A 57,671-nucleotide genomic window follows, 5' to 3' on the forward strand; every position below is an offset into this window, starting at 1 on the left:
TCTTCGAGCAGCTCCTCCGATACCGGCGAGTCGAGCGTCAGCACGCTGAGCGCCTGCGCGCCCGCTGCCTGACGCGCGATCTGCATGCCGGCGATGTTGATCCCCGCTTCGCCGAACTTCTGTCCGTACACCGCCACGATGCCGGGACGGTCGGTGTAGAGCATCACGACGTGGTGCTGCTCGATCGGCAGTTCGAGCGCGTGATCGTTGATGCCGACCAGCTTCTCCGTCTGCTTCGGTCCCGTCAGGGTTCCGGAGACCGACAGCTGGGTCCCGTCGGACAGGGCACCGGTGAGCGTGATCACGTTGCGGTACTCGTCGCTCACGTCGTCCTTGAGCAGACGCACGGCGATGCCGCGCTGTTCTGCGAGGAGCGGGGCGTTCACATACGAGACGGTCTCGCTCACGATGTTCGTGAACACGCCCTTGAGCGCGGCGAGCTTGAGGACGCTGACGTCGTAGTCGTTGAGCTCGCCGTGCACCTCGACGTCGAGGCTCGTGAGGGGCGAGGTCGCCAGCGACGCGAAGATCTGACCGAGCTTCTCGACCAAGGAGATGCCGGGGCGCACATAGGGGTCGATCACGCCACCCGCGACGTTCACCGCGTCCGGCACGAGGTCTCCGCCGAGCGCGAGACGCACCGAGCGGGCGACCGAGACTCCGGCCTTCTCCTGGGCTTCCTCGGTGCTGGCGCCGAGGTGCGGGGTGACGACGACGTTGGGGAGGTCCAGGAGCGGACGCGCGGTTCCGCCCTCGACGGGAGGCTCGGTCGTGAAGACATCGAGGCCGGCGCCGGCGATCTCACCGGCGACGAGGGCCGCGTGGAGCGCTTCCTCATCGATCAGTCCACCGCGGGCGACGTTGACCACGAAAGCCGTCGGCTTCATGGCCTGGAACTGCGCGGCACCGATCATGCCGGTGGTCTCCGGCGTCTTGGGCATGTGGATCGTCAGGAAGTCCGACTCGGCCACGAGCTCGTCGAGCGAGAGCAGCTGCACGCCGAGCTGCTGCGCGCGTGCCGAGGTGACGTACGGGTCGTAAGCGACGACCCGCATGTCGAACGCTGCGAGGCGAGCCGCGACGAGGGCGCCGATACGGCCGAGACCGACGATGCCGACCGTCTTCTCGAACAGCTCGGCACCGGTGAAGGAGCTGCGCTTCCACGCACCGCCGGAGAGCGACGCATGAGCGGCGGGGATGCGGCGGGCCAGGCTCAGGATGTGGCCGACGGTGAGCTCCGCCGCAGAGACGATGTTGGACGTCGGCGCGTTCACGACCATGACACCGGCCGCAGTGGCCGCCTTGATGTCGACGTTGTCGAGGCCGACACCCGCGCGCGCGACGACCTTCAGCTTCGGTGCGTGCGTCAGCGCTTCCTCATCGATGCGCGTCGCCGAACGCACGAGCACGGCATCGGCGTCCGCGAGTGCGGCGAAGAGCGCCTCGCGATCGGTGCCGTCGACGTCACGGACGTCGAAGTCGGGGCCCAGGGCCTCGATCGTGGCGGGAGAGAGTACTTCGGCGATGAGCACGACGGGCTTCGGCACAGTGGATCCTTCGGGGCAGCTCGGCAGGCGGGAGGGGCCGATGCGCCGCACACCATGGGGGCGCGATCGCGTCAACTCTACCGGAGGGGTCGGGTCGCTCCGTGCCGTATGACGCCCGCAGCTCAGGCGCTCGGCATCGTCAGGCTGAGCGCGATCAGGCTCATCCAGAACACTGCGACGACGCCGAGTCCGGCCAGGAACACGAGGAGGAGCTCGCCCACCCGCCGCCGACGGCCGATCAGGTAGGCGAAGGCGAAGACGATCGCGGGGAACGCGACGCCGAAGAGCAGGGTCGCCCATCCGCCGGCGGTCAGTCCTGTCTGGGCCATGGTGATCAGATGCGCGACGGCGTTCCACACCGCGTACGCATAGAAGAGTCCCGCGAGTCCGATGACGAGGCCGACGGCCCACCGGGGTGAGGGGGCGGACACCGGCTCGGTGGTCTGGGATGCGCTCATGATCCGATCACCCCCACGGTGACGAAGGGCCAGGGAACCAGCAGGACGACCCCCGCGAGCAGCACGGCGACGCGGATCCACGACGCCCGCCCCCTGGTCAGAACCCAGCTCGCGAGGAACCAGAGTGCCGGCGCGGCGATCGCCAGCACGAACCAGGGCAGGAACATCATGTCGGCGACCAGGAACGACGCCAGCGGCTGCAGGCGCAGCCCACCGACGATCCATCCGATCGTGTAGAGCAGATACACGCCGCCGACGATGCCGAGGGTCAGCAGCATCGGCGTGCTGAGCCCGGCCTGTTCCTCGAGCCGAGCCGGGGTGATCGACCCGTCCCCCTCGATCGTGCCGACGTCACGGCTACCTTTCCCGACAGCATTCCAGCCATGAGGCAACGCGGGCTCCTTCGGTGCGGAAGCCTCGTCGCCGTCCCAGGTGAGGGCGTCGTCGGAGTCGGAAGTCATGCCCTCTAGCGTAGGACACCCCGTCCACTAGGCTCAGGGTTGCCGCGAGCCGGAACGGCTGGCATCCAGGGGAAAGGAAGCACCGTGGCCGAGAGCGACGACACCGACGCGCGGAACGAACCGTCCGCGACGACCGCGACCCCGGAGCCACCCTCCGGCTGGACACCCACTGCAGAAGCGAAGGCCACGGCCACGCGTTTCCGCTGGATAGCCGCCATCCTGTGGGCGGTCGCGATCATCGGCGAGGGCATCGGCATCTTCTGGCTCCTCCGCCAGCGCGAGTTCGTCGGCGAGGACGGTACGCTGCTCCGCAACCCTGACACCGGCTTGTTGGAGGAACGAGGTGTCACCGCGACTTTCCCGCAGTGGGCGTTCATCGCTCTGCTGGTGCTGCTCGTCGTCATCGCCGCGCTGTCCATCACCGGCTCGGTGCTGTGGAAGAAGGCGAACCGCCTCGATCCCGCGCGCAAAGCCGACAAGACGCGGTTCTTCGTCCAGAACCAGCTCGGCGCGATCATCGCAGTGGTGGCCTTCCTTCCCCTGATCATCCTGATCTTCCTGAACAAAGACATGGACAAGGGGCAGAAGACCACGGCCGGCATCGTCGGAGTCGCTCTCGCGGCCCTGGCACTGTTCATCGGCGTCGACTTCGATGCCCCGTCTGTCGAGCAGTACACGGCCGACCAGTCCGCCGTGATTCAGCTCCTCGGCAAGGACGAGGTCGTGTGGGTCGACGGCGGCAAGGTGTACCACGTGTGCGATGAGGTCTCGGCGATCCAGACGGGGAGCGAGATCCGCACGGGCACCACCGCGCAGGCGGTCGAAGCGGGAAAGATCCGGCTCACCCTCCAGTTCGCCTCGGAGCTGCGGGCGTGCGGTCTTCCCGTTCCCGAGAATGACGACGAGATCACCGAGGCGCTGCGAGCGATCCAGGCCGGCGAGACCGACACCGCGCTCCCGGCGCCGCGATGGACCGATCCTTCCGAGGCCCCGATCGTCGTGGAAGAGGCACCGACGGAGTGAGGAGCGCCTCGACGCTAGTCCGCGTCGAGCGCCTCCACCAACCGTTCCTCAGCCGAAGACAGGTGAGCGTCGAGAAGGGCTGCCGCTCGTTCCGCGTCCCCTGAGGAGACCGCGTCCAGGATGTCGCGGTGCTGCGCTGCGATCACGGCGGCATCGAGAAGCCGTCGACCCTGGACCTGCGCCATGCACAAGCGCACCTCGTCGAGGACGCTGCGGTACATGCGCGCGGTGCGTTCGCTGTCGAGCGCCTCGATGAGAGCGGTGTGGAATCGGAGATCGGGCGCGACGGTGGCCGGATCCGGCCCCGGCGGCATCGCGAGGAGCTCCGCGTTCGCCTCGACCGCGGCGACGGGCACTGTCCGCGTCACCGCGAGGTCGCGGAGCGCGGCGCTCTCGAGTCGCGTCCTGGTGCGATAGACATCCCGTACCGTCTCGGGGTCGATCCCGACGACACGCGCACTGCGATGCGCCGTGCGCACCAGGAGACCGCTCGCGACGAGCTGCTCGATCGCCGCCTTCGCGCTGGGACGGGCCACTCCGAAGGTCTGCGACACCGCCGCTTCGGTGATCGGATCCCCCGAGCGGATCTCCGCGCTGAGGATGCGGCCGCGCAACTGGGCGGTGACCGCGTCCACGACGCCGACGACGCCCAGCGTTGCTTCCGAAGCGGTCGTCATGTGGGCCAGCCTACCGAAAGGGCACGAGGTCGGTACACTTGTCTGACAATTCCCGACGCAGCAGAGGAGCACCGTGCCGACCACCCTCGCCGAACCCCTGGACACTGCACTGCTGGGTGCCAGGACACAGGTCCATTCGCGCTCCATCGACCGCTTCGCCCGGGCCCACGACGCGTCCCACTATCTGCTCATCCCCGATGCGATCCTCTCCCCCGCCGATGCCGAGGGCGTGGCCCGAGCTTTCGGCGCAGTCCGAGCCGCGGGCCGCACGATGACCTTCCGGTCCGGAGGCACCAGCCTCTCCGGGCAGAGCGTGAGCGGCGACATCCTCGTCGACACGCGCAGCAACTTCCGCGACATCCGCGTGGAGGAAGACGGGACCGTGGTGCGAGTGGGCCCGGGTGCGACCGTTCGTCAGGTCAACACCCGCCTGTCGCGCTACCGCCGCAAGCTCGGCCCCGATCCCGCGAGCGAGATCGCCTGCACGATCGGCGGAGTCATCGCGAACAACTCCAGCGGGATGGCTTGCGGCATCACGGAGAACTCGTATCAGACGATCGAGTCGATGACGATCGTGCTGCCGAGCGGGACGATCATCGACACCGGCCGTCCGGACGCGAACGAGCTGCTGCGCGCAGCGGAACCCGAGATCGTTGCGGGCCTGCTCGCGCTGAAGGAACGCCTGCTCGCCGCCCCCGAGCATGTCGCCTTCCTCCGCCAGCAGTTCTCGATGAAGAACACGATGGGCTACGGCCTCAACGCCCTCCTGGACTTCGAAGATCCCGTGCGCATCCTGGAGCACCTCGTCATCGGGTCCGAAGGCACGCTCGCCTTCGTCGCGGAGGCCCGTTTCCGCACGATCGAGGTGCGACCGGCGATCGCGACAGGGCTTCTCGTTTTCGAGACGCTCTCGGCGGCAATGACAGCCCTCCCCGACCTGACCCGACTCGGTCTCGCCACCATCGAGCTCCTGGATGCGGCGTCGCTTCGGGTCGCTCAGGGGCTGAGCGACGTTCCCTCCGCGATCGCCGAGATCGACGTCCGGGGACACGCCGCGCTGCTGGTCGAGGTCCACGCCGCCGACACGGAGGCTCTCACGGCAGCGAGCGGGCTGGCGCAGACGCGCTTCGAGCAGCTTCCCTTGGCCGTGCCCCCGCGCCTCACCACGGATGCGGGCGAGCGCGCCGCGCTGTGGCACGTGCGCAAGGGGCTCTACACCGCGGTCGCCGGAGCCCGCCCCTCCGGCACCACGGCGCTGCTGGAAGACATCGTGGTGCCCGTCCCGCGCCTCCTCGCGACCTGCGAACGCCTGATCGAGCTGTTCGCCGAGCACGGCTATGAGGGATCGGTCATCTTCGGTCATGCCAAGGACGGCAACGTCCACTTCCTGCTCAACGAACGCTTCGACGACCCCGACAGCGTCGCGCGCTACCGACGATTCACGGATGATCTGGTGGAGCTGGTCCTCGCCCAGCAGGGATCGCTCAAGGCCGAACACGGAACCGGCCGGATCATGGCCCCGTTCGTGCGCCGCCAGTACGGCGATGAGCTCACCGACATGATGTGGGAGATCAAGGCGCTGCTCGACCCCGACGGCATCTTGAATCCCGGAGTCGTCCTGTCCGACGACCCTGAGTCGTACCTGTACGACCTCAAGCGGGTGCCGACGGTCGAGAACGAGGTCGACCGCTGCGTCGAGTGCGGCTACTGCGAACCGACCTGCCCGAGCAAGAGCATCACCCTCACTCCCCGACAGCGCATCGTGATCCGTCGCGACATGGCGTGGGCCGAGGAACAGGGCGACACCGAGCTGCTGCGCGATCTGCAGAAGGACTACGACTACGACGGCGTCCAGACCTGCGCAGTCGATGGCATGTGCGGCGTGGCCTGCCCCGTCGACATCAACACCGGTGATCTCGTGCGACGGCTTCGCGCGGAGCAGTCGAACGCCGTCGAAGGCGCGATGTGGGGTACTGCGGCCAAGCACTGGGGCACGGTCACGCGCGCCGGAGGAGTCGCGCTCACCGTCGCCGATGCCCTCCCTGCGCCGCTCGTGCGCGGGGTGACGCATCTCGGCCGCTCCCTCCTCGGCGCTGACACCGTGCCTCTGTACGACGGCGGGCTCCCCCGCGGCGGTTCGAAGCCGCCGCGCCCGGACTCCCCCGCCGATGCACAGGCCGTGTTCTTCGGCGCCTGCATCGGGACGATGTTCGGCGCAGAAGGGGCGGGCGAGGGGTCGCGGGATGCGCTCCGCGCGCTGCTGGACCGTGCGGGTATCGCCGTCGTGATGCCGGAGGAGAACGGCGGCCTCTGCTGCGGCACACCGTGGAAGTCGAAGGGTCACCTGGACGGATACGCCCTGATGTCGGACCGGGTGCTGGAGTCGCTGTGGGAGGCCAGCCGGCATGGGGAGCTCCCCGTGGTGTGCGACGCCGCGTCGTGCACCGAGGGCCTGGACGTGATGCTCGCGCAATCGGTCAAGAGGAACCCGCGCTACGCGGGGCTGCGGATCGAAGACGCCACGACGTTCGTGGCCCGCGAGGTGCTGCCGAAGGTCTCCGTGTCCGCCAAGCTCCCCACGGTGGCCGTGCATCCGACCTGTTCCACGACGGCGCTCGGGGCGACACAAGCGCTGACGGCGATCGCCGGAGCCGTCGCGGACGATGTGTTCATCCCCGAAGGGTGGGGCTGCTGCGCTTTCGCCGGCGACCGCGGCATGCTGCATCCGGAGCTAACGGCCAGCGCCACCGCTCAGGAGTCAGCGGAGATCGCCGAGGCCGAGAGCGCGCGCGGTGACTTCGACGCGTTCGTCTCGGCGAACCGCACGTGCGAGATCGGGATGACGCGCGCCACGGGTCGGCCCTACCGTCACGTGATCGAAGTCCTCGAGGAGCTCACCCGCCCGTAGCGGCGGATGAGCACAGCGAGGACCCTTCCGAAGCCACCCCGGGAGGGTCCTCGCGTGGTCGCGATCCGGTCCGTCTCAGCCAGCGGACAGGACCGCGACGGCCTCCTCACGCAGGCCGGCCGGGATCACGGCGACCGTGCTGTCGTCAGCGGACCGCTCGGCGACGGAGCCGTCGGCCCAACGCAGGTCGGAGCCCGTGAGCTCTGCGGGCAGATCGAGCGTGCCGAGACTCGGGTCGAGAGCGTGCACGTGCACGGTCGAGCCCGTGGTCGTGTAGCGCCGTGGCGCTCCGGTCCGCTCGCCCATTCGGATCCACGGACGGGTGCCGTAGATCGCCTCGCCGTTCGTCTCGAGCCACGAGCCCAGCTCGCGCATCGCACGCCGCTGCAGGTCCGGGATCGAGCCGTCGGCCGACGGACCCACGTTGATGAGCAGGTTGCCGTTCTTCGCGACGACATCGACGAGCAGGCGGATCAGGGCCGCCCCCGACAGCGAATGACGCTCGTCCTCCGCCTGGTTGAATCCGAAGGAGTAACCCAGACCGCGCGTCGACTCCCACGGCTCGGGGATGATCTCCGGGATATCCGTGTACTCGCGCGTGAGGAAGCCGTGGTACGGCACGCCCCAACGGTCGTTGACGACGCCCTCCGGCACGGCCTCGAAGTAGCGCTCCAGCAGCGCGGCCACCGCGTAGTCGTCGCGCCCCTTGCCCCCGTCCGGCCACTCGATGTCGTTCCAGAGCACGTCGGGTGAGAAACGTTCGACCAGCTCGTCCAGCTGAGCTGCCGAGTACCGCGCGAAGTGGGCATCGTTGCGGCGGAAGCGGAACAGATCGGTGTCGGACTCGATCGGCGGGAAGTCGCTCACATGCCAGTCGAGCGCGCCGGAGTAGTACACGCCGAACTTCGCGCCCGCGCGCCGGGTGGCGTCGTGGAACTCGGAGATCAGGTCACGGCGCGGCCCGCGGGCGACCGCGTTGAAGCCGGTGGTCTCCGTACCCCACAAGCAGAAGCCCTCGTGGTGCTTCGTGGTCGGGATGATGTACCTGGCCCCTGCGCCGACGAGCTCGCCGACGAAGGCATCCGCGTCGAACGCCGAGGCGTCCCACCGATCGGCGAGGTCCTCATACGATGTCCCCGGCCCGAACATGCGCTGATGACGCTCCCAGGTCGGACTCCCCGCGATCCGCACGGTGTTGCCGTACCACTCGGCGTACTGATGCCAGGCATATGCGTCCTCGGTCGGGATGTTCACTCCCTCGCCGTGCTGCACGGCCCACGCCGGCACGGAGTAGAGCCCCCAGTGCACGAAGAAGCCGAGCTTCGCATCGCGGTACCAGTCGGGCACGCTCTGCGTCGGGTACGTCGGAGCAACCGTGCCGAAGTCCGGTCCGGTGCGCTTCTCGAAGTTCATCATGTGTTCGGCTCCTCTGCGGCTCCGCGGCGGACGACCACGGCTTTCAGATCGGGGTTCCCGTCGGGGTCGAAGGGGTAGACACCGGGACGCAGGCGGTGGTGCCCCAGGCGGAGGAGGTCCTGGTCGACACCCCCGGGAGTCAGCGCGAGGGTCCACCCCTCGGCGAGCTCGTACAACTCGGGCTCGAGGTAGCCGATCTTCACCACGACGATGTCCGCGGTCGTCGGCTCCAGCCCCAGCATTCGGAAGTCGGAGAGGAGATGGAACGGCTTGCGCCGCTCGGTGATGATGGCGTGCAGCCCGCCCGCAGCGATGACGACCTGCGTGCCTGCGTCCGGATCGCCTTCGGTGATCGAGAACACGGTCCCGGTGATCGTCACCGGGCCGTGCGGCCCGGCGTCGACCCCTGCCCCGGCGTCCAGGGTCACCGTGGCACCGACTCCGGCATCGACCGCCCGAGCGACGGCCTCGCGGTCGAAGATCGATGCGACCAGGGTCGTGCGGCTGCCGTCGGTGAGTTCCGCACGGTCGAGCAGGTGCGCGAGAGTCCATGTCACATCGCCGGCCCCGCCCGCCGTCGGGTTGTCCCCCGAGTCCGAGATCAGATACGGGTGAGGTGCTCCGGGGGCGAGCGCTTTCTCGAGCGCCTCATCCAACGAGCCCGTCTCGGCGACGAACACGAAGTCCTCGCGAGCATCCCAGAACATGCCGGCGACACGCTCGGCCTCACGCACGATCAGCGCGCGATCGTCACCGGTGACCACGACGTACGCCTGACAACGGGGCTCATCAGCCCACGCGTAGCCGATCCAGACCGAGGCATCGACGACTCCCGGAAGAGCCTCGATCTCGGGCAGCTGAGCGTAGATGCTGCGCGCGGGCTCCAGCCGCGTGCTCGTCTTCTCACCGGGGAGCAGGACCGGGACGGGCACCCACGCCACGAAGGGCCTACGACTCAGTGGATCGGCACCGTGCGGCCCGCGCAGTCGGGCGAGGAGGTTCCAGACCGCGCGCTCCTTGGTGTTCATCCAGTCCTCGTGCGGTGCCATCCGGTAGCACGTGAGCAGATCGACCGCGTCTCGCAGGACCTCGGAGACGTTGCCGTGCAGATCCATCGACGTCGAGACGAGCGTGTCCGGCCCCAGTGCCTCCCGCACCGCGAGCGCGAGGTCGCCTTCGGCGTCGTCCAACCCGACGACGCTCATCGCACCGTGGATGTCGAAGAAGAAGCCGTCGAAGGGACCGTGTTCGCGGATCCCCTCGACGATGGCATCCTTCATCCGTCGGTAGGTCTCGGGCGCGACGGCACCACCGGGCAGCGAGCGACCATGCGTGAGCGGCACCCACACGGCGGCCGCAGCGAGCTCACGTCCGTCGCCGAGGAACGGGTAGTAGCCGCGCAGCGCCTCGCCGGTGCGGACCGTGAAGGCCTCGTCCCCCGAGACATGCGGGGAGAAGGTGCTCGATTCGATGGATATACCGGCGATACCGATGCGAGGCTGCGCGAGCCCCCCGTCGGTGACGGTCGGAAGCGGTCCCATCCAGATCTCGTGGGCTTCGGGACGTGCGGTCACGTGATGTGCTCCTTGTCGGTGCGAGAGGTCGGGCTCACTGTGCTCCCACCGGCACCAGGGCTCGGCGGGCTGTCTCGATGGCGCCGAGGGCGACGGCATCGGAACCGAGGACGGCGGGGACGATGCGCAACGGGATGCCCGACACCGGAGAGTCCGTGCGCAGGGTACGCGAGATCGCGGGCTCCAGGAGATCCCAGGCCGTGGCCACGCCTCCCCCGACGATGGCGCACGGCAGGTCGAGGATCGTCGCTGCGCTGGCGCAGGCGAGGGCGAGGGCGCGGCCGGCAGCGTCGAACACCGCGATCGCCTGGGCATCGCCCCCTCGTGCGCGATCCGCGACAGCCCTCGCGTCCAGCACGGTGTCCCCGGTGCGCTCCTGGTAACGCATCGCGATCGAGGTGCCGGAAGCCAGCGTCTCGAGATGTCCGACCTGCCCGCACGTGCAGACCAGTTCGCTGTAACCGGGCGTGTGCCCGATCTCGCCTGCGGCACCGTGTGGTCCGTGATGGAGATCACCGTCGATGAGAAGCGCGCCTCCGACCCCGGTGCCGAGCATCACGCCCAGAACATCGCGGTCCTCTCGGCCGGCGGCGGCAGCCTCGCCGAGGAGGAACGCGTTCACGTCGTTCTCCACGCGCACCGGTACTCCCAGACGTGCTTCGAGTTCATCGGCGAGCGGGAAGCCCGCCCACCCGACGAAGGTCGCCGATGCCGCACGGATCGTACCGCTCTCATGGTCGATGACTCCGGCCGCGCCCACGCCGGCTGCGGCGAGCGAGACTCCGGCCTCGGCGGCCAAGGAGGCGGCCAGGCCCGCTGCCGCGTCGGCCATCGCTGCACCGCCTTCTGCCGCGGGGGCGCCGACGCTCCCCCGTGCCAGCACGGTGCCCTCTCCGGTCACCAGGAGCGCGGCGATCTTGGTACCGCCGATGTCGATACCGACGACTCCCGAGTCGGGCGGGCTCGAACGGGTGCGGGGCACGGTGGTCCCCTGTTCCTGCGCGATCATGCTCAGCGGCCGCCCAGTCCTGCCATCGCGATGCCCTTGACGAGGTGCTTCTGCAGCACGATCACGAGAATCGTCGTTGGCACCATCGAGATGATCGCCGCGGCCATCTGCAGGTCCCACCGTGTGCCGGTGAGTCCGGCGAAGCTCGCGAGCCCCACGGGAAGGGTGCCGTGGGCGTTGTAGTCGACCGTCACGATGAGCGGCCACAGGTAGCTGTTCCAGAACGAGAGGAAGGTGAACACGGCGAGCACAGCGACCGCCGATTTCGACAGCGGCAGGATGATCTGCAGGAACGAGCGCACGGGCCCGGCACCGTCGACGCGTGCGGCCTCCTCCAGCTCGTAGGGGATCCCGCGGAAGAACTGCCGCATCAGGAACGTGCCGAACGCGCCGAATGCGAACGGAAGCACGAGGGCCTGATACGTGTCGACCCAGTTGAACCACTGCATCACCTGGAACATTGGGATCACGAGCACTTCGGCGGGAACCATGAGCGTGGCGAGGAACAGCACGAAGACAGCGTCCCGCCCCTTCCAGCGCAACCTCCCGAACGCGTACCCGGCCGTGGTCGACACGATCAGCACGACGAGCGTGCCAAGGATCGCGACGATGAACGAGTTCATGATGTAGGTCAGGAACGGACCGTAGGCGAAGACATCGACGAAGTTGCTCCACCGCAGCTCCGACCCCACCAGGGTCGGCGGCATCGAGAACATCTCCGAGTTCGGCTTGAGCGCCGAGAAGAACGCGTAGACCAGCGGCGAGATGAAGATCAGCGCGGCGACATAGATCGCGATGTGCGCGAGGATCAGCCGTACGCGGGCTCCCGGTGTGCTGGCGGCACCACGTGCGCGCTCGCGCTCCGTGCGGCCGGCACGACCTGTGGGGCGGACGAGGGTCTCAGTGCTCATAGTGCACCCACTTCTTCTGCGCGGCGAACTGGATCCCGGTGATCGCGATGATGATCGCGAAGAGGATCCACGCTGCCGCGGCGGCGAGGCCGAGGTCGCCGAACGTGAACCCCTGCTCCCAGATGTACATGACGAGCGGTTTGGTGGCGTTGCCGGGACCGCCGCCGGTGAGCATCTGCGGCTGCACGAACACCTGCAGGGACGTGATCATCGTCATGATCGTGGCGAAGAAGATCGAGGGCGAGATCATCGGGATGATGATGCTCCACACGCGTCGGAGCCCTCGGGCGCCATCGATGCTGGCTGCTTCGAGAACGCTCTCGGGGAGCTGCTCGAGAGCAGCCGAGAAGATCAGCATGTTGTAGCCGAGCCCCTGCCAGACGCTCATCACGACGACCATGATCATCGCCCACGACGGGTCGGCCAGGAAGTTCGGCAGCTCGATGCCGAACCACGTCTGCGAGAGGCCGTTGAACAACCCCTGCGGCTGCAGCATCATCTTCCACACCAGCACGTTCGCGACCATCGGGGTCACGACCGGGATGAAGAAGAGGACGCGCAGGGCACCTCGACCGCGGATCCGCGATCCGAGGCCGAGAGCGAGCACGAGCGAGAGAGCGACGCTCAACGGCACGTACAGCAGCGTGTACACCGCCGAGTTGCGCAGCGCGGGCCAGAAGTCCGGGCTGCTGGTGAACAGCTTGACGTAGTTGTCCACCCCGTTGAAGCTCCGCTCGCCGAAGGTCGGCCAGTCGAAGACGCTCATCACGATCGAAAGGCCCACGGGCACGATCGTGAACAGGGCGAGCCCGATCAGGGCGGGGCTTGCGAACCCCAGCGCCTGACCGGCCTCGACCTTGGCGAGCGATCGTCGACGTCTCGTCGTGATCGTCATCTCATATTTCTTTCTTCGTTACAGCTGACGGCCGGAGCCGGATCACTCGCCGAACTGGGCCTGGGCGTTCGACAGCAGCTCTTCCATCGTCATCTGACCGTTGTAGACACTGACGAGATTGGGCTGGATGTAGCTGTCGAGCTTCTGCCAGTTCTTGGTCATGTAGAGCGGGACGGTGTCACCGAACGCGGCCTCGAACACCGACTGCACCTGGTCGCGGTACTGCTCGTCGATGGACTCGAAGTACAGCGGCTGCGACGACGTGCGTGCCGGGTACGAGCGACCGGACGACGCGATGTAGTCCTGCGCGTCCTCACCGAGCAGCGAGCCCATGACCTTGAGAGCCGCCTCCGGGTTCTCGCAGTTCGACGAGATGCCGTACCCGGAGCCGAGGATCGGGCCGGGGTTGCCGTCGACGCCGGCCGGCAGCGGGACCATGCCGGCGGCGAAGCCGGACTCGTTGTTCAGGTAGCTGACGGCGTTCCACGTGCCGTCGACCGCCATGGCGGCGTTGCCACCGGTGTACTGGTTCTCGCCCCAGCCGGTGTCGGAGGCGGACGCCACGGGAGCGGCGACCTTCTTCTCCGTCACGAGCTCGGCGTACCAGGTGGATGCATCCACGAAGGCCTCGTCGTCGATGTGCAGCGTGCCGTCTTCAGCCGCGGGCTGCGTCGCGGAGTAGGCGATCGGCATCGACATCCACTGATAGCCTCCCATGCCCATACCGAAGCCGTACTTGCCGTCCTTCGTCGCGTCGGCGGCGATGGCGTCGAAGTCGTCGAACGTCCACCCGATCTCCGGCGTCGCAGCGCCGCCAGCCGTGAGCATGTCCTGGTTGTAGTAGACGAGCATCGTGGCCACGTCGAACGGAACGCCGTAGACCTTGCCCTCGAAGCTGAGGATGCCGTCGGCGCTCGGGTTGAAGTCCGCCCAGTCGATGCCGGCCGTCTTGAGGTCGGCGTCGCTCAGCTCACGGAAAGCGCCGGTGTACCCACCCAGCTGCGCACCGCTCATGCCGGTGACGCAGGCCATGTTGCCGCTGGCCATGTTCGTGGTCAGCTTGGTGAAGAAGTCGCTCCACGGCGACGTCTGCAGCTTGATCTTGATGTCGGGGTTCTGCTCCTGGGCGAACGCGACCTGCGCCTCGAGGGCATCCACATCGGACTCGCTGCCTGCCCACATGTCGACGACGATCGTGTCGCCGTCGGCCGAACCGCCGTTGCCGCTGCTGCTCGCGCAGCCGGTCATCGCGACTGCGACGCCGGTGACGGCGACGACAGCCCCTACACGCAACTTCTTCATTGAATGCCTCCTGGAAGGGAACTAGTTATTTCGCGGGTCGAAATAACCTAGTAGGATTTCGTATGAAGTTACCGTTTCATACTTCACGAGAGGCCGCAAGCTGAACATCCGATGTTTATCGGAGCTTGATAATTCGTAACTCCCGGGAAACACGACCATCGCCTACTACGCTGACGAATGCTCCGACCAGGAAAGTGCCCCATGCCAAACCCCGCTGACACCGCCGTCGACGACCCGCACACCCGCCGCATCCTCGACCTCGTAGCGCGCGGCGAGGCCCGTTCCCGCACCGAGCTCGCCGCTGCCCTCGGCGTGGCCGCCTCGACAGTGGGGCTCCGAGTGCAGTCCCTGCTCGACGCCGGAGTGCTGCGCGAGGCCGGCGACGGCACGTCTCGCGGCGGACGCCGTCCGCGAGTGCTGCAGATCGCCGCGGACGGCGTCGTCCTCACCGCCGATCTCGGTGGCGGTCACGCGCGCATCGGCAGGCACTCCCTCAGCGGCGCCCTCCTGGACAGCCGGTCGATCACGGTCGACGTCGCCGACGGGCCGGAAGCCACCCTCGAGCGCATCGGCCAAGTATTCGATCGCCTCGCCTCCGAGGCGCGGGTGCACGCGATCGGTATCAGCCTCCCCGGCCCCGTCGACATCGCCACCGGCACGGTCGACCAACCGTCGCGTATGCCGGGGTGGCCGGGCTTCCGCGTGGGCGAGCATCTCTCGACGCGCTACGGCGTGCCCGTCGCCGTCGACAACGATGCCAACCTCGCGGCACTCGGCGAGCATAGGGAGCGCTTCGGACACACGGGACACAGCATCACCGTGAAGGCCGGAACCGCCATCGGCAGCGGCATCATCGTCGACGGCCATGTGCACCGCGGGGCGACCGCGGCCGCAGGCGACATCACCCACACCCGCATCGACGGCAGCGGCGACATCCCCTGCTCCTGCGGGAACACGGGCTGCCTCGAGACGGTGGCCAGCGGGGCGAGCCTCGTGCGGCAGATGCGCGAGCGTGGAAACGAGCTGGTAGGAACCACGACAGATGTGCTCAGCCTGGCACGCGACGCCGACCCCCTCGCCACCACGCTGGTCCGCACGGCGGGAACCCATCTCGGCCAGGCATTGTCGGGCGTGGTGAACTTCTTCAATCCGCACGCCGTGTTCCTGACCGGCAGCATGAGCGCGTCGGAGCCCTTCATCGCTGCTGTCCGCAGCCGCGTGTATGAGGCATGCCACCCCCTCGCGACGCAGCGACTGCGCATCGAGGCGGCGACGACCGGTGCGGACGCCATCCTCCACGGCGCCGCGCGCCTCGCCCTCGAAGGCATGGATATCCCGGTGGCGACCGCCTGAGCGGCCGCCACCGGACGAATCACTCCTCGTTGAGCGTCAGCTCGATGACAGGCACGAGGACCTCGGGACGCCGCACAGGCAGATGCACGGTGAGCGTCCCCTCCGCCTCCCCTGCGGGAGTCATCAGGTCGGCTTGGCGGTCCGGGTCGGACACGCTGGTCTGCAGCCAGGACCCGTCGTTCAGCAGGCGCGCATAGGAGACCTTCCCTGCGAGCCCCGGAAGGTGCACGAATCCCATCGGCCAGCTGAACAGACTCAGGTAGAGCCTGTTCCCTCGGCGGGTGTACACGCCTTCGCGCGGCGGTGTGAACGGTGCGTGCCCGGCACCGATCACGGCGTCCCGGTGCAGACGCATCCACTCGCCGATCTCGGCAAGTGTACGGGCATCCCTCGGCGCGATCGCACCGCGACCGTCAGGGCCGATGTTGAGCAGCATGTTCCCACCCATCGACACCGAGTCGACGAGCATCTGCACGAGCAGCGTGGGGGACTTCTGATCCATGTTGTCCCGGTGATAACCCCACGATCCGTTGAGCGTCTGGCACGCCTCCCAGGTCAACTGCACGCCGTCGCGCACGATCGGCGCCGTGGGCTGATACTGCTCCGGCGTGACGAAGTCGGCGGGGATCCCGAGCCGATCGTTCACCAACATGTTCGGCTGGAGCTCCCGACACAGGGCGAGCAGCGCGGTGGCGTCCCAGTCGTCCGGCCCCTTACCCACCCACCCCTCTTTCGTCTCGGGGTAGGTGAAGTCGAAGAACAGGTAGTCGATCTCCCCATACTCCGTGAGAAGCTCTCGCACCTGTCCGTGGAGGTAGGCACGGTATCGCGCCATGTCACGCCCGACATTGAGCTCCTGGGCGTTCGCATCATCGCGGCGCGGATGGTTCCAGTCGATCGTGAAGTCGGGGTGATGCCAGTCGATCACCGAGTGGTACAGGCCCACCTTGAGACCTTCCGCGCGCAGCGCGTCTACGTACTCGCGGACGAGGTCCCGTCCGACGTTCGCGACAGAGGTGAAGTCGGTGAGCTTCGAGTCCCACAGGCAGAAGCCGTCATGGTGCTTCGTCGTGAGCACGACGTAGCCCATGCCGGTCTCCTTCGCGGCGCGCGCGAGGGCCGCAGCATCGAAGAGATCCGGGTCGAAGTGCTCGAAATACGGGCGGTAGTCCTCATCCGACAAACGTTCGTAGTTCTGCACCCATTCATGACGGGCCGCCCCGCTGTAGAGGCCGAAGTGGACGAACATCCCGAACCGAGCCTGGTCAAACCATTCCTGTCGCATGGTTCCCATCCTGGCACAGACATCCGATGTCTGGGGTGACTTGCTCGGCTTGCACGAAGAACGGGCGCCCCCGGAGGGACGCCCGTTCTTTCGAAGATCGAATCAGCGTGCAGCGCTGCCGTCCACGTAGTCCTCGTCCTGCTGCTTCCAGGCGAAGAGCGAACGCAGTTCCTTACCGGTGACCTCGATCGGGTGCTGCTCCTCCTTGGCGCGCAGCGCCAGGAACTCTTCGGCCCCGTTGTCCTGGTCGTCGATGAAGCGCTTCGCGAACGCGCCGGACTGGATGTCCGCCAGCACGCCCTTCATGCTCTCCTTGACGCGCTCGTCGACGACGCGCGGACCCGAGACGTAATCGCCGAACTCTGCCGTGTCGGAGATCGACCAGCGCTGCTTGGCGATGCCACCCTCCCACATCAGGTCCACGATGAGCTTGAGCTCGTGCAGCACCTCGAAGTAGGCGATCTGCGGCTGGTAACCCGCCTCGACCAGCGTCTCGAAGCCGGCCTGCACCAGGTGGCTCATGCCGCCGCAGAGCACCGCCTGCTCACCGAACAGGTCGGTCTCGGTCTCCTCGGTGAAGGTCGTCTTGATGACGCCGGCGCGCGTGCCACCGATGGCCTTGGCGTAGGAGAGAGCGAGGTCCCAGGCCTTGCCCGAGGCGTCGCGCTCGACAGCGATGATGTCCGGGATGCCTCGGCCGGCGACGAACTCGCGACGGACCGTGTGACCCGGCGCCTTCGGCGCGACGAGGATCACGTCAACCCCTTCAGGCGCGTCGATGTAGCCGAAGCGGATGTTGAAGCCGTGTGCGAAGGCGAGGGTCTTGCCGGCCGTGAGGTTCGGGGCGATCGACTCGCTGTAGATGGTGCGCTGGTGCTGGTCCGGCGCGAGGATCATGATGACGTCGGCCCACTCGGTGGCCTCGGCGACGGTCTTGACCGGGAAGCCCGCCTCTTCGGCCTTCGCAGCGGACTTGGAGCCCTCCTTGAGAGCGATGGCGACCTCGACGCCCGAGTCGCGCAGGTTCTGCGCGTGCGCATGGCCCTGCGAGCCATAGCCGACGATCGCGACCTTCTTGCCCTGGATCAGGGACAGGTCGGCGTCGGCGTCGTAGAAGATCTCGGTGCTCACTTTGTGTTTCTCCTTGATTGTGGTTCGTGTAGGTAGAGGGGCGCGTCAGCCGCGCAGGACGCGTTCGGTGATGCTCTTGCCGCCTCGGCCGATGGCGAGAAGGCCCGACTGGGCGATCTCCTTGATCCCGAAGGGTTCGAGCGCGCGCAACATCGCATCGACCTTGCCCTTGTCGCCGGTGACCTCGATCACCAGGGCGTCGGAAGCGTAGTCGACGACGGAAGCGCGGAAGAGGTTCACGACCTCGATCACGTTGGACCTGGTCGCGTTGTCGGTGCGCACCTTCACGAGCATGTGCTCGCGCTGCACCGAGGTGGCGAAGTCGAGCTCGACGATCTTGATCACGTTGATCAGCTTGTTGAGCTGCTTCGTGACCTGCTCGAGTGGGAGCTCGTCGACGTCCACGACCACCGTGATGCGCGAGATCCCGGGGACCTCGGTCACGCCGACGGCGAGAGAGTCGATGTTGAAGCCGCGGCGGGCGAAGAGCCCGGCGACACGGGTGAGAAGACCGGGGGTGTTCTCCACCAGCAGGCTCAGCACGTGGGTCGACATGGCTCAGTCCTCCTCGTCGAATGCGGGCGCGTGCTCGCGGGCGTACTGGACATAGCTGTTGCTGACTCCCTGGGGGACCATCGGCCACACCATCGAATCCGCGCTCACGACGAAGTCGATCACCACGGGGCGGTCATTCGTGTCGAGGGCGAGCTGGATGGCGGCATCCACCTCGTCCTCCTTCTCCACCCGGATCGCGAGGCAGCCGTAGGCTTCGGCGAGCTTCACGAAGTCGGGAATGCGGATCGTGCCGTGCCCGGTGTTGAGATCGGTATTGGAGTGGCGACCGTCGTAGAACAGCGTCTGCCACTGGCGGACCATTCCCAGCGAGGAGTTGTTGATGATCGCGACCTTGATCGGGATGTTGTTGATCGCGCAGGTCGCGAGCTCCTGATTGGTCATCTGGAAGCAGCCGTCGCCGTCGATCGCCCAGACCGCCCGGTCGGGTTCGGCGACCTTCGCGCCCATCGCCGCGGGCACCGAGTACCCCATGGTCCCGGCGCCACCGGAGTTCAGCCACGCGTTCGGACGCTCGTACTTGATGAACTGCGCAGCCCACATCTGGTGCTGTCCGACGCCGGACGCGTAGACGCCCTCGGGGCCGGTGAGCTCACCGATCCGCTGGATGACGTGCTGCGGAGCGAGGAGTCCGTCGGTCGTCGGAGCGTAGCCGAGGGGGAACTCGGTGCGCAGGCCGTCGAGGTACGACCACCACTCCGCGATGTCGGGCTTCACGCCGGCGGTCGCTCCCCGGAACGCCGTGTCGAGATCGGTGAGCACATCGCGCACATCGCCGACGATCGGCACGTCGGCGGTTCGGATCTTGGAGATCTCCGCCGGGTCGATGTCGACGTGCACGACCTTGGCGTTGGGGGCGAACAGCGCGGCCTTGCCCGTCACGCGGTCGTCGAACCGAGCGCCGAGCGACACCAGGAGGTCGGCTTCCTGCAGCGCCAGCACAGCGGGAACCGTGCCGTGCATGCCCGGCATTCCGAGGTGCTGCGGGTGCGAGTCGGGGAACGCCCCCCGCGCCATCAGTGTGGTGACGACCGGAGCGCCCGTGGATTCCGCGAGCTCGCGCAGCTCCGCGGCCGCCCGGCCACGGATCACTCCGCCGCCGACATAGAGGACAGGCTTCTTGGCCTCAGCGAGAAGGCTCGCCGCTGCTTGGATCTGCTTGCCGTGGGCCTTCGTCACCGGACGGTAGCCGGGGAGGTCGATCTTCGGCGGCCACACGAACGGTGCTGTGGCCTGCTGCGCATCCTTCGTGATGTCGACGAGGACGGGCCCGGGGCGCCCGGTTCCCGCGATCTCGTAGGCCGCAGCGATCGCGCCAGGGATCTCCGCGGCGTCCTTCACCAGGAACGAGTGCTTCGTGATGGGCATCGTGATACCGACGATGTCCGCCTCCTGGAAGGCGTCGGTTCCCATCAGCGTCGAGAACACCTGACCGGTGATGGCCACCAGCGGTACCGAGTCCATGTAGGCGTCGGCGATCGCCGTCACGAGGTTGGTCGCTCCGGGACCGGACGTCGCGATGCACACGCCCACCTTCCCGGATGCGGACGCGTACCCCTCGGCGGCGTGGCCGGCTCCCTGCTCGTGCCGCACCAGGATGTGACGGAGCTCGGACGCGTCCATCAGGGGGTCGTACACCGGCAGGATCGCTCCTCCCGGAAGCCCGAACACGTCGGTGACACCGAGCAGTTCGAGCGAGCGGACCACGGCCTCGGCGCCGGTGATCTCCGGCGCCGAGGACGGACGAGCGGGCGGCCTCGGCACGGCCGGGGCGGAATCAGCAGTCATGAGTTTCCTTCTGATGATCTCTGGAGGACGCCGGATGCCGGAGCGTCCGGGTCAGCCGGTGGTCGCTCCCTCGGCGGCGGACCGCACGAGGCGCGAATACTTGGCAAGAACGCCTCGGGTGTAGCGCGGGGGAAGCGGCTCCCAGCCGGAACGGCGGGAGGCGAGCTCTGCGTCATCGACGAGTAGATCGAGAGTGCGAGCTGCGATATCGACCCGTATCAGATCACCATCGCGCACGAAGGCGATCGGACCTGCGTCCACCGCTTCGGGTGCTATGTGGCCGATGCACAGGCCGGTTGTGCCGCCTGAGAATCGTCCGTCCGTCAAGAGTAGTACATCTTTTCCGAGCCCAGCGCCCTTGATGGCAGCGGTGATGGCGAGCATCTCGCGCATACCCGGTCCCCCCTTGGGGCCTTCGTAGCGGATGACGATGACGGAGCCGGGCTCGATCTCACCGTCGGCGACTGCGTCCATCGCGGCGCGCTCGCGCTCGAACACGCGGGCGGGCCCCTCGAACACCGCGGCGTCGAAGCCCGCGGTCTTCACGACAGCGCCCTCCGGTGCCAGCGAGCCGTGCAGGATCGTGAGGCCGCCGGTCGCGTGGATCGGGTTGTCGAACGTGTGGATGACCTCGCCGTCGATCGGCAGCGGGTCGAGGTCCGCGAGGTTCTCGGCCACTGTCTTGCCCGTGACGGTGAGAGCGTCGCCGTGCAGCAGTCCCTCATCGAGCATCGCCTTCATGATCACCGGAATGCCCCCGTGACGATCGACGTCGTTCATGACGTACTTGCCGAAGGGCTTCATGTCGGCGACGTGCGGGACCTTGTCCCCGATGCGGTTGAAGTCGTGCAGGCTCAGCTCGACGTCGGCCTCGCGGGCGATCGCGAGCAGGTGGAGCACGACGTTGGTGGAGCCGCCGAGCGCCATCGCGAGCGCGATCGCGTTCTCGAACGACTCTTTGGTCAGGATGTCTCGGGTCGTGATGCCCTGGCGGAGCAGGTTCACGACGGCCTCACCCGAGCGGTGCGCGAAGTAGTCGCGACGGCGATCCGCAGCGGGCGGCGCTGCCGAGCCGGGAAGGCTGAGGCCGAGCGCCTCGGCGACCGACGCCATCGTGTTCGCGGTGTACATCCCACCGCACGCGCCTTCACCGGGAGCGATGGCGCATTCGATGCGCTTCAGGTCCTCCTCGCTCATGAGACCGGCGCGGCACGCACCGACCGCTTCGAACGAGTCGATGATCGTGACGTCCTTCTCGGTGCCGTCGGAGAGCTTCACCCATCCCGGAGCGATCGAACCGGCGTAGAGGAACACGCTGGACAGGTCGAGGCGCGCGCTGGCCATGAGCATGCCCGGAATCGACTTGTCGCAGCCCGCGAGCAGGACCGAGCCGTCCAGCCGCTCCGCCATCATGACCGTCTCGACCGAGTCGGCGATGACCTCGCGGGAGACCAGCGAGAAGTGCATGCCCTCGTGACCCATCGAGATGCCGTCGGAGACGGAGATCGTGCCGAACTGCAGCGGATATCCGCCACCGGAGTGCACGCCTTCCTTCGCTCCCTGCGCGAGTCGGTCGAGGCTCAGATTGCAGGGCGTGATCTCGTTCCAGCTGGAGGCGATACCGATCTGCGGCTTGTCCCAGTCCGCGTCCCCCATGCCGACGGCACGAAGCATGCCTCGGGAGGTCGTCGCCTCGATGCCGTCGGTGACGACGCGGCTGCGGGGCTTGATGTCGATGGGCGCGCTGCTGGAAGGATCATGCGAGGACATGACGGAAGTCTATTGCCGCGCGACGGTGCGTTCGTCCGCCAACGCCTCCAGAAGCGCGGCGATCTCTTGTGGAGTGTCCACACGCAGGGTCGCGGCGCTCTCCCCCGGGCCCACACGCACACCGAGATCGTCCGGCCCCAGCACGCGCATCGCGTCCTCGTCGGTGACGTCGTCACCCGCGAACAGGATTCCGGTGGCATCGAAGCGCTCCCGCAAGGCGGTCATCGCGGCGTCCTTGCCTTCGGTGCGCGACGAGAACTCCAGCACACGGTGTCCCGCGCGGCGACGCCAATGCGGGAAGCGCTCGGCGACCAGCGCATCGATCTCGGCGAAGACCCGCTCCTCCGTCTCGCGGTCGGCCCGGCGGGTGTGCACCCCCATGCCGAAGGTCTTCGGCTCGAACTCCGCCCCTTGGTAGCGCGCGATGATCGGTCTCGCGGCGGCCCACAGCTCCTCTCGAGTGCCGTCCTCGTCCGACACGTCGTGGACGGCCTCGGCGTCATCGCCGGGGAACCAGTACTGGGCACCGTGTGAGCCCGCCAACGCGATCGCGGAGTCGTCGGTGTGCTCGGTGATCACACGAAGGTCGTGCATGCTGCGTCCGGAGACGTAGGCGACGATCGTGTCAGGCAGCGCCGCGAGCCGCTCGACCTGGACGGCGACCTCGGGGAGCGCGCGCGCAGCCATGGGGTCGGGCACCAGGGGTGACGCGGTGCCGTCGAAGTCGAGCGCAACCACCAGCCGAGGCGTCGCCGCCAGCGCGCTGAGGTCGTCGTCGGCGGTTCCGGGGGTCCAAGGGCGCGTCACAGTTTCTCCAATCCGAGGGGGCGTACCAAGAAGTATCTCCGGCGCGGACGATCAGCGCGCGCGCACCTCAGCGAGCGCGGCCAGGAAAGAGGAGGACCAGGCGTCGACGTCGTTGTCGAGCACGCGCCTGCGAAGCGATCTCATGCGTCGCCCCTGGTCGGCCGGAGACATCTCCACCGCCGTCATGATCGCGTCCTTGAGCCCTTCGATGTCATGCGGATTGACCCGCACGGCCTGTCGGAGCTCGTCCGCGGCGCCCGTGAACTCACTCAGCACCAGGACGCCGCGGTCGTCCACGCGGGTCGCGACATACTCCTTGGCGACGAGGTTCATGCCGTCGCGCAGGGCGGTGACCAGCATCACGTCGGCGGCGAGGTAGAGAGCGACCATCTCCTCACGCGGGTACCCCTGATGCAGATAGCGGATGGCGGAGTGGCCGACCGTGTCGGTGTCGCCGTTGATCCGGCTGACCGCGAGCTCGATCTCGTCTCGCAGGTGCACGTAGGCATCCACGCGCTCCCTGCTCGGGCTCGCGACTTGGACGAAGGTCACGTCCTCGACCTTGAGGCGCCCTTCCGCAAGGAGCTCTCCGTAGGCCTTGATGCGGTGGCGGATGCCCTTGGTGTAGTCGAGACGGTCGACTCCGAGCAGGATGCGCTTCGGGTTGCCGAGGCTGGCGCGGATCTCCGCTGCACGGGCACGCACGTCAGCGCGCCCCGCGAGTTCGATATAGGGCGTCGTGTCGATCGAGATCGGGAAGGCCTTCGCCAGAGCCGAGCGCACGCCGTCGCCCTCGGGGACGGAGACGTTGGGCCCCTTCACCTCGTAGCGGAGCCGGCGCCGGACGGCCGTCAGGAAGTACGTGGCGTCCTGAGCACGCTGGAATCCGATGACGTCGGCGCCGAGCAGGCCCCGGAGCACCTGGTCTCGCCAGGGCAGTTGCGCGTAGAGGCCGTGGGCAGGGAAGGGAATGTGGTGGAAGTACCCGATCGTCACGTCGGGCCGGAGTTCTCGCACCATCTGCGGGACGAGCTGCAACTGGTAGTCGTGCACCCAGACCGTACCCCCCTCGGCGACCGCGGATGCCGCAGCCTGCGCGAATCGACGGTTGACGGTGACGTAGGCCTCCCACCATTCCCGGTGGTACTGCGGGGGCGCGATCACGTCGTGGTAGAGGGGCCAGATCGTGTCGTTCGCGAAGCCCTCGTAGTACTCCGCGACCTCCTGCGCGCTCAACGGGACCGGGACCAGTTCGATGCCCCCGGCTTCGAAAGGGGCCAGTTCGACGTCGGCCTGACCGGCCCAACCGACCCAGGCGCCGTGCACGTTGCGCATCATCGGCTCGAGAGCGGCCACGAGTCCTCCTGGCGACGTGCGCCAGACCTCCTCGCCGTCTGGCCCCTCCACCCGATCGACGGGCAGCCGGTTGGCGACGACGACGAAATCTGCAGCTGCCAAGGGGGCTCCTCACACCAGGGGTTGAGTCCAACCTACCCAGGTTGGAGAAACTCTGCCGCGCGGTGTCATGCCGTGACGGACAGTCGACGACGCGTACCACTGAGAGACCAGTTGACGGCGCCGGCCGCGAAAGTGATGAAAGCAGCGACCATCGGCAGGAGAAGAGCCGCGGAAGTGCCGAGGTTCTCGGCGATCTCCCCCGTGACGGCAGCGCCGAGGGACTGGCCCACGACGACACCGGAGCCCAGCATCGACATCACGGTCGCCGAGCGACCGAGCGGACTGCGAGCCGCTCCGAAGCTGTACTGGGTCACGAGCGTCGGGCCGATGCCGATGCCCATGATCGCGAGCGCCAGGACCATCGCGCCCGTCGAATCGACGAAGCTCAACAGAAGCGTGCCGACGAACAGGATTCCGGAGAAGACCAACCAGCGCGCGCGCAGCGAGAACGCGGGCGGCAGCCAGGCCACGCCCAGGGCGAGGAGGGCGGAGCCGACGCCCATCACGCCGTAGAGCAGGCCGGCCTGCTCCGGAGCGCCCCGATCCGCCATGAACGAGGTGAGCGAGGTGAGCATGGCTCCGAAGAAGATCCCGACGCCGAGGATGCCGACGACGACGATCAGCAACCGCGGGCGGAACAGCTCCGAGACGGCCGAGGGGGCCCTCCCGTCGGCGTCACGGTCCTGCGAGACGTGACGCCCGCTCGGGTGGAGGGCGAACGCACCGACGAACACGACGGTGAGGGCAGCGGCGCCGACCAACGGAGCCCACGGCGAGATCGCCGATGCCAGGATGCCCACCAGGAACGGCCCGAACACGAAGACGGTCTCGTCGGCGGCCGACTCGTACGCCATGGTGCCGGACACCGTGCGATCCCGGCGGGCCTCCGGCATCCGGTCCCGGATGATCGTGACCAGGCGCGAGCGCGACAGCGGAGCGACCTGCGGAGCCGTGGCGCCGATGCCAACGGCAGCGAGGAGCACGAAGCCGTCCGCGGCCGTGCCGTAGACCACGAACGTGAAGAGCAGGAGCATCGCGCCGTTCGCCAGGGCGAGGATGACCAGCACCGCACGCTGGCCGAAGCGGTCGGCGGCAGCGCCGAGCAGAGGCCCGAAGCACGCTGTGCCCAATCCGACGGCAGCCGACGTCAGGCCTCCGAGCGACAGGGAGCCCCGCGCGGAGACGACGACCGTCAGCACGCCGACGACCATCATGGCGAAGGGCAGCCGGGCGATGAACGCGATGAGAAAGTACGGGAGGCCCGCGATGCGGAGGAGGCTGGGGCTCTGCGGGGCGGATTTCTGTGATGCGGGTGCGTGTGTCATGGCTCTCGCGCGTCGATGACGCGATGTCGGGTGCCGCCGCTGTCCGCCGGATTGCCGGCGGCCGGTAGATACACGGTTTATGCGGCCGCGGGCGAGCCGCGACGACTCAAGGATAGCGGATACCGACGAAGAGGGCCCGGGAATCCCACGGTGCGGGGTGGGTCTATCCTGGGCGGCACCCGTCTCACGTCGCCCCTCTCGAGGAGGATTCCGTTGCCCACCACCGCCTCTGCCGCCGCGGCGACCGTCGCTCTTCCCCCGTGCTCACAGCGGGCCGGGACGGCCAAGACCTCTCCGGTTCGTGATCTGCTCGCGCTGACCGAACGGCCGGAGGTCATCTCCTTCGCCGGGGGTCTCCCCGCACCGGAGCTCTTCGATGTGGACGGCATCCGCGCCGCGTTCGACGCCGTCCTGGACTCCCCCGGCGTGCTGCAGTACTCCACGTCGGAAGGCGACCCTCGATTGCGGGAGGAGGTCGCGCGGCGCTACTCGGACGACGGGCTGCCGACCGCCGCCTCCGACCTGATCATCACGACGGGTTCGCAGCAGGGCCTCGGACTGATCGCGACGACGCTGGTCGATCCCGGGGACACGATCCTCGTGGAGGAGCCCTGCTATCTCGCCGCCCTGCAGACGTTCGCGCTGGCAGGGGCGCGCGTGGTGGGGATTCCCTCGGACGGCGATCACCTGGATCTCGAGGCGCTCGACCGGCTGGCGTCCGCGCACGGCCCGAAGTTCTTCTACACCGTCCCCACGTTCCAGAACCCGACGGGGCGCACGCACGAGCTCGAGGCCCGTCGGCGGATCGCGGAGATCGCGAGGAGCCGAGGGCTCCGCATCATCGAAGACGAGCCGTACCGCCAACTGCGGTACTCGGGCGAACCCCTCCCCTCGCTGTCCGCGCTGGCGCCCGAGCACGTCATCAGCCTGGGCAGCTTCTCCAAAGTGATAGCTCCCGGCCTGCGAATCGGGTGGATCCGCACGACGGCCGACATCCGCTCAGCCGTGACCATCGCCAAACAGGCTTCGGACTTGCACACCTCGACCATCGATCAAGCAGCGGCCGCCCACTATCTCGTCTCCGGCCGCAGCGAGCCCGCCCTCGACCGGATCCGGGACGCGTACGCGGCCCGTCGCGATGCGATGCTCGAAGCCCTCCCGGCTGCGCTGCCCGAGGGCAGCACCTGGAATCGGCCGGACGGTGGCATGTTCGTCTGGGTCCGTCTGCCGGAAGGCTCAGATGCCACGGCCGCCCTCGGAAGAGCACTGGCGCAGGACGTCGCTTTCGTCCCCGGCACGTCGTTCTACTCCGGCACCCCTGATCCTCGGACATTGCGCCTGTCCTTCACGACCTACTCCCCTGCCCGGATCAGGGAGGGCTTGTCAAGGCTCGGTGCGGCATGGGGTGCGGACCGGTAGCGTAAGGGGATGCGCTACCTCTTCAGCACCGGACTCGTCGCTGCGATCTCCGCGGGTGTCTCCCTGCTGCGCGGCACCCGCGAGCAGCCCATCACCTGGCGCGCCCTCCTGTCCTGGCTGAGCTGGGGCATCACGATGGCCCTGGCGATCGGTGCTGTCGTCGACCTGAACCGCGAACGTCGCGGTGTGCTGGTCGACGCCGACTCGCCGCAGTCCGTGAAGAAGGCGAAGAAGGCTCAGCGACTCCAGTTCCGCTCGCAGAAAGCACTCGCCGACACCCAGGACCACGCGAAGGACGCACGGCGGTGAGTCCGGTCATCCTCCACGCTGGCGTCAGCGTGTGAGGATGAGCGCCTCGCCCTGGCCACCTCCGCCGCAGAGCCCGACCGCTGCGATTCCTCCGCCCCGACGCGCGAGCTCGTGCACGGCGTGAACCACGAGACGGCTGCCGGATGCACCGATCGGGTGGCCGATCGCGATTCCACCGCCGTGGATGTTCACGATTGCGTCATCCAGTCCGAGCTCCTTCTGTGAACGTGCCACGACGGCACCGAACGCCTCGTTGATCTCGACGAAGTCGATGTCCGCGGGCGTGATGCCCTGCTTCCGGCACGCACGCTCGATCGCACGCGCCGGCTGCGCCTGTAGCGAGTTGTCCGGCCCTGCCGTCTGACCGCTGGCCCCCACCCGGGCGAGGACGGGCCAGCCCTTTTCGTCAGCCGTGCGCCGCGTGGTGACGATCACGGCCGACGCGCCGTCGGAGATCTGGGACGAGTTCCCCGCGGTGATCGAGCCGCCCTCGGCGAAGGCGGGGCGCAGGCCGGCAAGCGTCTCGACGGTGGTGTCGGGGCGGACGCCCTCATCACTCGTGACGCGCACCGGCTCTCCGCGTCGCTGCGGCACCTCGACCGTCACGATCTCCGCATCGAAGATCCCCGCCTCCTGCGCCGCCGCCGCGCGCTGGTGCGACAGCGCGGCGACCCGATCCTGCGCCTCTCGAGTGAGTTCGAAACGGGCGTTGTGGCGCTCCGTGGACGCGCCCATGCTCTCGCGATCGTAGGCGTCGGTGAGTCCGTCGTACGCCATGTGGTCGAGGACCTCGACGCTCCCGTACGTCCACCCCTCGCGCGATCCCATGAGCATGTGCGGCGCCCGGGTCATCGATTCCATGCCCGCTGCCACGACCACGTCCGCGTCGCCCACGGCGATCATCCGAGCCGCATCGATGATCGCCGTCAATCCGGACAGACACACCTTGTTCACCGAGTGGGCCGGCACATCCCAGCCGATGCCCGCGCCGATCGCCGCCTGGCGCGCGGCGTTCTGCCCGGAGCCGGCGGCCAGAACCTGCCCCACGATGACCGCACCGATGTCCGCCGGATCGACCGAAGCCTGCGCGAGCGCGCCGCGGATCGCGAAGGATCCCAGTTGCGGCGCCGTGAAAGGGGCCAGTTGTCCCTTCAGCCGCCCCTGGGGTGTGCGGGCCGCGGAGACGATGACGATGTCGTTCTCGGTGTCGTTCATGGTGCAGGGGTCCTTCCCTCGAGGAGATCCGGGTGGATGGTGAGCGCGGGCTGTGTCGCGACGACGACCTCATCGACGGTGACCCCGGGTGCCGTCTCGACGAGCACGAGCCCGTCGCCCGTGACGTCGATCACAGCCAGGTCGGTGATGATCCGATCGACCACCGCTCGGCCGGTCAGCGGGAGTGTGCACTCGTCGACGATCTTGGCCGAACCGTCCTTCGCGACGTGCTCCATGAGCACGATCACCCGCGCCGCCCCGTGGACGAGATCCATGGCGCCACCCGGCCCCTTGACCATCTTGCCCGGGATCATCCAGTTCGCGAGATCGCCGCCTGCAGACACCTGCATGGCGCCGAGGACAGCGGCATCGATCTTGCCGCCACGGATCATTCCGAAGCTCGTGGCCGAGTCGAAGAACGCGGCCCCTGGCAGCGTCGTGACGGTCTCCTTGCCGGCGTTGATCAGGTCGGGGTCGACGGCGTCCTCGCCTGGGTAGGGCCCGACGCCGAGGATGCCGTTCTCGGACTGCAGCACGACGGTGGTTCCGGCGGGTACATGGTTGGGCACGAGCGTGGGCAGACCGATACCGAGGTTCACGTAGGCGCCGTCCGGGAGTTCGGCCGCGGCTCTGGCAGCCATCTGGTCTCGCGAGAGTGCCATCTCAGGCTCCTTCCACAGCGACGGTCCGCCGTTCGATGCGCTTGGGGATGTCGGTACCGACCTCGACGACGCGGTGCACGAAGACTCCGGGCAGGTGGATGCTGTCAGGATCGAGCTCGCCCGGCTCCACGAGTCTTTCGACCTGCGCGATGCAGACCCGGCCCGCCATGGCGGCGAGGGGGTTGAAGTTGCGCGCCGCCTTGTTGAAGACGAGGTTGCCGTGGCGGTCCCCCTGCACAGCGTGCACGAGGGCGAAGTCGGTGACGATCGCCTCTTCGAGGACGAAATCCTTGGGCTCGCCGTCCACATCGAACGCGCGGATGTCCTTGACGGGAGAGGCGATGGCGATCGAGCCGTCAGAGTTGTATCGACGGGGCAGACCGCCTTCAGCGACCTGAGTGCCCACGCCGGTCTGCGTGTAGAAGGCCGCGATGCCCGAGCCGCCGGCCCGCAGCTTCTCGGCCAGTGTCCCTTGGGGAGTGAGCTCGAGTTCGAGCTCGCCGCTCAAGAACTGACGCTCGAACTCCTTGTTCTCCCCCACGTAGGACGAGGTCATCTTCCGGATGCGCTGCGCGGACAGGAGCACACCGAGCCCCCAGTCGTCCACGCCGCAGTTGTTGCTCACGACGCTGAGGTCCTTCGTCCCCTGGGCGAGCAGTGCCTCGATCAGCGCGATCGGGTTGCCGGACAGCCCGAAGCCGCCGACGGCCAGCGAGGCACCGTCCGGGATATCGGAGACGGCCTCGGCCGGCGACTCCCATTGCTTGTCGATCACGTCTGCTCCTTCGACTGCGTGCTTCTCTCCAGCTTCCCTCTCACCGGGCACCCGCGGGAGTCCGGTCTTGTGATGTGGTCAGATCCGACGGTAGCGTCCACCATATGGAATCCGTTGGCCGTTCCGTCCCCGGCGCGCAGGCGATCGCCAGAGCAGCCCGCCTGCTGCGCCTCGTGACCTCCTCCGGCGTCGAAGGCGCGAGCTTGCACGGCCTTGCCCGCGCCGCCGATCTGTCCCGCTCGACCGCCCACCGCCTCCTGAGCGCGCTGAGGGCCGAGGGACTGGTCGATCGCGACGAGGACAGCACGCTCTGGATGCCCGGGCCCGAGCTGTTTCTCATGGGCTCCGTAGCGGCCGCTCGCTACGACGTGACCGCGCTGGCTCGGGACATCGTGCGCTCGCTGGCCGTCAAGACCGAGGAGAGCGCGTTCTTCTCGGTACGGCGTGCGGACGAGACGGTGTGCCTGCTGCGCGAAGAGGGCTCGTTTCCGATCCGCTCCTTCGTGCTGAGCGAAGGGGTGCGATTCCCGCTCGGCGTGGCGAGCGCAGGACTCGCGATCCTGGCGTTCCTTCCTGACCACGATGTGGACGCGTACCTCGGTCGTCATCCCGAGCTCGAAAGCGGGTGGGGGCGTGCGCACGGCCCCACGGCCCTGCGCACGCGGCTGACCGAGACGAAGGAGCGCGGATACTCGGTGAATCCCGGACTGATCGTCGAGGGCAGCTGGGGAATCGGCGCGGCTGTGTTCGATCGCAGCGGGCGACCGGAGTGGGCACTGAGCCTGACCGGCGTGGAGTTCCGGTTCGGCCCGGATCGTCTGCCAGAGCTCGGGAGGACCCTTCTCGCGCATGCCCACCAGCTCTCCGCACGGATCGCCGGGTCTCGACGCTAGATCGATTTACATATCACTCGGTATATACTGGCTGGTATGAATCGTTCGGACGTCATTCCCTCGCTGGTGCTCTCGGGGTACGCCCTGGGACGTATCGCCGCCCAAGATGCCGGCAACGACGCGCCCGCCGCCCAGTGGCGGGTGCTGAGCCTCTTGGAGCAGGCGGGCGCGCGGCGAGTGGGAGAGCTCGCTGCCGCCGCCCGCACGACCCAGCCCGGGATGACGAGACTCATCGGCGGCCTGGAACGTGAGGGACTCGTGCTCCGCTCCCCCGACGCCGACGACTCCCGAGCGATCGTCGTCGACATCACACCGCGAGGTGCGGCTGCCCTCGCCGAGTGGCGTGCGGAGTTCCGCGCGACGCTCGCGCCGCGGTTCGCCGCGTTGAGCGACGAGGACTGGTCGACTCTCACGCGTGCAGCGGAGATCCTCGCCGCGCACACCACCACAGAACGAACAGGAGAATCCCGGTGAACACCCCCACGACGCCATCGGTGTGGAAGCAACCCGCTCAGGTCTGGGCCGTCGCCTTCGCGTGCGTCGTCGCCTTCATGGGTATCGGCCTCGTTGATCCGATCCTCCCCGCGATCGCCGATTCGCTCCAGGCTTCTCCGGTGGAGACCGAGCTGCTGTTCACCAGCTACCTCCTCGTCACCGGACTCGCGATGCTCGTCACGAGCTGGATCTCCAGCCGGATTGGCGCCAAAGCCACGCTGTTGACCGGCCTCGCGCTGATCGTGGTCTTCGCTCTCCTCTGCGCGATGAGCGGCAGCGTCGATGCGGTCATCGGCTTCCGAGCCGGATGGGGGCTCGGAAACGCGCTGTTCATCTCGACGGCGCTCGCGACCATCGTGGGCGCGGCCTCAGGCGGTAGCAGCGCGGCGATCGTCCTGTACGAGGCCGCCCTCGGCCTCGGCATCGCCGTGGGCCCTCTCCTCGGTGGTGTCCTCGGCGAGCAGAGCTGGAGAGGACCGTTCTTCGGCGTCGTCGTGCTGATGGCGATCGCGTTCGTCGCCGTGCTCGTGCTGCTCCGCGGCCCGGGCGAGAAAAGGACGCCGGTCCCGTTCTCCGCCCCCTTCACCGCTCTGCGTCGGCCCGCACTCGCGACGCTCGCGATCGCCGCGCTGTTCTACAACATCGGCTTCTTCGTGCTGTTGGCCTTCTCACCTTTCCCGCTCGGCTTCGGTGCACTCGGGATCGGCCTCACCTTCTTCGGCTGGGGAGTCGCCCTTGCCATCACGAGCGTCTGGGTCGCCCCCGCGCTGATGCGCAGGATGCCACGAACCCGCATCATCCTCACCGTCCTCCCCTTGCTCGCGGTCGATCTGGTCGTCGCCGGATTCGTCGTCGGGAGCGCTCCGGCCCTGGTGGCGTGCATCGTCGTCGGAGGTCTGCTGCTCGGTGTGATGAACACCGTCCTCACCGAGGCCGTGATGGAAGCCACGGATCTCCCGCGCTCGGTTGCATCCTCCGCTTATTCTGCGGTGCGCTTCCTCGGAGGTGCGATGGCACCGCCGCTCGCAGCCCTGCTGTGGCACGCGTTCAACGCCACGGTGCCGTACTTCTTCGCCGCGGTGTCCGTGCTGCTCGCCGCCGCGACGGTGTTCCTCGGTCGCCGCGTGCTCGCGCACATCGACGACGATCCGAAGGACACCGCCGCGGAGGACGCCGCGGCCATCCTCGTCGGCGACGCGGCCTAGCCCCGGTGCTCTCGCGGGGTGATCATGGCCGCTCACGCCGCCGGCGCTGTGCAGACGCCGCGACGATCAGCCCCAGACCGAGCAGGACGCTCAGGCCTGATGCCCAGAGCAGCGCGTTCGGCGCTTCGCCACCCGTCGATGCGAGACTCTCAGTGAGCGGGAGCTCCGTCGGCGGACGCGGCGCGCCCGGCACTTCGGGCTCCTGCGGTTCCTCGGGCGTCACGGGAACGGGCGGAGAGAGCGGTTCAGCGACATTCGTCAGTATGACGTTGACGACCGTTCCGCCGACGATCGTCACGTCGGCGCGTCCGTCGTCGCGCACGCGAACCCCCGTGCCGGAGAAGGACGGGGACCCCCAGGTCACTCCATCCACCGCGGGGAGGTCGATCTCCTCGAGCGTGACGACGGTTCCGTTCGGCAGGGGGATGCTCGGTGCAGGCTCCCCCACCGTCACCGCGAGGGTCTGGCGCACGAGTGGGTCGCCGTAGGTGTAGTCCACGGAGAACGTGGTTCCCGCGGGCACTGCCTCCGTCGCGCTGCCCTCGAGGATCTTCGCGAGGGAGAACGACCCCGTCGCGCCGCCTGTGCCCGTACCGCCGCCCGACGCCGTCCACACCTGGGTGTCGTGCACGACGGTCCCGCCGATGTCGGCGGTGTTGCCGAACACATCGCCCCGCTCGGCTTGCGTCGGGACGGTGTAGTACCTCACCACATACTGACGCGTCGCATCGATCGGGCCCGGGATCACGAGATGGAAGGCCGTGCCGGCCGCGTCCCACTCCCCCTGCCAGGCAGACACGTTCTGGCGGTCGTCCCCGGCGAGATCCGTCGACCATACCTGGAGAGAGCCATCGATGTTGCGGTGCGCCGCACGGCCGTCGCCGGCGGGGTCGAGCGTGTCGTCGATCGTGATCGATTCGGAGCCCTCGAAGACAGCACCGGGGATCGAGAGCTGCCAGCCGATCCGGCCGTCTGCCATCTCCCAGGACCACTTGGCAGGGGCCGCCGGCGGCGGGCTCGGACGCACGATCCCGCTCCCTGGTATCGACACCGGCGTGGTCGTGCCGTCGACGACGAACTCGACGGCTGTCTGCGCTGTCTGCTCCGCGGCGCTCACCAGGAACCACAGAGACCCAGCGAGATTCGTGCGACCGTCGACGTAGTCCGTGAGCGTGCAGGTCACCACGGGCGCGTCGTCTTTGGACACGGTGCACTCGGCGACTGTGCTGGTCGGGTCATCCTCCGCCGGAATCGTGAAGCTGGACGCCCATCCGGCGAACTCGCTCGGAAGCGTGAACCCGAAGGTCTGCCCGGCCGTCGCCCCGTCGGGGACCGACCAGGATGCGTCGATGCGAAGGCGCTCGTTCACCGTGACCGTGCCGCTCCCATCCTCTGTCGTGACGACGATGGACGACGGATCGATCGCCGCCGGATAGTCGTATTCCGCAGCGTGCGCGGGTGCTGTCGCTCCGACGATGCTCCCGATCACCACCGCGAAAGCGCCGAACGCCGCTCCCCATCCCCGTCGGCGTACCGACCTCGTCTCCCAGTTGACCATTCCGACCTCCAGTCGATCGTGCCCCGCGCAGGACTGCCGTGATCACGGCTCGTGCGGGACTCCCCACGACAGAGACTGGCAGGCATCGCGATCTATTACGCGATATACCGAGATGGGTGGTCGCGACTGCATATCTCATGCCTGAGCGCACGACGGGTGCGGGATGAGACGGCCGACGACGCACGATCGGAAGTCACGAACGCGACAACCGAAGTGGTGCAGGTCTCATTCGGTGTGCACGAACTCGCCGCCGGAGCAGACGAACACCCGGCACTTTGGACCGGACGCAAAAAACCCCTGAATCTGGCGAGAGATCAGGGGTTTTCCGTGCACCCCCAGGGACTTGAACCCTGAACCCACTGATTAAGAGTCAGTTGCTCTGCCGATTGAGCTAGAGGTGCGTGGCCCGGGAGAACCCCGGCCGAGGAATTACATTACCAGCCGACGGACCCCATGTGAAATCGAGGGCGGCTCGGGCGCGCCGCCGCTGACCCACACGGAAACCTGGCCGTTCGGCCCTCTGCCCGCGCGGCCGTGACGACTATTCTGAGAGCGTGACCGACTCCCCCCACACCGCCCCTCTCCGCAGCGATCTCGATCTCGCACTTCGCCTCGCCGATGCCGCCGACGCACAGTCGCTCCCCCGCTTCGATGCCGCCGATCTGAAGATCTCGACGAAGGCCGACAACTCCCACGTGACGGACGCCGACCTGGCGACCGAGCGCGCCATTCGCCGTGTCCTGGAAGCAGAACGCCCGGACGACGGCATCTTCGGCGAGGAGTACGGCGCGCAGGGAAGCACACACCGTCAGTGGATCATCGATCCGATCGACGGCACGGCGAACTTCCTCCGCGGCGTCCCCCTCTGGGGCACGATGATCGCACTCGCGATCGACGGCGTACCGAAGGTCGGTGTCGTGAGCATGCCCGCTCTCGGGCGCCGATGGTGGGCGACCGCGGGCGGTGGAGCCTGGACCGCGACCGACGGTGAGCCGCGACGTCTGCAGACCTCTGCGGTCGACTCGCTCGACGACGCGAGCGTCAGTTTCCAGAGCATCGCGCAGTGGGCGGATGCCGGTCGTCTCGACACCCTGCTCAGCGTCGGCGCGCGGGTGTGGCGTGACCGTGCCTACGGTGACGTCTACGCCTACATGCTGCTCGCCGAGGGCCGCATCGACATGGTCGCGGAGTTCGGTGTCAAGGAGTACGACATCGCCGCTGCCGTCCCGATCGTGCGAGAGGCGGGCGGACGGATGACAGCCGTCGACGGAGCCGAGACGATCTCCGCGCGCTCGACACTCGCAACCAACGGCCGTCTCCACGACGACTTCCTGACGCTCATCAACGACTGATCCGAACGAAGAGGCCCGCGATGAAGACCCGCATCATGTCCGCCACCGCGGGCATTCTGCTGTTCTTTGGGACGCTGACGGCCTGCGCGGCGCCGGACGCGTCGCCGACCACACCAACGCCGACCCCGCTCACCCCCAGCCCCGTGTCCACTCCCGAACCGGCGGCGTCGACGGCGCCGGAGCCTCCGGCCGAGGAGCTCACGTGCGAGTCGATGATCTCGGCGGGCACGGTCACCGCCCTTACAGATGCCGGATGGACCGCGCAGCCCAAGGACTTCGTGGTGGGCGGAGTCGAGCTCACCGAGGGCTTGCTCTGCTTCTGGGCCGACTACAGTGTCGCTTCCGATCACGGACAGCTCTACGGCTGGTCGCCGACGACCTCTGAAGAAGCCGCCGACGCCCAGGCGGGCCTCCTCGCAGAGGGATGGAAGCGCGAAGACGGTGCCGAGGGCGTCTATTTCACCGAGGATCCTCAGTACTCGATGGGCACCGATGCGGACGGGTACGGGATGACCTACCTGTTCGGCGAGGGGTGGGTGAAGTTCGCCGACACCAGGCAGGGGCTGATTCTCGTCGAGTGGACCGGCTGAATCCGTCACGAGGATCGCGTGCCGCCCATGGAACTCTCCCGGACGCGCCCGAAACCTCGAGCGACCGGAGGCGACCACAACAGCACGATGAGAGCGGCAGCCACCAGTACCGTCACCGCAGCGCCCCAGTCCCACCGGTCGCCGAAGACGATGACGACGGCGTTGAGCGCGATGGCGACCCCGAGGAAGATCGTGAGCATGAGTCGCGAGAGCCCGCTGCCGCGACGTATGCCCGCAGCGACCGCGAGCACCAGGAGACCGAACAACGCGATCACCGCGCCGGCGAGCGAGAATGCCGACGTGCTCACATCCGGGTCGTAGCGACCGAGGAAGACGAGGATCCCTAAGCCCGTCGCGAGAATGCCGAACGCGTACGCGAGCACCGCGACCACGGTGGTGATGACGCCTGCGACGAGACGAGCCGGAGGGCTCGTCTCTGCCGGCACCTGTGCGACGGTCTGCGTCGTCGTCGCTGCCTTCGGGCTGAGGACGAGGCGGCGATGAAACAGGCGCACGACCTCTATCGCTGCGACCATCACGATCGTCATGCCCGTGAGCGCGATGGCGAGGTCTTCACCGGGATCGACGAGGACGAAGAACTCGCGCGCCAGCGGGATCGTGAAGACGGCGACCAGCAGCACGAACATCGCCCCCACGACGATCACCTTGTACCTGTTGAGGGGACGCGCGAGGACAGCGAGGATCCAGATCCCGACAACGGCGAGGATGACGGTGGCGCCCGTCCGCAGCTGCTCCTCCTGCACCCCGAGGCCCCGCGCGACGAAGGTGTACCAGGTCAGGCCGAGCGCGACGACGACTCCCGAGGGAATCGCGAAGCTCAGCGAACGGCGAAGGAACCCCGGCACATACCTCGCCGCGTTGGGCATGAGTGCGAGGAAGAATGCGGGGATGCCGATCGTCAGGCCATCGGTGATCGACAGCTGACGTGGCAGGAAGGGGAATTCGAGCACGAGCACCCCGAACATGATCGCGAGTAGCGTCGCATACACGGTCTTGTTCAGGAAGAGCATCGACACTCGTTCGATGTTCGCGATGACCTGACGCCCCTCAGCCACGACATCCGGCAGATGCGAGAACTGTCCGTCGAGGAGCACCAGCCTGGCCACCGCCTTGGTGGCGGGCGAGCCGGAGTTCATGGCGATGCCGATGTCCGCGGCTTTGATCGCCAGCGCATCGTTGACCCCGTCCCCCGTCATCGCGACCGTGTGCCCGTGGCTCTGGAGCGCGGTGACCATGCGCTTCTTCTGCTCCGGTGTGACCCGTCCGAACACCGCGTGCCGGTCAAGGACGTCCGCGAGATCGGCCTCGTCCTCCGGCAGCTGCCGTGCGTCATAGCCGTCCACGGCGTCGAGGCCGACCTCGCGGGCGATCGCCGCCACCGTGCGCGGATTGTCGCCCGAGATGATGCGGATGCCGACCTCCTGTCGAGTGAAGTACTCGAGGGTCTGCGCGGCATCGGGCCTGACCTGCTCACGGAAGGTGAGGACGAGGACAGCGGTCAGTCCTCTCGGGAGCTGTTCGGACTCGATGTCCGCGTCCGACAGAGGTGTCTCGGAGCGGCCGAGGACCAAGGTGCGGCGGCCACTCTCGGCGAGGGCGGTGACCGTCCTGCCGAGCTCGGCCGCGTCGGATGTCGCCTCATCGCCGAAGACCATCTCCGGCGCCCCCATGACCCAGGTCCCCGGGATCTCGGCCAACGTCACCGCACTCCACTTGCGCACGGAGGAGAACGGAACATAGCCGCGCACGACGAGGGCTCGAGCGGCCGGATACGCCGTCCGCATCGATCGCGCCGTCGCATTCGCATCCGGGGATGCGGCGTACCAGGAGAGCACGGCCGCTGCATCGTCGACATGATCCATCGTGCTCCCTTCGAGGCGATGTGCCACGTCGAAGGCGATCTCGCCGACCGTCAGGGTGCCCGTCTTGTCCAGGCACACGACATCGACCCGCGCGAGGCCCTCGACGGCGGGGAGCTCGTTGACCAGCACCTGGCGACGCGCAAGTCTCGATGCGCCGACCGCGAAGGCGATGCTCGTCATCAGCACCAGGCCGAGCGGGATCATCGCCGTCAAAGCGGCGATCGTGTTCACGACCGCCTGCACCCATGCGCCGCTTGAGAACACCGTGGCGTATCCCCCGCTGACGACGATCTGAGCGTTCAGCACCAGCAGCCCGACCGGACCGATCACCCAGCTCACCCATTTCAGGACTCGGTCTACCGAAGCCCGGAGCTCGCTCGAGACGAGGGAGAAGCGCTTGGCCTCGCCGGCGAAACGGTTCGCGTACGAGTCCGCACCCACCCTGGTCGCCCGCGCGGTGCCTTCGCCCGCGACGACGACTGCGCCAGAGAGCGCATCGTCGGACGGTTGCTTCTCCACGGGGTCGGACTCGCCCGTGAGCATCGACTCGTCGACCTGGAGACCATGCGAGGTCAGGATGAGGGCGTCGGCCGGCACCTGTTCCCCCGCACGCAGGATGAGCACATCGTCCAAGACGACTTCGCCGGGCGCGACCTCGGCCTGACTCCCTTCTCGGAGCACCAGCGCTCGTGGCGCGTTCATCAGCGCGAGGCGATCGAGCGCGGACTTCGCTCGGAACTCCTGCACGCATCCGATGATGGCGTTCGCAAAAGCAGCGAGTCCGAACAGCGCATCCTGCCACCGCCCGACGAGGAACAGCACGAGGAAGCAAGCGAAGACGATGCCGTTGAAGAGCGTGAACACATTCGCCCGCACGATGCTCCACGCGCTTCGGCTCGTATCCGCCGAGAACGCATTCGTCTTCCCTGACGCCACGCGCTCCGCGACCTCCGCGCGCGTCAAACCGACGGTGTCTGTGTCGGGCGTCGAGTCCACAGACCTCAATATAGGTCCCCGCGCTTCAATCCACAGCGGTCCGCCTCACCCGTACCGAAGGATGCCTCGCGCCCGATCCGCAGGTGCCGGACACACATCGAGGCCCACTTCCTTCGCGGCTACGAGGGAAGTGGGCCTCAATTCCTGTGACAACGGCTTGGTGGAGCTGGGGGGAATCGAACCCCCGTCCAACGCTGAGTCTCCACGCCTTCTCCGGGCGCAGTCTGTGAAGACGTTCTGCTCGGCTCCGACCTTTGTCACAGACACCTAAGTCGACGAGCCCAGCCTGGGAAGAGTCCCACGTGACGTCCAGACGCCATCACGCAGCAAGATTCCTAGATGACGCCAGGATCCGTATCGGAATCACATACGGCCTGACGGACTATCGGGCTCGCTTATGCAGCGAGGGCGAAGTCGTTGCGCTTGGTTTCGGCAACTATTTTTTTGCAGAGAGCGTTTACGAGATAACTCTGCATCCTCGGCCCGCTTCTCGTGGATACACAGGCGCTGTCGAAACCGATCAGCCCCGTGGTCCTTCTCTCGAAGGAGCCGTTGTCACACTGTGGAATTACCAACCCGGATGACTACCACCCGAGCATCACAGACTACAACGTTCGACACCTCTCCGCCATTCCAGGGGCGTGTCGAGCTGGCGTAGAGTCGGCCCATGAGCGAAGTCACCGTCACCGTCCGCGGCGAGCATGAGAGGCGCGTCGCACCGGAGCGAGCCACCATCCGCGTAAACGTGCGCAGCGAGGGGCCGGAGCGGACGGGAGTCGTGGAACACGTGATGCGACTGGCTGAGCCTGTGCGAAGCAGCATCACCGCGCGCGCCGACACCGGCAGCGTCGTGGATTGGACCAGCACACGGCTCTCGGTGCGTGCCGAGCGCCCGTGGAACAGCGACGGCAAGCGCCTTGCTCCCGTGTTCTACGCCAGCGTCGACTTCGCCGCGACGTTCACGGACGCATCCGAGCTCTCGATCTGGGCCTCGGATATCTCATCGTGGGACGGTATCGACGTCGGAGGGGTCGAGTGGCACCTGACCCCTGAGACCCGGTCGCAGGTCGAACGAGAGGTCGCCTCGGAGGCTGTCGGCGTCGCCGTCACCCGCGCTCAGGCGTATGCCGGCGCACTCGGATTGGAGCAGGTCACCCCACTCGAGATCGCCGACGTCGGCCTGCTCTCGAAGGGCCAGGGCGCCGCGGACGCGCCCCTGATGAAAGCTCGCGGCGGTATGGCCTTCTCGGCCGAGGCCGCACCCGCCATGGAGTACGAACCGGACGACATCGTCATCGCCGCCACTGTCGAAGCGCGTTTCCTCGCTCGTTGACGGTGATCACTCGGCCGCGGCGAACGGAGCGATTTCGGCCGCAAGGCGCTCGGACACCCGGGCATGGACGGCGGTGCCCTCTTCCCGGTGCTCCACAGAGAGCAACATCCCCGTCTCGTGGATCGCGGCAACCAGGTCGCCGCGGTCGTACGGAATGACGGCGTGAACTTCGATCGCCGGCTTGGGGAGCGCTTCCTCGATGGCGGTACGCAGCTCCGCGATGCCTTCGCCGGATCGTGACGAGACGAAGTGTGCCTGCGGTTGCAGACCACGAAGCACCAGGCGCTCGTCCTCGTCGATCAGGTCCGCCTTGTTGAAGACCACGATCTCGGGCAGATCCCGTACGCCGACATCACCGAGGACGTCGCGCACGGTCTGAAGCTGACCAGCCGGGTCCGGGTGCGAGCCGTCGACCACGTGGAGCACCACGTCAGCTTCCCCGACCTCCTCCAGTGTCGAGCGGAAGGCCTCGACGAGCTGATGCGGAAGGTCGCGGACGAAACCGACGGTGTCGGTCAACGTGTACACGCGCCCGTCTTCTGTCTCGGATCGGCGCACGGTGGCATCGAGTGTCGCGAACAGCGCGTTCTCGACCAGCACTCCGGCGCTCGTGAGCGCGTTGAGCAGACTCGACTTGCCCGCGTTCGTGTATCCGGCGATCGCAACGGAAGGAATCGTGTTCCGCTTGCGCTCGGCGCGCTTCGCCTCGCGAGCAGGGCCGAAGTCGCGAATCTGACGCCGCAGCAGAGCCATCTTGGTCCGGATCCGCCGACGGTCGAGTTCGATCTTGGTCTCACCAGGACCGCGCGAGCCCATGCCCGCTCCTCCGGCGCCCACCTGCCCGCCGGCTTGACGGCTCATCGAGTCGCCCCACCCTCGCAGACGCGGAAGCAGGTACTCCAGCTGCGCGAGCTCGACCTGGGCCTTGCCCTCGCGGCTCTTGGCGTGCTGGCTGAAGATGTCGAGGATCACCGTGGTCCTGTCGATGACCTTGACCTTGACGACGTCTTCGAGCGCACGGCGCTGGCTCGGTGCGAGCTCGGTGTCGGCGATGACGGTGTCAGCGCCCACTGCGGCGACGATGTCCTTGAGTTCGTGGGCCTTGCCCCGGCCGAGATACGTGGCGGCATCGGGGTGCGGGCGACGCTGCAGCACACCATCGAGCACCACCGCGCCGGCGGTCTCCGCCAACGCCGCGAGCTCACGGAGCGAGTTCTCCGCGTCCTCCTGCGCGCCCTGCGGGTACACACCGACGAGGACGACGTTCTCCAGACGCAGCTGTCGGTACTCGACCTCGGTGACGTCCTCGAGTTCTGTCGAGAGCCCGCCCACGCGGCGGAGTGCGTGCCGGTCTTCGAGGTCCCACTGCGCGCCGTCGGAGCTACCGTGCGCGGCCGTGGACTCGTCCTGCAGCGCCTGTGCTGCGCCGAACACGTAGACCTCGGAACGCTTCTCTGCGCTCGCGAGTACGCGATCGACGGTGTGGTCGTCGGTGGAGGGTGTCGTGGTCTCCGTCATCCGTTCCTTGTCTCTGGGATTCGTAGCGAGCCTTAACCTTAGCCCGCGCTGTCCGGTACGCTCGCCGTATGGGGTCCGATCACTACTTCACTGCGGCCCCGGCAAGCCCCGAGAATCTACGTAAGATCCGCGTATCGCTCGCGGGCCGAGAGCTCGAACTCACCACCGCCGGTGGTGTCTTCAGCCCAGATCGTCTCGACGCCGGCACTGCAGTGCTCCTCGCCAACACGCCCCCGGTTCCCCCGGGCGGCGACCTTCTCGACCTCGGAAGCGGTTGGGGCCCCGTGACGATCTCGATGGCCCTCGCTGCTCCCCATGCGACGGTGTGGGCTGTCGACGTGAACGAGCGTGCCCTGGATCTCGTCCGCCGCAACGCGGCGGCCCTCGGGCTCACCAATGTCAACGCATCTCTGCCCGACGATGTTCCCGAAGACATATCGTTCCGCACGATCCGCTCGAATCCCCCGATTCGTGTCGGCAAGAACGAGCTCCACGGACTGCTGGAGCGATGGATCCCGCGACTGGACGAGCGCAGCGACGCCTGGCTGGTGGTGCAGCGCAATCTCGGAGCCGATTCGCTGCAGCGGTGGATCGGCGCGACGTTCCATCCTGGCTACAGCGTCTTCCGTACCGCGACAGGCAAGGGGTACCGGATCCTCAAGGTACGCAAGCACGGCTCACCGCCGACGGAGCCGATCGCACTCTCCGAGTCGTGACCTCCCCGTCGTCGTGAAAGAAGGTCAGACGAGGTCGACCTCGCCCTGGAACACGAGCTGGGCCGGGCCCGAGAGCGCGACGTGCTCCCCGTCCTCGGCGGCGAACATCCGCACCCCGAGAGTGCCGCCCGGGACCTCCACCTGCCAGTTGTTCGGAGCTTTCTCCCCCGCCCAGTAGCGCACGGCCAGCGCTGTCGCTGCAACGCCGGTGCCGCAGCTGAGGGTCTCTCCCACGCCGCGCTCATGGACGCGCATGCTCACGTGGCCGACGCCGTCTCGCACCAGCGGCTCGCCGGGAACGACGAACTCGACATTCGCACCCTCCGGAAGCGAAGGATCGAGATCGGGCGCGCGGTGCAGCTCGAGCCCGGCGAGCTCGGCCTCCGACGCGAGAGCCACCACGACGTGTGGATTGCCGACGTCGATGCCGAGACCGGGACGCGTGACGGGAAGCCCATCGACACGCACGAGCGGGTCGTCGCCCGAGAGCTTCCAACGGCCGAGGTCCACCTGGTATCCGGTCGCGCTCCGAGTCACGTCCCGCACACCGGCGCGCGTTCCGATCGGCAAGGTGGAGCCGGGTTCGATCGCCGCAAGACCGGAACGCACCAGGTAGTGCGCGAACACCCGGATCCCGTTGCCGCACATCTCGGCGAGCGAACCGTCGGCATTGCGATAGTCCATGAACCACTCGGCAGCAGGCTCCTCTGCCAGCGTGGATTCGCCCTCGGCGATCGCATCGGATCGGACGACACGGAGGATGCCGTCCGCACCGATTCCGAAATGGCGGTCGCACAAGACAGCGACCTGCTCGGCCGTCAGATCGAGCGCCCCGTCGGGGTCAGCGATGATGATGAAGTCGTTGCCCGTGCCGTGCCCTTTGGTGAATGCGACCATTCCCCCAGTCTAGAGAGCGGGCCTAGATGTCGGAGACGAGACGCTTTCCGGTGTTGGCCACTGTGAACCGCTCATATCCGAGGGAATCATAGAAGCCGAGCACGTGCTCATTGCCTTCTCTGACCATCAGCTGCACCTTCGGACATCCCATCGCCTCGAGCACGCGCTCGGCCTCCGCGACCAGCGCCCGCGCGATTCCGAGACCACGGTGCGTAGCCGCCGTGGCCAGATAGTAGAGCCATCCACGATGACCGTCGTATCCGGCCATCACCGATCCGATCGCCCTCTCCTCTCTCGTCACTGCGACGAGAAAGCCTTCCGGTTGCACGGCGAGCTTGCGCTCGATATCCGCACGAGGATCGTTCCATGGCCGCGTGAGTCCGGCTTCTTCCCAGAGAGCGACGACAGCGTCGGTGTCCTCGCGTCGGAACCGACGAACGCCCCACCCCGGCGCACCTTCCGCTTTCGAGGCGCTCACCTGGACACCACGGAATAGCGTCCACAAAGAAAGCTCCGGTTGCGTGCGACCTCCAGGAGCTCGAGGTCGAGCCTGCGTGGGAGTAAGGGTGCGCCGGATCCGAGCGTCACGGGCGCATACTGCACCCAGACCTCGTCCAGCAGCCCCGCATCGGCGAACTGACCCGCGAGATCTCCCCCACCGACGATCCAGATGTCCTGATCGCCCGCGGCCTCCGACATCTCGGCATGCACGCTCCGCACGTCGTGCTGCGTCACCCGCACATCGGCTCCCACCGGGAGCGCGAGTTCCCGGTGGGAGAACACCCAGGTCGGCTGACTGTATCCCCAACGGCCTTCCTCGTGTCGCATGACCCACTCGTAGGTCGACGACCCCATCCCCAGCGCACCGACGTTCTTCTCGAACGCGGTGTATCCCATCGGCCCCTCGGGATCGACATCCTGCGTCAGCAACTAGTCGAGCGAATGCTCGTCTGTCGCGATGAACCCGTCGAGGCTGGAGGCGGTGAAGAAGTGGGTGCTCATACCTTCAGCCTGGCACCCCTCACCGACACTCGAGGTGTTCCGTCACATCGGTGCGGTCTCGGGCCGAAGGAGCGCCCCGACGTGCGCGGGGGCGCTCCACCACTCCAGCTCCGGATACCGCTTGAACCACGAGACCTGCCGACGGGCGTAGCGGCGAGTCAGCGCTTGCGTCTGGGCGATGGCGGCGGCTTCGCCCAGTGTGCCGTCGAGCTGGCCAAGCGCCTGGGCATAGCCGATGGCGCGCGGTGCGGTGACCCCATTCTCGAGCCCGTGCTCCCGTAGGCCGGCGACCTCCGCGACGAGGCCGTCCTTCCACATCCGCTCGACGCGCGCATCGAGGCGGGACACCAGGTCCGATCGATCGACGTGCAGGCCGATCACGCGTGTGCGCGGGAACCACAGCACGGGCCGTTCGGGCAGTGCCGCGCCGTGGGTGTCGTTCCCCTGCTCGAGGACTTCGAGGGCTCGGATGACGCGGCGGCTGTTTCGCGGATCGATCTTCGCCGCCGCCGCCGGATCCTGTGAACGGAGACGCTCGAACAACTCGGGGAGACCCACCGATTCCAGCTCGCGCTCGAGACGCTCGCGGATCGCGGAGTCGCGCGGCGGGAAGTGGAACTCGTAGACGACGCTCGACACGTACAACCCGGATCCGCCCACAAGGATCGCATCCCCGCCGCGCTGATGGATCGCACGGATCGCCTCACGCGCCAACGGCTGATACCAGGCGACCGCCGCTTCGTCAGCAACCTCTCGGACGTCGAAGAGATGGTGCGGGATTCCGCGCCGTTCCGCCACGGGCAGCTTCGCCGTTCCGATGTCCATACCGCGGTACAGCTGCATGGCATCGGCGTTCACGATCTCGGCAGGATTGCCTCGAGCACGCAGCGCCTCCGCGAGGTCGAGCGCGAGCTCGCTCTTCCCTGTGCCGGTCGCGCCGACGATCGCCCAGAGGCGCGGTTCGCTCACACTCTGACGCGCAGGGTGGGAAGGCCGAGCGAGACAGCGCGCGGGCCACCGTCCGCTCCGGGGGTCGGTACTGCGCAGGACTCGGCCTGCCCGCGATCCCACGCGTCGCCGCCGCGGGTTCGACGGATGCGCAGCGGAGCGCCGGTCGGGTCATCCGCGAGCAGGTGGAACGGTGCCGCGTGGGTCACTGTGACCGTCACGACGTCGCCCGGCCGTGGAAGGTCGGACCCGTCGGTCACCTCGAAGTGCACCAGACGGTTGTCTTCCGCGCGTCCGGTGAGCCGGTGGGTCTCGACGTCCTTCTTGCCCTCGCCTGTCGAGACGAGCACCTCGACCTCACGTCCGACCTGCTTCTGGTTCTCCTCCAGAGAGATGCGCTCCTGCAGAGCGATCAGTCGGTTGTACCGCTCCTGCACGACCGCCTTGGGCACCTGATCTTCCATCGTCGCTGCGGGTGTGCCCTCGCGGATCGAATACTGGAAGGTGAACGCGGCGGAGAATCGGGCCTGCTCGACGACGCGCATCGTGTCTTCGAAATCCTCCTCCGTCTCACCCGGGAACCCTACGATGATGTCCGTGGTGATCGCCGCGTTCGGGATGCGCGCGCGGACCCGTTCCAGGATTCCGAGGAACTTCTCGCTGCGATACGAGCGACGCATGGCTTTGAGGATGCGGTCGCTTCCGGACTGGAGCGGCATGTGCAGCTGCGGCATCACGCTCGGCGTTTCGGCCATCGCGTCGATCACGTCGTCGGTGAATGCGGCAGGGTGCGGACTGGTGAACCGGATTCGCTCGAGTCCTTCGATCTCGCCTGCTGCTCTGAGGAGTTTGCCGAAAGCCTGACGATCGCCGAACTCGACCCCGTAGGAGTTCACGTTCTGTCCCAGCAGAGTGACCTCGATCGCCCCGTCGTCGACGAGCAGACGGATCTCGTTCAAGATGTCGCCGGGACGACGGTCCTTCTCCTTGCCGCGCAGACTCGGGACGATGCAGAACGTGCAGGTGTTGTTGCAGCCGACGGAGATGGACACCCAACCGCTGTGCGCGGAATCGCGCTTCGTCGGCAGCGTCGAAGGGAACACCTCGAGCGACTCGAGGATCTCGAGCTCGGCGTCACCGTTGTGGCGCGCCCGCTCGAGCAATCCGGGCAACGAGCCCATGTTGTGGGTGCCGAACACGACATCGACCCACGGCGCCTTGTCGAGCACGGCCTGCTTGTCCATCTGTGCCAGACACCCGCCGACGGCGATCTGCATGCCTTGCTTGCGCCGCTTGACGGAGGCGAGGTGCCCCAGCGTGCCGTACAGCTTGCCGGCAGCGTTGTCTCGCACGGCGCAGGTGTTGATGATCACCACGTCCGCCTCAGCGCCGTCGAGCGCACGTACATAGCCGGCGCTCTCCAGCGAACCGGAGAGCCGTTCGGAGTCGTGCACGTTCATCTGGCACCCGAAGGTGCGGACTTCATAGGATCGCTGTCGCCCATCGTCATCGAAGGCTGCCGACGACGCACTGATCACCGTCGGTTCGCTGCGGGGAATAGTCATGATCACCCCATTGTACGAGCCGTATCCGCGCGGGTGCCGCGTTGGACTCTCAGTCTGAATCGACGAATCGAACGCCCGAGGCCCCCCTGCCGAAAGTCGTCTCCTGCAACGCCGCCTTCGCCGCCTTCATCGCTACCGCTCCGTTGTAACCGCGGCGTGAGAGCTGCCCCACGAGACGTCGGAGCGCTGTGTCATGATCCAACCGGGCGAACGAGCGAGCCTTACTCCGAGCAAACTCGAGAGCGCGTTCGTCATCGTCGTCAGGTAGCTCGTCGAGTGCGCCGTCGATGATCTCGCGCGGGATGCCCCGCTGGGCCAGCGCCCGTGAGAGTGCGACTCGCCCCTGGCCCTTCCGCTCCACGCCCGACGTGACCAAGACCTGAGCAAGAGATGCGTCGTCGAGATACCCCCGACGTCCGAAGTCGTCGATCACCTCGTCGATGGTGACCCCGTCGAGCTGGTGGCCCCGCAAAACCTGACGCGCCTCGGAAACAGACAGCGAACGGGCTCGGAGCTTCCGCACGAGTGACTCCTCGGCTGCGGTCCGTGCCCCATCCGGATCCACCACATCATCACCTGGCGACTCGCCCGGCACGTCGAGCGCATGGAGGCGCGCGCCGCGACTCCCCGAGTCGGTTCTCCCCGGACCCGATCTCGCGGATGAGCCTCGGGCGGGATGACGATCGCTGGGCGTGCCTGCATCGTTCGCCGCCACAATCGGTGTTTCGCGGGACGGACTGGCGTCCCACGTCGATCGCCACATTCCGGCACCCTCTGTGCGGCCGAGCTCGGTTTCCGACGTGACGACGTCGTTCTCGACCGGAGCACCCCGATCAGGGGCGTCCTGATGCCGGGTACCGCCGAAGAGAGGAATGATGGGGGCGACCCGCTCGGAATCGCCCCCACGTGTGTCACTCATCAGGCAGGACGACGCTCAGCGAGCTCGTCGGTGGCGTCAGGAGAGATGAGCTGCGCGCCGATACCGAGCTTCTGCTTGATCTGCGTCTCGATCGCGAGGGCGATATCGGGGTTGTTCAACAGGAACGTTCGGGCATTCTCTTTGCCCTGCCCGAGCTGGTCGCCGTCGTAGGTATACCACGAACCCGACTTCTTGACGATGGCATGCTCGACACCGAAGTCGATCAGGCTGCCTTCGCGAGAGATGCCGACACCGTAGAGAATGTCGAACTCCGCCTGCTTGAAGGGCGGGGCCATCTTGTTCTTCACGACCTTGACCCTCGTGCGGTTACCGACGGCGTCGGTCCCGTCCTTCAACGTCTCGATACGACGGATGTCCATCCGGACCGACGAGTAGAACTTCAATGCCTTACCACCGGCTGTGGTCTCGGGCGAACCGAAGAAGACGCCGATCTTCTCGCGGAGCTGGTTGATGAAGATCATCGTGGTGTTCGTCTGATTCAGACCACCGGTCAGCTTGCGAAGCGCCTGCGACATGAGTCGAGCCTGCAGGCCAACATGCGAATCGCCCATCTCTCCCTCGATCTCGGCGCGCGGCACGAGCGCAGCGACGGAGTCGATGACGATCAGGTCGATCGCGCCGGATCGCACGAGCATGTCGGCGATCTCGAGAGCCTGCTCCCCGGTATCGGGCTGCGACACCAGGAGCGCATCGATGTCGACGCCGAGCTTCGCCGCGTAGTCGGGATCGAGGGCGTGCTCCGCGTCGATGAAAGCCGCGATACCACCGGCGCGCTGTGCATTCGCGATTGCGTGCAGCGTCAGCGTGGTCTTACCCGAGGACTCCGGTCCGTAGATCTCGACGATTCGACCACGCGGGAGCCCACCGACGCCGAGGGCGACGTCGAGCGCGATGGAGCCGGTCGGGATGACGGCCACAGGGGCGCGCTCATCGCTGCCCAGCCGCATGACCGAGCCCTTTCCGAACTGGCGGTCGATCTGGGCGAGGGCGGTCTCGAGGGACTTCTCGCGGTCTGCGGGTGATGGCATGATGTGCTCCTTCTTCGCGCGTGGTGCCGCCTGTAGGCTGTCGCGGCCCTCCCCGGTTGGGAACGACTCTCCGACAAGGCGTATGGCTCTTCGGCTTGTTCTCCACCGTACGAGGGGCCACCGACATCGTCTCGGCGAACTCACGTTCGGTGAACAACCACAGCTCTGAACCACCTGTGCAGAAGACTACGCGCTCTTCGAACGAATATTCGACGACACGCCGCCGATCTCGGTCCGGATGCCGTAACCCGCGGACATCGATGACGGAATCAGCGTCCGCGCGGCTCCAGACGGCCGACGCCGTGACGCCGGTTCTCCGGAACGTCCATCTCCACACACAGCGCGAGCCAGATGTCACGGGGTGGAGTGCCGTCGGCCAATGCCTCGAGAGCAGTGCGACCTCGAAGAGCGGAGAGCCCGAGGTCGTTCACCAATGATGTTGCTCGCGCTTGGAACTCGGTGTCGACCGCGCGCAGAAACTCACTACGACGCATCGCTCACACCAGCACCCTGCTCAGTGCAACGAGAGCTGGGGCTCGATGGACGCCACGAGCTCGTCCGGAACGACATCCGGGAAGACCTGGATACCCTCGAGCACCGAGATGCGGTCCCCAACCTCGCGCATGATCGTCGAGATGGGCACGTCGAGCGCATCAGCGACGGACGCGAGGATCTCGCTCGACGCTTCCTTCTGCCCGCGCTCGACCTCACTGAGGTAGCCGAGCGCAACCGAAGCCTTGCTTGCGACCTGCCGGAGCGTGCGCCCCTTCTGCAGGCGGAAGTCCCTCAGCACATCGCCGATTTCCTGTCGTACAAGAATCATCGGAACCTCCTCCCCATGTGATCGTTCGAGGTCTCCCTCGATAGGACAGCCAGTCTAGTACTCCTGACCTGCACGAAATCTACCCTTGCACTCTGTGGTTTGAATGTGAGCACATCATTGATAACCCGGCTGGGGCTGACACTATTCCGTGATCACTTCGAGCACTGCCTCGAGCGCAGCAACCACCGTTTGCGTCCGGATCGAATCCCGGTCGCCACGGAAGAGAAAACGACGGGCCTGCGAACCGTCGGGCGTCACGATTCCGATGTGCACGGTACCGACGGGCTGCCCGTCCGGCGAGTCGGGCCCCGCGATCCCCGTGGTGGACACACCGACATCCGCCGCCCTCCCGTCGACACGAACCACCCGTCTGACGCCCGCCGCCATCTCCAGAGCGACCTCGGTGTGCACCGGCCCGTGGACGGCGAGAAGCTCGGCATCCACTCCGAGCACCGTCTCCTTCACGGGAGTCGCATATGCCACGACGCCACCGAGCAGAACGACGGAGGCACCGGGGACTGCGACGAGCTCCGCGCACAGCGCCCCGCCCGTGAGGGATTCGGCCACGCCCAGCGTCCAGCCGCGCTCATCGAGCGCCGACAGCACGGCGGCAGCGCCCGTCACTTTCATCCCCGCTTCTGCCTCGATCCGCGCACCTGCGCCACGATGTAGTCGATCCCGCTCACCACGGTCAGCAGCAAGACGATGATCATCAGGATGAAGGTCACCACCGTCCAGACTTCGAGGCCGATGAGGAGGTGCAGGGGAAGCAGCGCCCACCCCAACGCCACGCCCTGGAACGCCGTCTTGATCTTGCCCATCCACGCAGCCGCGACGACGTGCTCACTCGCGACGACGAGACGGTGGATGGTGATCCCCCACTCACGCACGAGAATGATCGCGACGATCCACCAGCTGACTTCATCGAGGATCGCGAGGCCGATGAACCCCGCGCCCGTGAGCAACTTGTCGGCGATCGGATCCCAGAGCTTTCCGAATTCGCTGACGATGTCGTACTTGCGGGCGAGATAGCCGTCGACCCAGTCGGTGGAGATACCGACGATGAAGATGATCGCAGCGGCCCAGCGCAGTCCGGGCTCGGAAAGACCGTAGGTTCCGCCGAGCAGCAGCAGGACGAAGAAGACGACCGCGAGCGGAATCCGCGCGACCGTGATGGCGTTGGGCAATTGCCGTGGGATGCCCATCAATCACGCCCCGTCAGGCCCCAGGCGTCTTCGTCGCCCTCGGCCTCCACTTCGGAAAGCCCCTCGTACTGAGCCGCGATCGGATCGTGGGTCGGCGGCATCGGTGGCACCGGCGGGGCCGCAGGTGCCGTCGGAGCGGCGGAGGCGGCGGGAACGTCCTCACCGCGCAGCTTCGCCATCACCTGCGGCAGTTGTTCAGCCGTCGCCAGCACATCTCGCGCCTTCGAACCCTCCGACGGCCCGACGATCTCTCGGGACTCCAGCAGGTCCATCAGGCGACCGGCCTTTGCGAAGCCGACACGGAGCTTGCGCTGGAGCATCGACGTCGAGCCGAACTGCGACGAGACGATGAGCTCGGCGGCGGCGAGCAACAACTCCAGGTCGTCGCCGATGTCTTCGTCGACTTCCTTCTTCTTGGTCGGCTCCATCGCCTCCTGCACATCGGGACGGTAGTCCGGACGCGCCTGGCGCGTGACGTGCTTGACGACGGCGTCGATCTCCTTCTCATCGACCCACGCGCCCTGGAGTCGGAACGGCTTGGAAGAGCCCATCGGAGAGAACAGCGCGTCGCCCTGACCGATGAGTTTGTCAGCTCCCGGACTGTCGAGGATGACTCGGCTGTCGGTGACGCTGGTGACTGCGAACGCGAGGCGGGACGGCACGTTCGCTTTGATCAGACCTGTGACGACGTCGACGCTCGGGCGTTGGGTGGCGAGGACGAGGTGGATGCCGGAAGCTCGTGCGAGCTGGGTGATGCGGACGATCGAGTCCTCGACGTCGCGCGGGGCGACCATCATGAGATCCGCGAGCTCATCGACCACGACCAGCAGGTAGGGGTACGGCTTGAGGACACGCTCACTGCCCACCGGAAGCTCGACCTCTCCGGCGCGCACGGCACGGTTGAAGTCATCGATGTGGCGGAAGCCGAACGACGCGAGGTCGTCGTACCGCATGTCCATCTCTTTCACGACCCACTGCAGCGCTTCGGCCGCCTTCTTCGGGTTCGTGATGATGGGCGTGATCAGGTGCGGGACACCTGCATAGCTGGTGAGCTCGACGCGCTTCGGGTCGATCAGGACCATGCGCACGTCGGCAGGACGCGCCCGCATGAGCAGGCTGGTGATCATGGAGTTCACGAAACTGGACTTACCGGAGCCGGTTGAACCGGCGACCAGGAGGTGCGGCATCTTGGCGAGGTTGGCGATGACGATGTTGCCGCCGACATCCTTGCCCACGCCGATCGTCAGAGGATGCGCGCTCTTCTGCGCCGCGGGCGACCGGAGCACGTCGCCGAGCGCGACCATCTCCTTGTCGGCGTTCGGGATCTCGATTCCGATCGCGCTCTTGCCCGGGATCGGCGAGAGGATGCGCACGTCGTTCGAGGCCACCGCGTAGGCGAAGTTGTTGGTCAGCTGCAGGATCTTCTCGACCTTGACGCCGTGACCGACCTCGACCTCGTACTGTGTGACCGTCGGACCGCGGGAGAAGCCGGTGACCTTGGCATCGACCTTGAACTGCGACAGCACGCTCGTGATCTGCTCGATCACCTTGTCGGTCGCCTCGGAGCGCATGACCGGCGGTGGTCCCTCGACCAACAGACCGGGCGACGGGAGGATGTACGGGGTGACGGGAGCCTGCGGGCCACGGTCTCCCGGGCCTGCGGTCCCGAATCCGTCGAGGCCGGGGAGCTCGGGAACCTCACCCGTGTCGGAGGCGTCATCCAGAAGTGCGGTGCTCTGCTGCTCGGCAAGGGAATCAGCAACCGATCGCACATCGGAGAGCACCTCGGTGGCGGCGTCGTACGGATTCTCGACGACGACCGCCTGGTCGTACGCCGGCGTCGGCTCTGACGTGGTCAGCAGCGCGGTGATGTCGTCGGAACCGAGGGTGCCCTCGTCGGGGTCCTCTTCACGACCCGACTTGTTGCGTCGCCACCAGGGCAGCACATCGGGGTCGTCGACCTTGTCGGCATCGTCGATGGTCGCATCCTTCGCGGGCCTCTCCGGTCGCTCGGCGTCGAACATCCACGCATAGAGGTCGCCGAGTCGGCTTCCGATGCGGTTGGGAGGCGTCTTGGTGAGGATCAGGATGCTGAGCGCGGCGAGGAGTGACAGGACGATGTAGGCGGGAATGTCCGTGAGGTACGTCAGCGGCTGTCCTACCAGCCAACCGAGCAGACCTCCCGACTCGCTGAGCGCGGGCATTCCTTGGTTCGGATGCGGCCGCGGTCCTGCGACGTGGAAAAACCCGGCGAGGGCCAAGACGAACATCCCGAACCCGATCCCGATGCGCCCGTTGTCGTGGACCGAGGACGGATGACGGAACAGCCAGCCGGCGAGCAGCAGAAGCAGCACCGGCATGATGAACGCCACTCGTCCGACGAAGAGACCGACGGAGTACGCGCTGATGTTCGCGGCGATCTCGTTGCCGATGAAGAACCACTCGTTGACGGCGCCGAGGACTGCGAGCACGACCAGGAAGAACGGGAAGCCGTCGCGGCGGTCGTCCTTCTCGAGCGTCTCCGGACCGAAAGCGCGGAAGAGTCCACCGACGCCGTGTGCCAGCCCGACCCAGGCACGGACGACGACCGGAGGCTTCTCGGCCTCGTCGATGTACTTCTTCGGAGCGGGCTGGGCCTTCGGAGCCGTCTGCCGCTTGGGGCGCGACGGTGCGCTGGTCGACGCGCGCTCTGTCTTCGTGGTACTCCTGGCCATGCTCTCACGTTACGTCCACCGGCCGACATCCCCGCGTAGTGACGCGGCATTCCGTGGATACGAACGGGCAACGGCTAGGTGGTGACACGTGCCATCGTGTCGCGCGTCGAACCTTGTCCGACCACGACGAATCCCTCCGCGCGATAGAGGTTGCGTGCGAAGTTGTCGCGTTCCACGCTCAGGCTGATCCGCGAGTGTCCTTGAGCGCCCGCCAGCTGCACGACGCCGCGCAACAGGGAGCGTCCGACACCGCGTGCACGCCAGAGCGGATGCACACCGATGATCAACTCCGGGACAGCGACACCGACGAATCCGAATCCCGGCTCGTTCTGAGGGAGCACGCGATACCACGCTGCCCCCACCGGCACGTCATCCGCGCCGGTGGCCACCAGCCCGTCATCCGCCGACCTTTTCCACCCGGCGAGGTACCGCCGATGTTCGGCGGAAGTCAGCACCTCGTGTCGCGGACGCACTCCCCCGGCCCGCCAGTTGGCGGCCTCGACGAGCATGTCGCCGAGGAACATCGCATCCGTCTGCGCCGCCCTGCGGAGGGAGAAGCCCCTGTACATGACGCGAGCATAGGACGCGGTTGTTACATCGGGATGACGGTCACCCGTGAGTGAAGAGACGGCTCCCCGCCGTCAGGCCTCGATCACGAGCGGCACGATCATCGGACGACGACGCAGCCGCTGATTCACCCAACGACCGATCGTGCGTCGCACGACCTGCGACAGCGCGTGGGTGTCGCGGACGCCGTTGCCCGACGCTTCCTTGAGCGCCGCGACGATCTTCGGCGTGACGTCGTCGAACACCGAGTCGTCCTCGGCGACGCCGCGCGCGTGGATCTCCGGACCGGAGATGATTCGCCCCGTGCCGGCATCCACGACGACGATCACCGAGATGAAGCCCTCCTCCCCGAGGATCCGACGATCCTTGAGGTCGGCATCCGTGATCTCGCCGACGGTGGAGCCGTCGACGTACACGAACCCGAGATCGAGCTGTCCGGCGACCTTCGCGACGCCGTCCTTCAGGTCGATCACGGTGCCGTTCGAGGCGATGAGCGTGTTCTCCTCGGAGATTCCGGTGTCCTGCGCGAGCTTGGCGTTCGCGATCAGGTGCCGGTACTCGCCGTGCACGGGCAGGACGTTCTTCGGCTTGAGGATGTTGTAGCAGTAGATCAGTTCGCCCGCGGCGGCGTGTCCGGAGACGTGCACCTTCGCGTTCGCCTTGTGCACGACGTTCGCACCGAGCTTGGTCAGCCCGTCGATCACGCGGTAGACGGCGTTCTCGTTTCCGGGAATGAGGCTGGACGCGAGGATGACGGTGTCGCCCTCGCTGATCTCGATCGCGTGGTCCAGATTCGCCATGCGGCTCAGCACCGCCATGGGCTCACCCTGGGAACCCGTGGACATGTAGACGATCTGTTCGTCGGGCAGGTCACGCGCCTTCTTGAAGTCGATGAGCACCTCCTCCGGCACCTTCAGATAGCCGAGCTGTTCGGCGATCGTCATGTTGCGGACCATGCTGCGGCCGAGGAACGCGACGCGACGACCGTTGGCATAGGCAGCGTCGATCACCTGCTGCACGCGATGGACGTGACTGGAGAAGCTGGCGACGATGACGCGACGAGGTGCCTTCGCGATCACCTGGTCGAGCACGGGGCCGATCGAGCGCTCCGTCGGCGTGAACCCGGGGACATCGGCGTTGGTCGAGTCGACGAGGAACAGGTCGACTCCTTCTTCGCCGAGGCGCGCGAAAGCCCGAAGGTCGGTGATCCGACCGTCCAGCGGCAGCTGGTCCATCTTGAAGTCACCGGTGGCGAGCGCCATTCCCGCCGGGGTCCGGATCGCCACCGCCAGCGCGTCGGGAATCGAGTGGTTCACGGCGACGAACTCGAGGTCGAATGGTCCGACGCGCTCCTGCTGCCCTTCCTTCACCGTGAGCGTGAAGGCCTTGATGCGGTGCTCCTTGAGCTTCGCCTCGACCAGTGCGAGAGTGAGGCCCGATCCGATCAGGGGGATGTCGCTCTTGAGCCGGAGCAGATAGGGAACGGCGCCGATGTGGTCCTCGTGGCCGTGCGTGAGCACCACACCCACGATGTCGTCCAGGCGGTCACGGATCGGTTCGAAGTCCGGAAGGATCAGGTCGACGCCCGGCTGATGTTCCTCGGGGAAGAGCACCCCGCAGTCGACGATCAGGATCTTGCCGTCGTACTCGAACATGGTCATGTTGCGACCGATCTCGCCGAGTCCACCGATCGGGATGACTCGAAGCGTTCCTTCGTCGAGAGCGGTCGGTTCTACCAGGGGAATGGACATGCTGTCTCCTCAGTCGGACACTCCGCGCGTCCGTTCGTTCATGGCGACGCGACTCAGCGCGTCGTGCCGTGCACCTTCGGCAGGGCACCACCCGCAGCCGCATTGCGGTCGGGTCGGAAGTTCGAGAAGTCCGCGCCCGGAACGTTCTGCACGAGGTCGAGCTCATCTTCGATCAGCGCGGCCTCCCATTCTTCGGGGCCGACCAGGGGAAGGCGGACGCGCGGGCTCGAGATGCGACCGAGTCCGTGCAGGATGTACTTCGCCGCGACGGTTCCCGGCACGTGGGTCATGACTGCCCGCACGAGCGGCTCCAGACGCTTGTGCTCTGCGGTCGCCGTGGCCAGGTCGCCGGCGTTCACCGCATCGATGATCGTGCGGTAGGGCGCCGCCGCGACGTTGGCGGTCACACCGATGAGGCCCGTGGCGCCGATCGCGAGGTGCGGCAGCACGTTCGCGTCGTCTCCGGAGAAGTACATCAGGTCGGTCTGGTTGAGCACGCGGCTCACCTCGGAGAAGTCGCCCTTGGCATCCTTCACCGCGAGGATGTTCGGATGCTTCGCGAGGCGCAGGATCGTCTCGTACTTGATCGGCACCCCCGTGCGCCCTGGAATGTCGTAGAGGATCACCGGAAGGTCGGTCGCATCGGCGACCAGACGGAAGTGCGTGAGGATCCCGGCCTGCGTCGGCTTGTTGTAGTAGGGCGTGACGATCATGATGCCGTCGGCCCCGGCCTTCTCGCTGGCCTTGTAGAGCTCGATCGCGTGCGCGGTCTCGTTGGAGCCACCACCGGTGATGATCTTCGCGCGCCCCGCGGAGACGGACTTGCCGACCTCCACGAGCTTGAGCTTCTCGGGGTCCGTCAGGGTCGAGGTCTCGCCGGTCGTTCCCGTCACGACGATGCCGTCCGCTCCCGCGGTGATCACGTCATCGATGTGCTTCTCGACGGCGGGCCAATCGACTTCGCCGTCGGCCGTCATCGGAGTGACGAGCGCGACGAGGACCTGTCCGAAAGGGTTGCCCGAGTGCGTCATAAGCCCAGCGTATCGGTTCGCCTCGTGGTCATGCGGACGCACAGGGTCACACGCGACCGCGCCGAGCGACGCCGGCCGTGAGCGAGCGCGGCAGAAAACGCGTCAGGGCCACGATCGCCTTGTATCGCAGTGAGGGAATAGACACCGCTCTGCCGCGCGCCGCATCGCGAAGCCCGGACCGGACGACATCGCGAGCGTTCAGCCACATGATCGCCGGAACCCCCTCCTCCCCCACGGCCAGGCCCATCCGCTCATGGAAGGAGGTGTGTGTGAAACCGGGACAGAGCGCGGTGACGCTCACACCGTCCCGCGCATACTCCGCGTTCGCCCAGCTGCTGAAGCCGATCAGCCAGGACTTGCACGCCGAGTAGGTGGACCGCGAGATGAAACCGGCGACGGACGCCACATTGATGATGCGGCCACCGCGGCCGCGCATGGACTGCAGCGCCGCGTGCATCAGGCGCATCGGCGCCTCGACGTGCACGCGAAGGTGGCGCGCCTCGTCGTCGATGTCGTTGTCCGCGAATTGCAGCGGCAGACCGAACCCGGCGTTGTTGATCAGAAGGTCGACCGGGTCGGAGGCGTCCCGCAATCGGGCGGCGACGCGCTC

Annotated in this window: 52 protein-coding genes, 1 tRNA gene and 1 other RNA gene (2 of these 54 cut by a window edge); 12 read left to right on the forward strand and 42 right to left on the reverse strand. The window is 67.2% G+C overall.

Annotated elements, in window-relative coordinates; translation table 11 throughout:
- The 3 genes from serA to LC041_RS12230 all read right to left on the reverse strand — a co-directional run.
- Positions 1 to 1,547 carry the 5' portion of a phosphoglycerate dehydrogenase gene (gene serA, locus LC041_RS12220; RefSeq protein WP_226533369.1) on the reverse strand. The gene continues 58 nt to the left of window position 1, outside the view, so the window shows 1,547 of its 1,605 coding nt (coding positions 1-1,547); the start codon lies at positions 1,545 to 1,547; its stop codon lies beyond the left edge, outside the window.
- Positions 1,548 to 1,669: 122 nt separating this feature from the next.
- Entirely contained in the window at positions 1,670 to 2,005 is a 336-nt protein-coding gene (locus tag LC041_RS12225; protein ID WP_226533370.1) for a hypothetical protein, read from the reverse strand.
- On the reverse strand, positions 2,002 to 2,466 hold the full coding sequence (locus LC041_RS12230) for a hypothetical protein (RefSeq protein WP_226533371.1): 465 nt from the start codon (positions 2,464 to 2,466) through the stop codon (positions 2,002 to 2,004). Before LC041_RS12230 ends, LC041_RS12225 begins: the two co-directional genes overlap by 4 nt.
- Positions 2,467 to 2,550: 84 nt before the next feature.
- On the opposite strand from LC041_RS12230, the gene LC041_RS12235 reads away from it, so the two are divergent.
- Entirely contained in the window at positions 2,551 to 3,489 is a 939-nt protein-coding gene (locus LC041_RS12235; RefSeq protein ID WP_226533372.1) for a hypothetical protein, read from the forward strand.
- Positions 3,490 to 3,503: 14 nt separating this feature from the next.
- On the opposite strand, the gene LC041_RS12240 is transcribed toward LC041_RS12235, so the two are convergent.
- The gene (locus LC041_RS12240) at positions 3,504 to 4,166 is read right to left on the reverse strand and encodes a GntR family transcriptional regulator (RefSeq protein WP_226533373.1); all 663 of its coding nucleotides are present in this window, start codon (positions 4,164 to 4,166) and stop codon (positions 3,504 to 3,506) included.
- A 73-nt stretch (positions 4,167 to 4,239) separates the two neighbouring features.
- Here LC041_RS12240 and LC041_RS12245 point away from each other — a divergent pair, with 73 nt between their 5' ends.
- A complete protein-coding gene (locus LC041_RS12245; protein WP_226533374.1) occupies positions 4,240 to 7,074 on the forward strand; it encodes an FAD-binding and (Fe-S)-binding domain-containing protein in 2,835 nt (944 codons plus the stop codon).
- Positions 7,075 to 7,149: 75 nt separating this feature from the next.
- Here the strand turns inward: LC041_RS12245 and LC041_RS12250 are convergent, their stop codons facing one another.
- The 6 genes from LC041_RS12250 to LC041_RS12275 form a co-directional block, all read right to left on the reverse strand.
- Complete coding sequence (locus tag LC041_RS12250; RefSeq protein WP_226533375.1) at positions 7,150 to 8,490, reverse strand: alpha-L-fucosidase; 1,341 nt, start codon at positions 8,488 to 8,490, stop codon at positions 7,150 to 7,152.
- Positions 8,487 to 10,031: a M81 family metallopeptidase gene (locus LC041_RS12255; protein WP_264189269.1), complete on the reverse strand. Its 1,545-nt coding sequence runs from the start codon at positions 10,029 to 10,031 to the stop codon at positions 8,487 to 8,489. Before LC041_RS12255 ends, LC041_RS12250 begins: the two co-directional genes overlap by 4 nt.
- Before the next feature lie 67 nt (positions 10,032 to 10,098).
- Complete coding sequence (locus LC041_RS12260; protein WP_226533377.1) at positions 10,099 to 11,046, reverse strand: ROK family protein; 948 nt, start codon at positions 11,044 to 11,046, stop codon at positions 10,099 to 10,101.
- A 29-nt stretch (positions 11,047 to 11,075) separates the two neighbouring features.
- Entirely contained in the window at positions 11,076 to 11,984 is a 909-nt protein-coding gene (locus LC041_RS12265; RefSeq protein ID WP_226533378.1) for a carbohydrate ABC transporter permease, read from the reverse strand.
- Complete coding sequence (locus LC041_RS12270; RefSeq protein ID WP_226533379.1) at positions 11,974 to 12,879, reverse strand: carbohydrate ABC transporter permease; 906 nt, start codon at positions 12,877 to 12,879, stop codon at positions 11,974 to 11,976. The genes LC041_RS12265 and LC041_RS12270 overlap by 11 nt, the downstream gene beginning before the upstream one ends.
- A gap of 42 nt (positions 12,880 to 12,921) precedes the next feature.
- A complete protein-coding gene (locus LC041_RS12275; RefSeq protein WP_226533380.1) occupies positions 12,922 to 14,181 on the reverse strand; it encodes an ABC transporter substrate-binding protein in 1,260 nt (419 codons plus the stop codon).
- A gap of 201 nt (positions 14,182 to 14,382) precedes the next feature.
- Here LC041_RS12275 and LC041_RS12280 point away from each other — a divergent pair, with 201 nt between their 5' ends.
- Positions 14,383 to 15,534 (forward strand): ROK family transcriptional regulator, encoded by a 1,152-nt coding sequence (locus tag LC041_RS12280; protein WP_226533381.1) that lies wholly within the window; start codon positions 14,383 to 14,385, stop codon positions 15,532 to 15,534.
- A gap of 19 nt (positions 15,535 to 15,553) precedes the next feature.
- Here the strand turns inward: LC041_RS12280 and LC041_RS12285 are convergent, their stop codons facing one another.
- The 8 genes from LC041_RS12285 to LC041_RS12320 form a co-directional block, all read right to left on the reverse strand.
- Positions 15,554 to 16,828 carry an alpha-L-fucosidase gene (locus LC041_RS12285; RefSeq protein WP_374197674.1) on the reverse strand — a complete coding sequence of 425 codons (1,275 nt, stop codon included), beginning with the start codon at positions 16,826 to 16,828 and terminating at the stop codon, positions 15,554 to 15,556.
- 93 nt (positions 16,829 to 16,921) lie between these two features.
- A complete protein-coding gene (gene ilvC / locus LC041_RS12290) occupies positions 16,922 to 17,950 on the reverse strand; it encodes a ketol-acid reductoisomerase (protein ID WP_226533383.1) in 1,029 nt (342 codons plus the stop codon).
- A 45-nt stretch (positions 17,951 to 17,995) separates the two neighbouring features.
- On the reverse strand, positions 17,996 to 18,505 hold the full coding sequence (gene ilvN, locus LC041_RS12295; RefSeq protein ID WP_017830816.1) for an acetolactate synthase small subunit: 510 nt from the start codon (positions 18,503 to 18,505) through the stop codon (positions 17,996 to 17,998).
- 3 nt (positions 18,506 to 18,508) lie between these two features.
- On the reverse strand, positions 18,509 to 20,311 hold the full coding sequence (locus LC041_RS12300; protein ID WP_226533384.1) for an acetolactate synthase large subunit: 1,803 nt from the start codon (positions 20,309 to 20,311) through the stop codon (positions 18,509 to 18,511).
- Between the two features lie 51 nt (positions 20,312 to 20,362).
- On the reverse strand, positions 20,363 to 22,081 hold the full coding sequence (ilvD, locus tag LC041_RS12305; protein WP_226533385.1) for a dihydroxy-acid dehydratase: 1,719 nt from the start codon (positions 22,079 to 22,081) through the stop codon (positions 20,363 to 20,365).
- Positions 22,082 to 22,090: 9 nt separating this feature from the next.
- Positions 22,091 to 22,888 (reverse strand): trehalose-phosphatase, encoded by a 798-nt coding sequence (otsB, locus tag LC041_RS12310; protein WP_226533386.1) that lies wholly within the window; start codon positions 22,886 to 22,888, stop codon positions 22,091 to 22,093.
- A gap of 51 nt (positions 22,889 to 22,939) precedes the next feature.
- On the reverse strand, positions 22,940 to 24,346 hold the full coding sequence (locus LC041_RS12315) for an alpha,alpha-trehalose-phosphate synthase (UDP-forming) (protein ID WP_226533387.1): 1,407 nt from the start codon (positions 24,344 to 24,346) through the stop codon (positions 22,940 to 22,942).
- 65 nt (positions 24,347 to 24,411) lie between these two features.
- The gene (locus LC041_RS12320; protein WP_226533388.1) at positions 24,412 to 25,671 is read right to left on the reverse strand and encodes an MFS transporter; all 1,260 of its coding nucleotides are present in this window, start codon (positions 25,669 to 25,671) and stop codon (positions 24,412 to 24,414) included.
- 213 nt (positions 25,672 to 25,884) lie between these two features.
- Here LC041_RS12320 and LC041_RS12325 point away from each other — a divergent pair, with 213 nt between their 5' ends.
- Positions 25,885 to 27,090 (forward strand): aminotransferase-like domain-containing protein, encoded by a 1,206-nt coding sequence (locus tag LC041_RS12325; RefSeq protein ID WP_226533389.1) that lies wholly within the window; start codon positions 25,885 to 25,887, stop codon positions 27,088 to 27,090.
- Positions 27,091 to 27,099: 9 nt separating this feature from the next.
- Entirely contained in the window at positions 27,100 to 27,399 is a 300-nt protein-coding gene (locus tag LC041_RS12330; protein WP_226533390.1) for a hypothetical protein, read from the forward strand.
- Positions 27,400 to 27,423: 24 nt separating this feature from the next.
- Here the strand turns inward: LC041_RS12330 and LC041_RS12335 are convergent, their stop codons facing one another.
- Genes LC041_RS12335 through LC041_RS12345 form a run of 3 tightly spaced genes read right to left on the reverse strand, consistent with a single transcriptional unit; the run spans position 27,424 to position 30,051 of the window.
- Positions 27,424 to 28,614 carry an acetyl-CoA C-acetyltransferase gene (locus LC041_RS12335; RefSeq protein ID WP_226533391.1) on the reverse strand — a complete coding sequence of 397 codons (1,191 nt, stop codon included), beginning with the start codon at positions 28,612 to 28,614 and terminating at the stop codon, positions 27,424 to 27,426.
- Positions 28,611 to 29,276, reverse strand: a complete 666-nt coding sequence (locus LC041_RS12340) for a 3-oxoacid CoA-transferase subunit B (protein WP_226533392.1) — start codon at positions 29,274 to 29,276, stop codon at positions 28,611 to 28,613. The genes LC041_RS12335 and LC041_RS12340 overlap by 4 nt, the downstream gene beginning before the upstream one ends.
- Position 29,277: 1 nt before the next feature.
- A complete protein-coding gene (locus tag LC041_RS12345; RefSeq protein ID WP_226533393.1) occupies positions 29,278 to 30,051 on the reverse strand; it encodes a CoA transferase subunit A in 774 nt (257 codons plus the stop codon).
- 104 nt (positions 30,052 to 30,155) lie between these two features.
- Here LC041_RS12345 and LC041_RS12350 point away from each other — a divergent pair, with 104 nt between their 5' ends.
- From LC041_RS12350 to LC041_RS12360, 3 genes are read left to right on the forward strand one after another with little or no spacing between them, the layout of a single operon-like run.
- Positions 30,156 to 30,944: an IclR family transcriptional regulator gene (locus LC041_RS12350; protein ID WP_226533394.1), complete on the forward strand. Its 789-nt coding sequence runs from the start codon at positions 30,156 to 30,158 to the stop codon at positions 30,942 to 30,944.
- 36 nt (positions 30,945 to 30,980) lie between these two features.
- Complete coding sequence (locus LC041_RS12355; RefSeq protein ID WP_226533395.1) at positions 30,981 to 31,418, forward strand: MarR family winged helix-turn-helix transcriptional regulator; 438 nt, start codon at positions 30,981 to 30,983, stop codon at positions 31,416 to 31,418.
- A complete protein-coding gene (locus tag LC041_RS12360; protein WP_226533396.1) occupies positions 31,415 to 32,644 on the forward strand; it encodes an MFS transporter in 1,230 nt (409 codons plus the stop codon). Before LC041_RS12355 ends, LC041_RS12360 begins: the two co-directional genes overlap by 4 nt.
- A gap of 22 nt (positions 32,645 to 32,666) precedes the next feature.
- On the opposite strand, the gene LC041_RS12365 is transcribed toward LC041_RS12360, so the two are convergent.
- Both LC041_RS12365 and LC041_RS12370 read right to left on the reverse strand, forming a co-directional pair.
- Complete coding sequence (locus LC041_RS12365; protein ID WP_226533397.1) at positions 32,667 to 34,202, reverse strand: Ig-like domain-containing protein; 1,536 nt, start codon at positions 34,200 to 34,202, stop codon at positions 32,667 to 32,669.
- A 328-nt stretch (positions 34,203 to 34,530) separates the two neighbouring features.
- Positions 34,531 to 34,603 (reverse strand) — tRNA-Lys (locus tag LC041_RS12370).
- Positions 34,604 to 34,756: 153 nt separating this feature from the next.
- Between LC041_RS12370 and LC041_RS12375 the strand changes: the two genes are divergently transcribed.
- Entirely contained in the window at positions 34,757 to 35,554 is a 798-nt protein-coding gene (locus LC041_RS12375) for an inositol monophosphatase family protein (RefSeq protein WP_226533398.1), read from the forward strand.
- Between the two features lie 20 nt (positions 35,555 to 35,574).
- Complete coding sequence (locus LC041_RS12380) at positions 35,575 to 36,144, forward strand: hypothetical protein (protein ID WP_226533399.1); 570 nt, start codon at positions 35,575 to 35,577, stop codon at positions 36,142 to 36,144.
- A gap of 5 nt (positions 36,145 to 36,149) precedes the next feature.
- On the opposite strand, the gene LC041_RS12385 is transcribed toward LC041_RS12380, so the two are convergent.
- Together LC041_RS12385 and ssrA are read right to left on the reverse strand one after the other, a co-directional pair.
- The gene (locus tag LC041_RS12385; RefSeq protein ID WP_226533400.1) at positions 36,150 to 39,023 is read right to left on the reverse strand and encodes an HAD-IC family P-type ATPase; all 2,874 of its coding nucleotides are present in this window, start codon (positions 39,021 to 39,023) and stop codon (positions 36,150 to 36,152) included.
- Positions 39,024 to 39,181: 158 nt separating this feature from the next.
- Positions 39,182 to 39,551, reverse strand: a transfer-messenger RNA (tmRNA) gene (gene ssrA, locus LC041_RS12390).
- A 139-nt stretch (positions 39,552 to 39,690) separates the two neighbouring features.
- Here ssrA and LC041_RS12395 point away from each other — a divergent pair.
- Positions 39,691 to 40,356: an SIMPL domain-containing protein gene (locus tag LC041_RS12395; protein WP_226533401.1), complete on the forward strand. Its 666-nt coding sequence runs from the start codon at positions 39,691 to 39,693 to the stop codon at positions 40,354 to 40,356.
- 6 nt (positions 40,357 to 40,362) lie between these two features.
- Here LC041_RS12395 and hflX read toward each other — a convergent pair whose 3' ends face one another.
- On the reverse strand, positions 40,363 to 41,874 hold the full coding sequence (gene hflX, locus LC041_RS12400; RefSeq protein WP_226533402.1) for a GTPase HflX: 1,512 nt from the start codon (positions 41,872 to 41,874) through the stop codon (positions 40,363 to 40,365).
- Positions 41,875 to 41,942: 68 nt separating this feature from the next.
- Between hflX and LC041_RS12405 the strand changes: the two genes are divergently transcribed.
- Positions 41,943 to 42,590, forward strand: a complete 648-nt coding sequence (locus tag LC041_RS12405; RefSeq protein ID WP_226533403.1) for a class I SAM-dependent methyltransferase — start codon at positions 41,943 to 41,945, stop codon at positions 42,588 to 42,590.
- A gap of 24 nt (positions 42,591 to 42,614) precedes the next feature.
- Here the strand turns inward: LC041_RS12405 and dapF are convergent, their stop codons facing one another.
- The 16 genes from dapF to LC041_RS12485 all read right to left on the reverse strand — a co-directional run.
- Positions 42,615 to 43,487 (reverse strand): diaminopimelate epimerase, encoded by an 873-nt coding sequence (gene dapF / locus LC041_RS12410; protein ID WP_226533404.1) that lies wholly within the window; start codon positions 43,485 to 43,487, stop codon positions 42,615 to 42,617.
- 22 nt (positions 43,488 to 43,509) lie between these two features.
- Positions 43,510 to 43,965, reverse strand: coding sequence for a GNAT family acetyltransferase (locus tag LC041_RS12415; RefSeq protein ID WP_226533405.1), 456 nt, complete (start codon positions 43,963 to 43,965; stop codon positions 43,510 to 43,512).
- Entirely contained in the window at positions 43,962 to 44,417 is a 456-nt protein-coding gene (locus tag LC041_RS12420; RefSeq protein ID WP_308012779.1) for a dihydrofolate reductase family protein, read from the reverse strand. Before LC041_RS12420 ends, LC041_RS12415 begins: the two co-directional genes overlap by 4 nt.
- Positions 44,418 to 44,531: 114 nt before the next feature.
- A complete protein-coding gene (gene miaA / locus LC041_RS12425) occupies positions 44,532 to 45,458 on the reverse strand; it encodes a tRNA (adenosine(37)-N6)-dimethylallyltransferase MiaA (RefSeq protein ID WP_226533406.1) in 927 nt (308 codons plus the stop codon).
- Positions 45,455 to 47,002, reverse strand: a complete 1,548-nt coding sequence (gene miaB / locus LC041_RS12430; protein WP_226533407.1) for a tRNA (N6-isopentenyl adenosine(37)-C2)-methylthiotransferase MiaB — start codon at positions 47,000 to 47,002, stop codon at positions 45,455 to 45,457. The genes miaA and miaB overlap by 4 nt, the downstream gene beginning before the upstream one ends.
- A gap of 49 nt (positions 47,003 to 47,051) precedes the next feature.
- Positions 47,052 to 47,525 (reverse strand): regulatory protein RecX, encoded by a 474-nt coding sequence (locus tag LC041_RS12435; protein ID WP_226533408.1) that lies wholly within the window; start codon positions 47,523 to 47,525, stop codon positions 47,052 to 47,054.
- A 395-nt stretch (positions 47,526 to 47,920) separates the two neighbouring features.
- Positions 47,921 to 48,970, reverse strand: a complete 1,050-nt coding sequence (gene recA / locus LC041_RS12440; protein WP_226533409.1) for a recombinase RecA — start codon at positions 48,968 to 48,970, stop codon at positions 47,921 to 47,923.
- A gap of 269 nt (positions 48,971 to 49,239) precedes the next feature.
- A complete protein-coding gene (locus LC041_RS12445) occupies positions 49,240 to 49,464 on the reverse strand; it encodes a DUF3046 domain-containing protein (protein ID WP_226533410.1) in 225 nt (74 codons plus the stop codon).
- Between the two features lie 20 nt (positions 49,465 to 49,484).
- The gene (locus LC041_RS12450; protein ID WP_226533411.1) at positions 49,485 to 49,793 is read right to left on the reverse strand and encodes a helix-turn-helix domain-containing protein; all 309 of its coding nucleotides are present in this window, start codon (positions 49,791 to 49,793) and stop codon (positions 49,485 to 49,487) included.
- 141 nt (positions 49,794 to 49,934) lie between these two features.
- Complete coding sequence (locus LC041_RS12455; protein WP_226533412.1) at positions 49,935 to 50,423, reverse strand: CinA family protein; 489 nt, start codon at positions 50,421 to 50,423, stop codon at positions 49,935 to 49,937.
- Positions 50,420 to 50,998, reverse strand: coding sequence for a CDP-diacylglycerol--glycerol-3-phosphate 3-phosphatidyltransferase (pgsA, locus tag LC041_RS12460; RefSeq protein ID WP_226533413.1), 579 nt, complete (start codon positions 50,996 to 50,998; stop codon positions 50,420 to 50,422). Before pgsA ends, LC041_RS12455 begins: the two co-directional genes overlap by 4 nt.
- On the reverse strand, positions 50,998 to 53,712 hold the full coding sequence (locus LC041_RS12465) for an FtsK/SpoIIIE family DNA translocase (protein ID WP_226533414.1): 2,715 nt from the start codon (positions 53,710 to 53,712) through the stop codon (positions 50,998 to 51,000). Before LC041_RS12465 ends, pgsA begins: the two co-directional genes overlap by 1 nt.
- 74 nt (positions 53,713 to 53,786) lie before the next feature.
- Positions 53,787 to 54,281, reverse strand: coding sequence for a GNAT family N-acetyltransferase (locus tag LC041_RS12470; protein ID WP_226533415.1), 495 nt, complete (start codon positions 54,279 to 54,281; stop codon positions 53,787 to 53,789).
- Positions 54,282 to 54,353: 72 nt separating this feature from the next.
- A complete protein-coding gene (locus LC041_RS12475) occupies positions 54,354 to 56,030 on the reverse strand; it encodes a ribonuclease J (protein ID WP_226533416.1) in 1,677 nt (558 codons plus the stop codon).
- A 53-nt stretch (positions 56,031 to 56,083) separates the two neighbouring features.
- Complete coding sequence (gene dapA, locus LC041_RS12480) at positions 56,084 to 57,061, reverse strand: 4-hydroxy-tetrahydrodipicolinate synthase (protein WP_029259018.1); 978 nt, start codon at positions 57,059 to 57,061, stop codon at positions 56,084 to 56,086.
- A gap of 46 nt (positions 57,062 to 57,107) precedes the next feature.
- Positions 57,108 to 57,671, reverse strand: the 3' portion of a protein-coding gene (locus LC041_RS12485; protein WP_226533417.1) for an SDR family NAD(P)-dependent oxidoreductase. It continues 198 nt past the right edge of the window; only the last 564 of its 762 coding nucleotides appear in the window; the start codon falls outside the window, past its right edge; the stop codon is at positions 57,108 to 57,110.

The organism is Microbacterium paraoxydans, assembly GCF_020524545.1.
In the GTDB taxonomy this organism is placed as follows: domain Bacteria; phylum Actinomycetota; class Actinomycetes; order Actinomycetales; family Microbacteriaceae; genus Microbacterium; species Microbacterium paraoxydans_C.

What these genes read in the sequence shown, in the direction of transcription:
- LC041_RS12225 (WP_226533370.1), bottom strand. Translation starts at nt 2,005, where the DNA reads ATGAGCGCATCCCAGACCACCGAGCCGGTGTCCGCCCCCTCACCCCGG.
- LC041_RS12230 (WP_226533371.1), bottom strand. Translation starts at nt 2,466, where the DNA reads ATGACTTCCGACTCCGACGACGCCCTCACCTGGGACGGCGACGAGGCT.
- LC041_RS12240 (WP_226533373.1), bottom strand. Translation starts at nt 4,166, where the DNA reads ATGACGACCGCTTCGGAAGCAACGCTGGGCGTCGTCGGCGTCGTGGAC.
- LC041_RS12250 (WP_226533375.1), bottom strand. Translation starts at nt 8,490, where the DNA reads ATGATGAACTTCGAGAAGCGCACCGGACCGGACTTCGGCACGGTTGCT.
- LC041_RS12255 (WP_264189269.1), bottom strand. Translation starts at nt 10,031, where the DNA reads ATGGGACCGCTTCCGACCGTCACCGACGGGGGGCTCGCGCAGCCTCGC.
- LC041_RS12265 (WP_226533378.1), bottom strand. Translation starts at nt 11,984, where the DNA reads ATGAGCACTGAGACCCTCGTCCGCCCCACAGGTCGTGCCGGCCGCACG.
- LC041_RS12270 (WP_226533379.1), bottom strand. Translation starts at nt 12,879, where the DNA reads ATGACGATCACGACGAGACGTCGACGATCGCTCGCCAAGGTCGAGGCC.
- LC041_RS12275 (WP_226533380.1), bottom strand. Translation starts at nt 14,181, where the DNA reads ATGAAGAAGTTGCGTGTAGGGGCTGTCGTCGCCGTCACCGGCGTCGCA.
- LC041_RS12280 (WP_226533381.1), top strand. Translation starts at nt 14,383, where the DNA reads ATGCCAAACCCCGCTGACACCGCCGTCGACGACCCGCACACCCGCCGC.
- LC041_RS12285 (WP_374197674.1), bottom strand. Translation starts at nt 16,828, where the DNA reads ATGGGAACCATGCGACAGGAATGGTTTGACCAGGCTCGGTTCGGGATG.
- ilvN (WP_017830816.1), bottom strand. Translation starts at nt 18,505, where the DNA reads ATGTCGACCCACGTGCTGAGCCTGCTGGTGGAGAACACCCCCGGTCTT.
- LC041_RS12300 (WP_226533384.1), bottom strand. Translation starts at nt 20,311, where the DNA reads ATGACTGCTGATTCCGCCCCGGCCGTGCCGAGGCCGCCCGCTCGTCCG.
- ilvD (WP_226533385.1), bottom strand. Translation starts at nt 22,081, where the DNA reads ATGTCCTCGCATGATCCTTCCAGCAGCGCGCCCATCGACATCAAGCCC.
- LC041_RS12320 (WP_226533388.1), bottom strand. Translation starts at nt 25,671, where the DNA reads ATGACACACGCACCCGCATCACAGAAATCCGCCCCGCAGAGCCCCAGC.
- LC041_RS12330 (WP_226533390.1), top strand. Translation starts at nt 27,100, where the DNA reads ATGCGCTACCTCTTCAGCACCGGACTCGTCGCTGCGATCTCCGCGGGT.
- LC041_RS12335 (WP_226533391.1), bottom strand. Translation starts at nt 28,614, where the DNA reads ATGAACGACACCGAGAACGACATCGTCATCGTCTCCGCGGCCCGCACA.
- LC041_RS12340 (WP_226533392.1), bottom strand. Translation starts at nt 29,276, where the DNA reads ATGGCACTCTCGCGAGACCAGATGGCTGCCAGAGCCGCGGCCGAACTC.
- LC041_RS12350 (WP_226533394.1), top strand. Translation starts at nt 30,156, where the DNA reads ATGGAATCCGTTGGCCGTTCCGTCCCCGGCGCGCAGGCGATCGCCAGA.
- LC041_RS12355 (WP_226533395.1), top strand. Translation starts at nt 30,981, where the DNA reads ATGAATCGTTCGGACGTCATTCCCTCGCTGGTGCTCTCGGGGTACGCC.
- LC041_RS12365 (WP_226533397.1), bottom strand. Translation starts at nt 34,202, where the DNA reads ATGGTCAACTGGGAGACGAGGTCGGTACGCCGACGGGGATGGGGAGCG.
- LC041_RS12380 (WP_226533399.1), top strand. Translation starts at nt 35,575, where the DNA reads ATGAAGACCCGCATCATGTCCGCCACCGCGGGCATTCTGCTGTTCTTT.
- LC041_RS12395 (WP_226533401.1), top strand. Translation starts at nt 39,691, where the DNA reads ATGAGCGAAGTCACCGTCACCGTCCGCGGCGAGCATGAGAGGCGCGTC.
- hflX (WP_226533402.1), bottom strand. Translation starts at nt 41,874, where the DNA reads ATGACGGAGACCACGACACCCTCCACCGACGACCACACCGTCGATCGC.
- LC041_RS12405 (WP_226533403.1), top strand. Translation starts at nt 41,943, where the DNA reads ATGGGGTCCGATCACTACTTCACTGCGGCCCCGGCAAGCCCCGAGAAT.
- dapF (WP_226533404.1), bottom strand. Translation starts at nt 43,487, where the DNA reads ATGGTCGCATTCACCAAAGGGCACGGCACGGGCAACGACTTCATCATC.
- miaB (WP_226533407.1), bottom strand. Translation starts at nt 47,002, where the DNA reads ATGACTATTCCCCGCAGCGAACCGACGGTGATCAGTGCGTCGTCGGCA.
- recA (WP_226533409.1), bottom strand. Translation starts at nt 48,970, where the DNA reads ATGCCATCACCCGCAGACCGCGAGAAGTCCCTCGAGACCGCCCTCGCC.
- LC041_RS12445 (WP_226533410.1), bottom strand. Translation starts at nt 49,464, where the DNA reads ATGCGTCGTAGTGAGTTTCTGCGCGCGGTCGACACCGAGTTCCAAGCG.
- LC041_RS12450 (WP_226533411.1), bottom strand. Translation starts at nt 49,793, where the DNA reads ATGATTCTTGTACGACAGGAAATCGGCGATGTGCTGAGGGACTTCCGC.
- LC041_RS12455 (WP_226533412.1), bottom strand. Translation starts at nt 50,423, where the DNA reads ATGAAAGTGACGGGCGCTGCCGCCGTGCTGTCGGCGCTCGATGAGCGC.
- pgsA (WP_226533413.1), bottom strand. Translation starts at nt 50,998, where the DNA reads ATGGGCATCCCACGGCAATTGCCCAACGCCATCACGGTCGCGCGGATT.
- LC041_RS12465 (WP_226533414.1), bottom strand. Translation starts at nt 53,712, where the DNA reads ATGGCCAGGAGTACCACGAAGACAGAGCGCGCGTCGACCAGCGCACCG.
- LC041_RS12470 (WP_226533415.1), bottom strand. Translation starts at nt 54,281, where the DNA reads ATGTACAGGGGCTTCTCCCTCCGCAGGGCGGCGCAGACGGATGCGATG.
- LC041_RS12475 (WP_226533416.1), bottom strand. Translation starts at nt 56,030, where the DNA reads ATGTCCATTCCCCTGGTAGAACCGACCGCTCTCGACGAAGGAACGCTT.
- dapA (WP_029259018.1), bottom strand. Translation starts at nt 57,061, where the DNA reads ATGACGCACTCGGGCAACCCTTTCGGACAGGTCCTCGTCGCGCTCGTC.